Genomic DNA, 57,671 nt, shown 5'->3' on the forward strand with positions numbered 1-57,671 from the left:
TCCCAAGTCTTTTTCATAGCGCCAAGGGCTATTACCCCTCCTGCCGCTGCAAAACCGCCGAATGCCATGCCTATAAAGTCTCTTCTGCTTTGTTCAACAGCCATTCTTTGTTCCTTTCGTGTAGTTTAATTTGTGACAATTTTATCGCATCTTTTATTAAGAATCTATGACGTGTGTCAATTGTATGAAATTTGCGTCAATTTTGCGTCAAAATTTATTTTTTTTATTAAAAAATTTGATATATACGTGCAAAATATCTATCGCAGCAGGAGTAATACCGCTAATTTCACTCGCTGCAAAAAGTGTTGGCGGGTTGAAGCGTTGTAATTTTTCAACAACTTCGTTACTCAGCCCCGAAATAGAGCTAAAATCCATCATTGGAGGGATTTTAATGTCTATCATCGCTTTCATAGAATCTATCTGTTCTGTTTGTTTTTCAATATAATTTTTATACTTTGCTTCCACTAAAATCTGTTCTTTAGCTTCTTCGCTAAACGCAGCAATGAAAGGTGCTAATTTTTCTAATTTCTCAACACTAAAATCTGAACGCGCCACGATCTTCTGCAATGTGACTTTATCTGTAATTTTATCTTCGCCGATGGTGGATAAAAAGAGATTATTTTCATTAGATGGTGTTAAAAATGTCTCCTCTAAGTATGCTAATCCTTCGTGCAACTGGCGTTGTTTTTTCACAACTTTTTCATGGGTTTGCTCATCGATAAGTCCAATTTTATACCCATAAGGAGAGAGCCTAAGGTCAGCGTTGTCTTCTCTTAAAAGCAGACGGTACTCTGCGCGAGATGTGAACATTCGATAAGGCTCTTTTGTTCCTTTTGTGACCAAATCGTCAATTAAGACACCTATATAGGCTTCATCACGTCGTAAAATCAGTGGCTCTTCATCCCGTAAGCTCAAAGAGGCGTTAATGCCAGCCATCAATCCTTGTGCCGCGGCTTCTTCATACCCCGTTGTTCCATTAATCTGCCCTGCGCAGTATAGCCCTGAGACTTTTTTGGTCTCAAGCGCATGGTTGAGTTCTGTCGGATCGACATAATCATACTCAATTGCATAACCAAAGCGAACAATCTTTGCATTTTCCATTCCTTCAACAGAATGGATCATCGCAAGCTGTGTATCCGTAGGTAAAGATGTACTAAAGCCATTGATGTAATACTCTGTCGCTTCACGTGTTTGTGGTTCGATGAAAAGATGGTGGCGCTCTTTATCGCGGAAACGATTGATTTTATCTTCAATACTTGGGCAATAACGTGGACCAACACCTTCAATTTGACCTGTAAAAAGGGGTGCTCTATGAAAATTACCTTCAATGATAGAATGCGTTTGTTCGTTGGTGTAGGCGATATAACAAGGGAGTTGGTGGGGGTTAAATGTTGAACGGTCTGTTCTAAAACTAAAGGGTAATGGATTTTCATCACCGGGTTGAAGTTCCATTTTTGAAAAATCAATTGTTTTTGCATCAATGCGAGCACACGTACCTGTTTTGAGTCGCCCCATATTAATACCCAGTGCTTTAATAGACGCAGAAAGTTTAACGGCAGGAAACTCACCGACACGTCCAGATTCATGCTTGTACTCACCAATGTGAATCAATCCTCTTAAAAATGTTCCTGTTGTGAGAATGATTTTTTGGGCATGGTAGTGATTCCCCATAGCGGTAATGACGCCTGTAACTTTTCCATTTTCCGTGATAATTTCTTCTGCCATCTCTTGTGAAACGCTTAAGTTCTCTGTGTTTAAAATGATATTGCGCATGTAGATGCGGTATCTGTCCATATCAATTTGTGCACGGCTTCCTCTAACAGCGGGTCCTTTTGAAAGATTTAAAATACGAAATTGGATACCTGCCGCATCGGTTGCTAGGGCCATCTGTCCTCCCAATGCATCAATCTCTTTTACCAAATGTCCTTTGGCTAATCCGCCAATAGCTGGGTTACAGCTAGCAGCGCCAATTTGCTCTGCTAAAATGGAGATAAGAAGGGTTTTATGCCCCAGTCTTGCGGACGCTAGCGAGGCCTCAATACCTGCATGTCCACCACCGATTACTATAACGTCATATTTCATAATGCTCATACCTAAATACATAAATTTCTATCATTATACAATGAAATAGCTATATTGCGCTTATGAAAAAAGGTGAGATATAGAGTTCTAAAGAGTTCTTCAAATTAAAATTTGTGCGTAAAATGAGTAATTAAATACGAGCAATTTTTGCCCAAATTTTGTAATGTTCTTCATCTTCGTAATTAAAGATTATAATACACGTGACTCAACTCCGAGTGAATTGAAAAGGAAAATTGCTACAATATGGCAAATTTAACGGAAGTCAAAAATTATGTTTAAAGAAAAATATCTTCCAAAACTCATTTTTTTAACACCGCTTGTGACCATTATTTTACTGACGTTGTTTATTCTCTCGTTTTTTATCTCCATGGAGCGCGCCAATCTGAATGTGGAAAGTAATGCGTTAGAGCAAAAATTCTTACAGCAACAAAAAGCTGTTTTAGTCAATGAAATTCAAAAAGTCTTCAATTATTTTGAATACCATTTGGAGATGATGTACCGTAATATAGATTTAGAACTGAAAGAACGCGTGGATGATGTGCATCAAATGGGTATTAATATTTATGCTAAAAACAGCGATAAATCTTTGCAAGCCCTTCAACAAGACTTGTTACTCACCCTTTCGTCTTTACATGTCAGCGGACATAGAGGGTACTATTTTGTGATGAATGCCAAAGGCGACATTATCTTTCCGATGGAAGAGTTGGGAGACCGGATTGGTTTAGAGAGTGCGGTCAAGGAAGCCATTCATAATGGTGGGTATGCGACCAGTGAAGTGGGGCGTCCAAGGCGCGTGTATGTCAAAGCACTCACGCCTTATGGATGGAATATAGGAGCGGCTGAATATTTGGATTTGGCAACATCAAGACTGAAAGATGAGATGATAGCTTGGACGCAGTCTTTGCGTTATGAGGAGGGCGGCTATGTGTGGATACACAATACCTCTCATACCCTTTTAGCGCATCCTTTTAGGGAAGAGAGTGTTGGCAAAGATGATACCTTTTTGCAAGATCAAACGGGAAATTACATCATTCAAACCTTTGTGCAAAAAGCCATCCAAAGTAAAGACGATGCTGGGGCGTTTGTTGAGTACTATTGGCGAAAACCAGAAAGCAATGAACCGTTTAAAAAACTCTCCTATGTTGCACTGTTTAAACCGTGGCATTGGGTCGTAGGTACCGGTGTGTACCGAGATGATGTGCAAAAAGAGATAGGACTTAAAAAAGAGGAGATGAAAGCCAAGATGGACCGCTACATTTTCGGTGTTGTGGTGATTGCGCTTTTCTCCATGGTTGTTGTAGGCTTACTCTCTTTTTTAATGACACAAAAAATTAATGCGGCGCTGCAAAATTATAGAGAGCGTGTCCGCCACAAAACAGAAGCGCTCAAAGAGTTTAATGCCTCTTTGCGTTCAAAAATCAATAAGGCATTAGAGGAGTCCAAACAGAAAGATATGGCACTATTGCAACAGTCACGTTTAGCACAAATGGGTGAGATGCTCAGTATCATTGCACACCAATGGCGACAGCCGCTCAGCGAAGTTTCGGGAATTTTTATGGAGTTAGAAACAGCCGCAAAGTTTGGCAAAGTAGATGCCGCATTCATTCAGGAAAGCTCCAAAGAAGCCGATAAGCTTTTAACGTATATGTCGCGCACCATTGATGATTTTAGGCACTTCTTTAAACCCTCCAAAGCCAAGAAATACTTTTATGTGGAACAAGCATGCGAAGAGGCGTTTAGTTTGGCATCAGCGGTTCTTAAAAACTCGCATATACTTTTACATGTAAACACACTTGCATCACCGAAAATTGAGGGTTATCCTAATGAATACGCGCAAGTCATCCTCAATCTGATTATCAACGCAAAGGATGCTTTGTTGGAGCGTAAAATTGAATCACCACAGATTTGGGTAGAGATAGCGCAAAGTGATGAAGGAAAATCATTTGTCTGCATCAGCGATAATGCAGGTGGCATTAAGGAAGAGCATCTTAATATGGTCTTTGAGCCTTATTTTTCAACAAAAAAATCTTCTAAAGGGAGCGGTTTGGGATTGTACATGGCAAAAATGATTATTGAGCAAAACATGGGTGGAAAAATTGATGTTCAAAATAGTGCTTTGGGTGCTAAATTTTGTATTGAGGTTGGATGATGGAAGCTAAACTTGCCGCACTTAAGGAACTGAGTATTTTATGTGTTGAAGATGAAGAGGGTATTCGTGCGCGCATTGTCAAGACGCTTGGCTATTATTTTAAAGCGGTGTACGAGGCGAGTACAGGGGATGAAGGATTTGAACAGTATCAACAGCGTCATCCTGATATTATCCTCAGTGATATTCAAATGAGTGGCATGAATGGTGTTGAACTTGCTCAAAAGATACGAAAAGAGGATAAACATATTCCTTTAGTGATGCTCACCGCCTACAATAAAGAAGAGTATTTGATGGAGCTGATTAACCTCAAAATCGACCATTTTATTCTCAAACCTGCCAATGCTGAGCGTTTGCTAGAAGGCATCGTGAATGCCTTGGATGGCAAACTTTTGGGACGCATTAAACTAGCCAATGCACTTTTCTTCTCACCGCATGAACGAAAACTCTATTGTGAAGAGCAAGAAATTTTACTCAATAAGCGTGAAAAAGCCTTTTTGCTCTTGCTGTTGCAAAACGGACGAAAAATGACAACGTACGGTCAAATTGAAGATGTCATTTGGGACGGTAAAGTGATGAGCAGTGAAGCACTCAAGACATTTATTAAAGAGTTGCGTAAAAAAGTAACAATAGAATTTTTAGAGAATATCCCACAAGAAGGGTATCGGCTTATTTTTTAATCAATTTACGGTCATTTTCCCCACTTTTTCCCCACTTGAGCTTGTTAAGATAACCTCATAACTTTTTTAAAGGAGAGGAAGATGTTACGAAAATTGGTTGTGCTTGCATGTGCTACTGGTGCACTTTTTGCAGCAAACATCAAGATGGATCTAAATGCGATGTATGGGGCAAATAACTTCCATACAAAAGGTGCTGAACAGTTTGCTGCTTTGGTCGATGAATACACCAAAGGAAGTGTTAAAATCACTGTGCATGCAGGTGGCTCTTTGATTAAAGGTAGTCCTCTTCAAGCGGTGAAAGACGGTACGGTTGCGATGACGGATATGTTCATTCCTTTTACCGCAGGTGGAGGTAAAGTATTTGGAATTTCTGCGTTACCTTTTGTAGCAAACTCGTATGATGACGCATATAAGCTCTATCAAATTTCAAAACCAGCCTATGAAAAAGCAGCGGCTGCTTGGAATCAAAAAATGCTCTATGCCGTCTCTTGGCCTCCAAGTGGACTGTATACGAAAAAACCAATGAATTCAAAAGCCGATTTTGCGGACCTTAAAACTAGAACATACGATAAAAACTCAGCAGATTTTATCACGATGGTCGGAGGCAGTTCCGTGGCGCTTCCTTGGGGTGAAGTCTATTCCGCGCTTAGTACGGGTATGGTGAATTCTGTCGTCACCTCTTCGGCGTCAGGAAAAGATGGCAAATTTTGGGAAGTTTTGAGTGACTTTACCAAAATCAACTATGCGTATCCTCTGCAAGCGGTTACCATTAACCTTGATTATTGGAAGAGCTTGGATAAAGCACAGCAAGATGCCCTGTTAAAAGCGGCGGCTAAAATTGAAGCGTCTCAATGGGATGCAAGCAAAAATGAGGACAAAGATGCCCTTAAACTCATCTCTGATAATGGTATTAAAATTGCCGATGAGAGTCCTGAGCTTAAAAAAGAGCTCGATGTGGTTGCAAAAAAGATGCTTGATGCGTACCTAAGTGATGCGGATGCGAGTATCAAAAAGATTTTTGCAGAGTATAAAAAACAATGAAAGAGCACTTTGTAACGCTCGCTCGAAAGCTCTCCTTAGGGGGAGCTTTTATTGCGTCTGGATTATTAATTATTCTAGTTTTGCTTATCTTGCTTGAAATTGTGTTGCGCTATTTTTTCAACACATCTACAATGCGTGCGGATGAATACAGCGGCTATTTGTATTTGGCATTGGTGTGCTTTGGATTTGGCTACACCTTCTTACGTGACGGGCATATTCGTATTACATTCCTAACCGCTAAAATCTCTTCCAAATCATCCTCTTTGGTGGACATTTTCGCTGGAGTTGTGACGCTAGCTCTTTTAGGATTTATTTTCTATCGAACGATTCTTTTGGTATGGGATTCGTATCAAACAGGCGTTGTCTCTGAAGGAGTCTCTGCTACACCCCTTTTTATTCCCCAACTAGCGCTTCCAATAGGGTTATTACTTTTTATGGTCAGTGTGGTTGCATTTATTGTTCAAAGGATGTTTCATGATAAGTGATCCACTCATTTTAGCGGTTATTTTAATTGGTGTAATGTTTGTCTTTTTGCTCTCTTCTATTTGGATTGGTGCATCACTTTTTTTAACGGGCATTTTTGGTATGTTAATTTACGATCATCATTTACCGCCTGCGATTAGTATTGTGACTAAAATAGGGAATCTTCTTTCAAGTTCTGTGTATGATTCACTCAATTCATGGTCATTAGCGGCACTACCTATGTTTATTTTGATGGGTGAGATTTTGCATTACTCTTCTATTTCAAATAAACTTTTTAACGGATTGGTTCCTTGGTTGAGTCGTGTTCCTGGAAGATTATTGCATATTAACGTGGCGGCATGCTCCTTGTTTGCGGCAGTCTCTGGTTCATCAGCCGCGACCACAGCCACGGTGGGAAAAATCACGCTTGAAGAGTTGCAAAGTAGAGGATACAGCAAATCTTTAGCCATTGGTTCACTCGCAGGAAGCGGCACACTGGGCTTTTTAATTCCTCCTAGTTTAATTATGATTATTTATGGGGTCTTAGCGGATGTTTCTATCGGTAGATTGTTTATCTCTGGCATTATCCCCGGTCTTATGTTAGCAACAGCGTACTCTTTTTATATCATGCTCGTAGCAACACTCAATAAACGAGTGGTGCCAAGTCATAAAGAGCAGTTTACATGGACTCAACGTATGGAATCTCTTAAAGAGTTGGTACCGGTATTGTTATTAATTACGATTGTCATCGGTAGCATTTACAGTGGTATCGCTACTCCTACGGAAGCAGCATCTTTGGGCGTTGTTTTTTCAATTATGTTGGCACTCTATTTTAAAAGTTTTGATTTTCATATTTTCAAAACATCACTATTAAATACGATTAAAACAACGGTCATGATTAGTTTTATTATCGCTGGAGCGGGCTTTTTATCGCAAGTCGTTGGGTTTTTAGGGATTGCAAGAGCGCTTAGTGAATTTATCGCTTCTTTAGGACTTACTCCGATGATGCTCATCATTGTTGTTTCCATTATGTATATTATTTTAGGCATGATGCTAGATGGTATCTCTATGGTTGTAATGACACTGCCGATTGTTCTTCCCATTATCACAGCGGCGGGTTTTGATGCTTTGTGGTTTGGAATTTTTCTTGTATTTATGGTGGAGATGTCACAAATTACGCCACCCGTTGGGTTTTCGTTATTTGTTATCCAAAGTATCTCAAAAGAGAGTATTGGGTACATCATTAAAGCGACATTTCCGTTTTTTATTATCATGATTTTAATTACGGCTATGGTAACATTGTTCCCAGAAATTGTATTTTACCTCCCCAATAGGATGATAGGATGAGTATAAAATTAAATTGTGATGCTGGTGAGAGCTTTGGTTCATGGAAAATGGGATTGGATGAAGCGGTACTTCCTTATGTCGATATGGCAAATTTTGCGTGCGGATTTCATGCAGGCGATCCTTTGATTATGGATGCGTCGATTAAACTTGCCCTCAAACATGGTGTGAGTATTGGTGCGCACCCTGCGTATCCTGATTTGGTGGGATTTGGCAGACGCAGTATCGCTTGTTCTTTGGCTGAAGTGGAAACGATGGTGATTTATCAAGTGGGCGCTTTAATGGGATTTGTTAAAGCTAATAACGCGAAGATGGATTATGTGAAACCCCATGGCGGTTTGTACAATGATATGATGAAAGATGTACGCATCTTTAAAGCAGTTGCCACAGCGGTTCATAAAATTGACAGTTCTCTGAAATTGATGGTGCTTTCGATGATGGATTTGAGTGCGCATGAGGCCGTTGCTAAAGAGCTTGGTATTGAACTTTTATATGAAGTGTTTGCGGATCGTGCTTATGATGACCAAGGCTTTTTGGTTCCTAGAACACAAAATGGTTCAGTTTTGCATGATGTTAATGCTGTTTTAGCACGATTAAATTTATTGAAAACAGAAGGGCTTTTAGAGACGATTTCCGGTAAGAAAATTGCACTCAAAGCCGATACATTGTGTGTCCATGGCGACAATGCGGAAGCTGTTGCGTTAGTAGAAATGCTTAGGAAAAGTATGTGAGTAGAGTCTATAAAATTGCTTCTGAATCCTCAGTCATCCTCTATTTTGGTGAGAGCATTGACCCATTAATTTCAAAAGAGGTTCAACGTGCGTATAAGGCTTTAAAAAATAGTTACAATAAAGCGTTCTTTGAGATTATTCCTTCGTATGCGTCCTTGATGGTCAGTTATGATGTGATGCAGTATGATTTTGATGGGGTATGTGAAAAAATAGAGTCTATTTTAAAAAGTGCTCCAGAGATAGATACCAAAGAGCAAAAAATTGTGACGATTCCTGCGTATTATGGCGTGGATGTTGGGCTTGATTTGGAGTTGTTGGGCGAAGAAAAAAACCTTAGTATTGAAGCCATTATAGATTTACATGTAAAAGAGTTGTACTCGGTCTATGCCATCGGTTTTGCGCCAGGTTTTGCCTATTTAGGGCAGATTGATGAAGCGTTAGCCACTTCTCGTTTAGCGAGTCCTCGAAAAGCCGTTCCCAAAGGCAGTGTTTCCATTGCCGATCGTCAAACGGCAGTATATCCAACAAAAAGTCCTGGAGGTTGGAAAATTTTAGGGCGAACACCTACGGCAATGTTTGATGCCAGTTATCATGGACTTTCTTTGGTGCATGTGGGTGATTTGGTACGCTTTGAGCCTATTGGTAAAAGTGAATTTTTAAAACTAGGAGGCGAGCTATGAGTTATGGCTTCCTCGTAGAAAATCCAGGAGTACAATGCTCCATCCAAGACGCAGGGAGAAGGGGAATCAGCGATATTGGTTTAACGCAAAGTGGCGCAATGGACGAGGTTGCTTTTGGGTATGCGAATTTACTCGTAGGCAATCCTTTCAATAGCGCTACGATAGAAATAGCGCTTGGTGGTGCTTCATTTCGTGCCCTTAGTGAAATATGTATCGCTATTTGCGGTGCCAATATGCAACCGACATGTAATGGGCATCAAATAGGCTTATGGCAAACGCATCAATTAAGAAGAGGCGATGTTCTTGCTTTTGGATTTGCCAATGAGGGGCAGTTTGCTTACATTGCCATTGGTGGTGGATTTAAAACGCCTTATGCGTATGAGAGTTTTTCAACATCTCTTAAAGAGGGATTAGGAGGAATTGAGGGCAGAAAGCTTGTTAAAGGCGATGTGATTGCTAGCTCCATAAATGCTCGCTGTCCGATTGATAAACGAAAATTAGAACGTCGATTTATACCGCGTTATCCTGAAACGATTACGTTGCGATTAGTCAAAGGCTACCAAGAAAGCCTGTTTGACGCAAGCGCTCAAGAGACTTTTTTCAACACGACGTATACGTTTAAGGGAGAGGGAGACCGTATGGGGTATCGCTTAAGCGGCGAAAAAGTCATCCCAAATGCAACTGGAATTTTATCGGAACCTATCTGCTATGGGGCGGTGCAAGTCCCGAGTCATGGAGAGCCTATTGTTCTTTTAAAAGAGCGACAAACCATAGGAGGTTACCCTAAAATCGGTTCGGTCATTGGTGTCGATTGTTTTAAATTAGCGCAACTTAAAGCGGGCGGAACGATTCGTTTTAAAGCGGTTAGCATGGAAGAGGCAAGGGCAGAATCCCTTGCCTTTCACTCTTTTTTCAGGTTCTAAAATTTGCTAAAACATGGTTGAGGTCTTCGGTGAGTGTGCTTAAGTGCCGTGCCGCACTCTCCATCTCTTCCATACTTTTAGCATTGCTAATGGTGAAGGAGTTAATCTCTTCGATTTTCTTGACAATGGCATCTACTTTTTGACCCGTCATCACGTAATCTTGTACGGTATGATCACTTGATACCGTTGCGTTATCCATAATCGTTGTTGTCTCATTGATATTTTGCTCTACCGCTGAAGCAATCAACGTAAGGTTTTCCATACTTTTTGAGTTACTGTTCATATGATCGCTTGCGTCGTTAATGGCTTGGACGATAACGTTAATCGTTGCATTGATTTCGAGTAAGCTTTTTTGCGTACGCTCTGCTAATTTTCTGACCTCATCTGCGACGACAGCAAAACCGCGTCCATGCTCTCCCGCGCGTGCCGCTTCGATAGCCGCATTGAGTGCTAAAAGATTGGTTTGATCGGCAATGTCTGATATAACGGTCAAGACACCCTTAACTTGGTCGGCATCGGTACTGAGTTGCGCTATTTGACGCGCCAGTTCGATTTCCGTATGTGCGGTTGATTGGACTTGGTTTGCCATTTTTAATATCTCTTGTTTTGCATTCGCCAGTTTTGTCTGTACATTTTCAATTTCTGCTTTTGAGTGTTCGGCTTTTTGCAGTGAAAGGGTTAATTCTTGTTTCATTTGCTGAGACATGCCATTGGTCTCTTGTACGATTTGAGACGTACTTTTCACCCGTTTGCCTACTTCAATAGCGGTAGAGCTGAGTTCGGTTGCCACCGACGCATTCTCAGAACTAGAAGCTTTGGCTTCAGAAACCGTCAGTCGCACTTTGTCGATAAAGCGGTTAAACTCTTCAGAAGTTTGACCTATCTCATCACCGCTTTTAATGTCAATATGTTGGGTCAAGTCGCCATCACCGCTTGCGAGATTGGCGGCTTTGCTTTTCAGCTCTTCTAAAGGCGTGCTAACCGTTTTTCTAAGCACAAGAATCAATGCTAAAATAACCAAAATATCAATAACAGCCATAATCAATATTTGTTGAATCATACTGCTTTGCGCGGCATTGACGGTTTTATCGACAACGGCTTTTGGCATGGCCATCAACACTTCACCACAGCGGTTTCCATCGAAACCTTTAAGTTCTTGGCGGACAACAAAGTAAGTGGGTGTTGTAAAGGTTGCTCCTTGTGCATTTAAGTCAAGCGCTTTGATTTCATCAAAAAGCGTCATGTCTGTGATGTCTTTTTTTTGTGAGAGTGCGGTATCTCGCGCTAAAATAGCATCTTTTGCCCCTGCACTTAAGTTAAGATGACTTTTATCGGTTAAGAAGATGATGCTCGCTCCCAAATCTTTTTTGGCATTATTCACCACAGAGCCAAACGATTGGATGAACTCAACAGAACCTAAATACTCGCCGTCTTTCATCACCGGAGCCAAACCACGAAGGGACATGCCAGCAACGCCCATTTCAATCGCTGAAAGGGGTTGTTTTGTTTCCTTAACTTTTTTAATGGTATGACGAAAAGAAGAGAGGTCATCGCCAAATTTCTGTGGCATCCACGCCCGTACAAAGCTCTTGATATCTTTCGTATGGATGTGAACTTGAACATTCTTAAAATCCGTAAACTCTTTATAGGTCTTTGCAAGATTGCCTAACCCATCAATAGCAATACTACGGTCATTTTTAGCCAAAGACTCAATGACGTAATAATTCGAAGCAATGGTAATGGCATTGGTAAGCGCCACATCATATTTTGCATTGAGTTGATTGGTCACATAAACGTTTAAGGACGATTGCTCTTTCGCATAAACGTCTTTTTCAATTTGTTTAACACTGACATACGTCGTGCACAAAATGATAATCATACCAAAGACAATGGAGGCGATTAAAGGGAGGTGGATTTTGTTTGAAATCGAGAGGTGACGCATAAAAGACTCCTTGAAGGCATTTTAATTATTTTAGTAAAGTTTTCTTTAAAAAAGTTTATAAAAGAGACATTTTTAAGACATTTTCGCTCTTAGGCGCGTTCAATCTGAAAATGGCTATAATAAGGTGTTTATTAAGAGTGAGGTTCAAGATGTTTACAGGATTAATCAGAGAATTTGGCGAGGTCGTTCATTATCAAAATAATGTCTTACGTCTTCGTGCAAAGTATCGTCCAAAAATTGGTGATAGCATTGCCGTCAATGGCGCATGTTTGACTGTCATCCATCTGTTTGATGATGGTTTTAGTGTTGAACTTTCTTTAGAGACAAGGGAATTGTTAGCGCTTGAAAATTATAAAGGTAACGTTCATATTGAACCTGCTATGCGTTTGGATGAAAGGCTTGATGGCCATTTAGTGCAAGGGCATGTGGATTGCGTCGGAGAGATTATTCATTTAGCGCAAAAAGAAAATGGACTTGATTTGGAAGTAAGATTGCCCGTAGAATCGATTAAGTTTGTCATTCCTAAAGGAAGTATCACGATTGATGGTGTGAGTTTAACCGTGAATGATGTGTATGAAACAAGTTTTCGTTTGACGATTATTCCTCACACGTTAGAGCAAACTTTACTCAAAAGCTATAAAGCAGGGCGACGGGTTAATATTGAAACCGATATGTTTGCACGTTATGTCTATCATTTGTTCCACAAAGATAAAGTTCTGGATTGGAAGAGCGTCGATAGAATCATGGCACTTTATTAATGCAGTATTGTTTTACGAATCGTTTTGGCGGTGTCAGCGAACACCCTTATGATAGCTTTAATATGGGGCTGCATGTGAATGACAATCCTTTACATGTAAAACACAATCGAGAGCAGTTACGTGAACAACTCGGCGTTTCAAAGCTCGTGTTTATGGACCAAGTCCATGGCAATGATATTGCGCTGATTCAAACGGGAGATGAAACACCTGTTTGTGATGCGATGATTACCCAGCAAAAAGACATCGGATTAGTTGTCATGGTGGCAGATTGTATCCCCATTTTACTGTATGACGCAGTACAAGAAGCTATTGGAGTTGCGCATGCAGGGCGAGCAGGTAGTCGTTTGTTGGTGGGGCAAAAATGTGCGTTAGCGATGCACGAATATTTTGGAAGTGCGATGAAAAACCTACAAATTATGATGGGCCCTTCGATTCAACAATGCTGTTATGAGGTCGGCGTTGAGGTGACAGCGGGGTTTCAAAACGTTTTACATGTAAAAGATGAACGTTATTTTTTAGACTTGCAGCGTTTCAATTATGAAGCGTTTTTAACCTTAGGCATTCAAGCAGAGCATCTTCATGTCTCACCGACATGTACCTGTTGTGACGAAACATTTTTTTCGTACCGAAGAGAAAAAAATACAGGACGTTTTGTAGGAGCGATTTGTTTATGAATCCAAAAGCACTTGCGCAGTATCAGGCAACACAACAAAAAAGCGCTCAGCAGATTTTGCGTTTAAAACTGGATGTTATTATGAAACGAGGGGGACTTTATAATCTTGTTTTTTTACAAAATGAAGCATTGTTAGAGAATTTTATCAGTACGCCCAATATAACAGTATCTTCTCACCAAATTGAGCAGTTGGAGAAAGTCCTCTTGTGGCTAGAAAAGACACAAGAGGGAGCCAAAGTCAGCTAATTAATGACCGCAGCCACAACCGCCGCTTTTACAAGCAGCCGCGTCTTTAAGTGCAGCAAGTGCGCCATCGTAGTTAGGCTCTTCTGTAATTTCTGGGCAAATTTCTTTGTACGTGATTTTTCCGTTTTTATCAACAACAAAAATAGCTCTTGCGCTAAGGCCTTTGAGTGGACCATCTGCGATTAAAACACCATAACCATTCGCTACGGCTTTATCTCTAAAGTCACTGCCTACTTGAAGATTGTCAATTCCTTCTGTCGTACAAAAACGACCCATTGCAAATGGAAGGTCCATTGAAACAACCGTAATCGTTGCATTTTCAACGCTTGCAGCTTTTGTATTAAATGTTCGTGTTTCTTGTGCGCATACTGCGGTGTCAAGAGAAGGAACAATCACAATGACTTGAGCTTTATCGCTTTTACCACCGACTTGAATCTCGCTTAAATCTTTAGCGACGACGCTAATAGCGGGTGCTGTGTCCCCAACATTTAGAGTTGAACCTGAGAGATTAACAAGATTACCTTTGAGCTTGGTTGTTGCCATGATATTTCCTTATAGAAAAATGTAAATATTCCAAAATTATAGCTAACTCGGATAAATAAACTCTTAATTTAAGAGGTTAAAGAATTTGTACTTGGTTTCGCCCATTATTCTTAGCAAGATAGAGTGCTTCATCTGAACGTTTGACAATATCAAAAAAGTCATTGTCGCTCTCTTGATAGCCACTTATACCAATACTAACCGTAATAGGCGGAAGTTCAGGAAGCTTATTTTGCGTACTGCTTTCAATCGTTGAGCGAATTTTTTCTGCAAGAATCAACGCTCCTTTATCGGTATCGTTTTGGATACAAATACTAAACTCTTCCCCACCTATGCGTCCAAAAAGGTCACTTTCGCGAATCAATTGTTGAATTTGCTCACAAAAAAACTTCAAGATATCATCGCCTTTTGCATGTCCATAGGTGTCATTGATGTTTTTAAAAAAATCAATGTCCAAAGAGAGTACATGTAATGCACTTTTATTCCGTTTTGCCGTATAAAAATATTGCGTTGCCAAAAGAAAAAAATGCCTGCGGTTATCTATTTTTGTGAGTTCATCGGTATTGGCTAGTTCTTTGAGTTTTGCGTTTAACAGACTGAGCGCATGCGTACGCTCTTCCACTTCTTGCTCCAGTGTCTCATTAAAATGTTCGATTTCATGAGCATGACGAAGCAATTTTTGATTAAGCGTTTGGATATGAATCATAAAAAATACCGCACTACTAAAGGCAATCAATAGACCGATTAAGAGGTATTTGTATTTAAAAAGAACATCGTTGAATGTGAAGGATTTTTGCTCATATGGATAGATATTGAACTCTTTTAAAAGTGCGTGGACTTTGGAGTAGTCTTGAGGTGTTTTAAGCCGAAAGACATAGGTTTTATTTTGGGATAAGGTGGAAAGTTTTAAGAGCGTACTTAAGACCTCATTGGATAAATCTTCTGAAGTAAGGGACGTCTTAGCCAGTGTCCATTCTGGGTAAAGCTCACTACTGCTCATAAAGGGAAATTGCGGCATGTCTTTTAACCCTAGTACGCGAATATCGTTTAAGAAGAGTGTTCCTGCATCGCTCATTTTTTCCAAGACATCCGTTCGAATAATTCCCACATCAATTTCTTTAGTTAAAACGGCTTTAACGACATTGTGATGGGTACCCAAAAAAGTTATATGGTTTTTATCCGGTGTGTATCCCAGTGTTTTGATGCCTAAAAGATAACCCCCAAAGGACATGGGGTCAACCGCACCAATTTTTTTATTGGCAACATCGTGCAAAGAAGAGATAGGCGCATCCGAACGTGTAAAAATAACGCTGCCGTATTCACTGTAATAATGATTTTTGTATTTGGCACTCATCGTGGCCAATCGGCTAATACCGTATTTGTGTTCGAGTTGAATATACTGTATGGGATTTGTGATGATAAATTCGATTTCATTGTTTTTGACACTTTGCTCAAGTTCGTCAAATTCTAAAGGCATAATGACAAAATGGTGCGAGGGGAAAATGGAAGAAAGATAATCCGCACTTTCTCTCCACGTGGTAGGAATGACATCATTGCCATCACGACTTGCAAGAATACCTATGCGGATTGTATCTTTTGCAAAATGTAATGGGTCGATAAACCCTTCAAGGTTTTTGCCATTGGGCAAGAGCCCACTTATTTTATATAAGTTCGTAATCGTTTCAAATTTTTCTTTTTCAATAAGCCCAAAAGGTTTATTGTCATCATAGGCTAATTTTTTTAATGCTTTGCCTTCATAAATAAGGGCTTCTAAGCTTTTATGCTGGGTATTGTAATGTTCAAAAATAATTTTAGCCGTCTCCTCAATGTGTGCAAATGCCCATTCCCATCCTTGCTTACTGGCACTGTAAAAATGTTTGGCACGTTCGGGGTTTGCCAAGAGTTCCTGCTCCGATGTGAATAAGATGTCGCCATAAAAATCAAAGCCATAGTCTCTTGGGTCAAAAATCGTATGCGTGATATTGCGTTCATTGAGTAAAAAAGGTTCATTGGAAATATAACAAGCCATTGCATCGGTATTATGGTTGATAAGGTCTTCAAGTGAAAATGAGTGTGGCTGTAAAAAGATATCTTTTTTTTGGAGGCCATGGCTGAGAAGCATCGCCATAATTGGAATGGAATTGGCTTCATCAATTGTTATCATAATCATGCGGTAATTTAAATCTTTGGGGGTCAAAATAGCAGAGTTGGTCGTAATCAAAACAGAAGGACTGTGTTGAAACAGTGCCATGAGTGCAACAACAGGGCGACCTTGGCTACGATCTATTGCCAAAGAAGATTTTCCTACACCATAAGTACTTTCACCTGTTAAAACGGCATTGACAACACTATGTCCTTTTTGGTACTCCTTTATGGTTACATTAAGATCATAAGCATTGTAAAAGCCTTTTTGCTGTGCAACATAAAAACCTGCAAATTGAAATTGGTTTAGCCATGCGAGTTGTAAAGAAATGGACTCTGGTTGATGATTCGCAAAGAGTAATCGCATCACAAAGAGAAACAAAACGATAACTCGCATTGACATACCCCTTCATTGATTAAGCACCTTGATTTATTGTACCACATTCTTATCGTAAGATGGATGGCTAATGCACTTGCATAGCTTTTGCATAGCATGTTGTAAAGTGGTGTGACATTTTTTCTAAAATCGCGTCATCGACTTTATGCTCTGTTGCCATTTGGTTCAAAATACTTTGCACATCTTCAAGAGCCATTCCTTCCCTGTAAGGGCGGTCTTGTACTAAGGCTTGGAAAATATCGGCTATGGTTAAAATGCGCGCTTCAATCGGAATCTGATCGGCGCTGAGCTGATAGGGATAGCCTTTAGAATCCAGTGTTTCGTGATGCATCGAAGCAATCTTGGCGATGTCACTAAATCCTTTGATTTGTTGTAAAATCATTTGGGAATCAAAACCATGCCTTCGCATAGCAACAATCTCTTCACCATTTAAGGGAGTCTCTTTATTTAAAATGGCATCGGGCACACGCAATTTTCCTAAATCATGAAAAAAAGCTGCTAGCTCAATCTTCTCTTGTTCCCTTTGGGAAAGTTCGCACAATTCTGCAATATAACGTGCCAATGCGGCCACGCCATAGGTATGCGTTGCTGTGTAGGTACTCTTGGCATCGACAACGGCGGCGAACATTTGTGCGATGCTTTTGAGATACTCAAAATTGACACTTTCAATACGCCCTTGATCAATCCAATTTAAAAAATAGTAGTGCATAGATTCAGGTTCAATATAGTACCAGAAAGAGTCTGATGCAGAAGCGCTTAAAAAAGCATCGCATAAGAATGGTGCAAACATCGTATTGGTGTATTTTTCTATGGTGGCGCGAATGGTATTTCGCTCTTCGATGGAACGAGAGCCATATTGTGCTTTTAGCGCATCGACACGATCCACTAGATAGATGAGATTTGCCATCACTTTTGTCTCTTCATCAACATGGGGCAAAAACATATCCCAATGCGTATGATGATACGCAATCACATCGGAAAAGTTTTGGTACAGAGGTACTTTGCTGAGTAATTTTGCGCCTCTCTCGCAATGAATTTGTGAGTTATCCCAATCTAATTCACTGACCAAATGATGGTGGACGTCAGTGGATGAAACGCCGCAATCGTGCAGCATGCCTATTAGCATAATTTGATCAAGTTTTGATGGTCGCCATCCTAATTTTTTGCCTACTTCCGCAGCCATAAAAGCAACCCGTTTTCCATGGAGTGTATCATCAATTCCAACATAATCCAATGCTTCAGAAAGCGCATAGGTGACTTCGCGTAAATTGAGTTGATATAACATTTTAACTCCTTTTAACTCCTTCGTCTAATGAAATTATAGAACTAAAACGTTGCAAAGGCGTTATATTTGTTATAATGGCGCTTCTTAAAAAGGAATGAAATGCAAGTGTATGTTTTGTTGGTGCTTTGCGTACTTTTTTGGTCGGCTAATTTTGTGTTAGGGCGTTTTGTCGCAGGTGCGATTGAGCCGTGGGAGCTTGCTTTCTTTCGATGGTTAGGGGTGTTTATTTTGACCTTTCCTTTTTTACTTTTACATGTAAAAAAAATCGCGACGGCGATGAAGACGCATTTTGGTATTTTAGTACTCTTATCTTTTCTTGGAATTGCTTGTTTTAACACGCTTTTGTATATAGGTCTGCAAGATACGACAGCGACCAATGCGTTACTGATCAATTCTAGTATTCCCATCGTCATTCTTTTTCTTTCTTTTGTTATTTTACATACAACCATCAGCGCGCGCCAAATCGTAGGCATTTTACTCTCAACATTCGGTGTTGTTTTTCTTGTATTAAAAGGCGATATTCAAACACTCTATAGCCTCAATTTCAATCCAGGCGATATATGGGTCATCGGCTCTTCTTTGTGCTGGGCAACGTACAGTGTTTTGGTCAAATTTAGACCCTCTACGCTTAGTAATTTTGAGTTTTTTATTACCATTGTGGCAATGGGTGTGGTGATGCTTTTGCCGTTTTACATGATGCAAGGCTATACCCTTCACAAAGAGATAGCGCTTTTGAAGGAGTACTATTGGGCGATTGGGTATGTGGTGATTTTTACGTCGTTACTATCGTATTATATGTGGCATAAAGGTATCGCAACGATTGGCGCTGATCGTACCGGACAATTTACGCATTTGATGCCTATCTTTGGTAGTATTTTGGCCCATTTCTTTTTAGGTGAGCGCCTTGAGTGGTACCATTTAGGCGGTATTGTATTTATAGGAGTTGGTATATATCTGTGCTTGTTTGTGAAAAAGCCGTGTAAGGCGTTTGCAGACTAGGGTGCGGTTTGCCGATATAAAAGCCTTGCGCATAATCAATTCCAATCTCTTTGACGCAGTTTAAGACTTCAACAGAGTGCACATACTCAGCAATGGTCTTAATATCCAATTCTTTCGCAAAATTGACAATGGTCTTAGCGATAATTTTCATTTCATCATTTTGGTGAATGTTCTTAATCAAACTACCGTCAATTTTAATAAAATCGGCTCTTAATTCCGTTAAACGCTCAAAATTAGAGTAGCCTGCACCAAAATCATCAATCGCAATCTTTGCACCATACGATTTGACTTGAGAGATAAAATGCGAAATTGCTTCATAATTTTCAATACCGTCGCTCTCTAAAATCTCAAAAATAACCCAAGGACCGACATTGAACTCTTCAAGCTTTTCGAGAATGAACGTTGTGGTAACAATATTGGTCATGTCAAGATAAGAGAGGTTAATTGAAAAGCCGTTGGAAGAGATTTGGAAGGTTTCAAATGCTTTTTGAATGAGCGACATAGAGAGTTTTGAGTAGATTTTAGAGTGCTTTGCCACATCTAAAAACTCAGCGGGCATGTAGTACCCCTCTTTCTCTTTTTTGATGCGCATGAGTGTTTCATACTTGTCAATTTCATTGGTGCGAAGGTTCAAAATAGGCTGGAAAAAAGGGATAACACGATCTTTGGCTAATGCCTCTTTTAAGGTGTGGTTCATCATCATATTGTGATGGTATTCCGCCTCTTTATCGCTGCTTTTATCGTAAATCATATACGAGAGTCGTTTGTTCTTTGCTTCTTTACAGGCAATGGAAGCCAGTTTTAAAAGGCTCTTTTTCCCTTGGTGCGCGCCAATACTCAGGGTGGTATCGACTTCCACGTCTTCGCAGATAATACGATCTTTTGTGATTTTCATTGAGATTTTTTTGAGATACTTTTTGAGGTTATACTCATTGAAAGGGACTTTTATTAAAATAGCATAGATATCTGCTTCAAATTTGTACAAGCTTGATTCGATAGGGGGCAAGTTGTTTTGTAACCACTCTCCCATGACTTTAAGAAATTTGTCACCAAAATTGTGCCCGTAGAAGTTATTGGTGTTTTGAAATGAATCAATATTGATAATAATCAAGGTCGAGTCAATGTCTAAATCCAACGTTTTACTGTCTTTGAGGAGTTTAAGGCGGTTCGGAAGGCGTGTATTTAGATCAATATAGAGATTTTTGCGTAGTTCGTTTTTGAGTTTTAAATTGGAATCAAGAAGTCTTAGTACAAACATCAGTGAAGCGAAAATCAGTACGCTTAACCCTATAAGGGCGATTATCGTCAAGTGATAAGCGATAGCAATATAAATAGGAGATGCAAGCACAATCAGTAACAGAATGATTTTAAAAGAGAGCTTTTTCGTATAATCCACCATCTTCCCTTACCATAGATGCCCACAATTACATGTAGGGGAAGCACTTTAGCACAAAGGTTTTGAAAAAAAAATTAAGAGCACTTTCGTATCAGGTTCATCACAAAAAAGTCACGCTATAATGTTTCCTAAGATGTAACTTTATTCGAAAGATTAATATGAGCAAACAACGTTGTGACCACTGCCATTTAGAATATGACGCTTCTATGTTACTTCACGATACCAGTTTTACACCGCCAAAATTTTTTTGTTGTAAGGGATGCCAAGGCGTTTTCCATCTTTTGCACGATGAAGGGCTTGATAATTTTTATCAAAAAATGGGTGATGTGACGTTAGAGCCACCCAAAACAGCCTTAGAGGATAGCAGTCGTTTTGATTTAGAAGGGTTTATTACTAAGTATGTCAAGAAAAATAAAGAAGGATTAAGCGAGATTGCGCTGATTATTGAAGGAATTCATTGCAGTGCTTGTGTCTGGCTCAATGAAAAAATTCTCTCAAAACAAGCAGGCATTGTCGAAGTGTCTATCAATTACAGTAATAACAAAGCTAAAATCGTATGGGATAGTGACATTATCAAACTCTCTACTATCATAGAAACCATACGTAGCATCGGCTATAACGCCTATCCGTATGACCCTAAAAGCGGAGAAGAGCGTGCTGTGGCACAACGAAGAGAGTACTACTCTAAGCTGCTTGTAGGTGTGTTTGCAACGATGAATGTCATGTGGATAGCCATTGCACAGTATGCAGGGTATTTTACAGGCATGCAAAGTAACATCAAAGATATTTTGAATTTCGCGGAATTTGTCCTTGCGACGCCTACGCTTTTATACACAGGCTCTATTTATTTTAAAGGGGCATATTATGGCGTGAAGCATCGCCATATCACAATGGATTTTCTGGTTGCTACGGGGGCGACATTAACGTACCTTTTTTCCGTCTATGCGATGTTTAGCAAAAGTGCTGATGTCTATTTTGATTCGGTGACGATGATTATTACCTTTGTGTTTGCAGGAAAGTATTTAGAAGTTTTAACGAAGAAAAAAGCGGTTGATACGTTAGATGCTTTTGGAAGTGCTATGCCCACAGAAGTCATGCTTGTTAAAGGGCACGAAAAGAGTATGGTGAGTGTTGAATCTGTTGAAGTTGGCGAGATGATAGAGGTGCGTGCGGGAGATAAAGTCGTTATTGATGGTGTCATTTGTGAAGGCGAAGGCTCGTTTGATCTTTCACGTATCAATGGTGAGTCGATGCCGGTACTGCTTAAAAAAGAGGATAAAATTTTAAGTGGTTCTATCTGTCTAGACAGCGTATTGCGTTATCAGGTAAGTCATACATTCGCCTCTTCCATACTATCAAAAATCGTGACACTGCTTGAAGATGCCATGACAAAAAAACCGCATATTGAAAAACTAGCCAATCAAATTTCAGGGTATTTTTCCCGAACAATTTTAACATTGGCGCTCATCACCTTAGGATTTTGGTTCTTTTACAGCGGTTCATTTGAAAAAGCACTTATCATTGCTATATCCGTAGTCGTGATTGCGTGCCCGTGTGCGTTAAGCCTTGCAACGCCTGTTGCGACTTTGGTCGGGTTAGGATTGGCGGCTAAAAGAGGTGTTTTGTTCAAAGAAGCAGGTTTTTTAGAAAGTATGGCAAAGTGTGATACCTTGGTGCTGGATAAAACAGGAACACTCACAAAAGGCAAACCAGAAGTGGTAGAGTACCATAAGTTTGAAACGTTTGATGAGAGTCTTTTGTATGCGTTAGCGAGTGCATCCAATCATCCGATTAGCCAAGGAATTATGCAGTATCTAAAAGCGCAAGAGACGCCTTTACATGTAAAAAATCTGGAGCAGATTAAAGCCATCGAAGCCAAAGGGATGAAAGCCCTTTTTGATGGACATCTTCTCATTGGTGGTAATGCTAAAATGATGGAAGAAGAGGGCATTCTCACCCGTGTGCCTAGCCAATTTGAAAGTTTGACGCATTACTTTTTTGCCGTTGATGGAAAGATGGTTGCACTTTTTGGTCTTAAAGATAGCCTGAAAAGCGATGCCAAAGAAAATATTGCAAAATTACAGCAATTAGGACTTTCAATTATTTTATTAAGCGGTGACCATGCAAAAGTGACACACGATATTGCGCATGAAGTAGGCATTGTGAAATACGAAGCTGCTTTGTTGCCGCATGAAAAAGCAGACTACATCGAAAAATTACGCCAAGAGGGGCATAAAGTCGTGATGGCCGGTGATGGCATTAACGATACATTAGCGCTCTCACGAAGCGAGATAGCCATCGCAATGGGAAGTGGAGCCGATGTCGCCGTCGATGTGAGTGATATTGTCTTAACCAACGATAGTATTCAAAGCTTGTATGATGCTTTTATCATTGCCAAAAGAACGCTTTTTATTGTCAAAGAGAATCTTGTTTTCTCTTTACTGTACAATCTTATTACCATTCCTTTGGCCATGAGCGGATGTATTATTCCTCTGTTCGCGGCACTTTCAATGTCGCTAAGCTCTTTGGTTGTCGTAGGCAATTCTATGCGTATTAAAACACTGTTTAAAAGGTCGTAAAATGGACGGTTGGGTCATAGCGATGATGTTAGGTGCATCCACGTTATTGGGTGCTTTTGGTTTGTGGGCTTTATTATGGGGCATTAAAAGCGGTCAATTTGATGACCAGAAAAAATTTATTGATGGCGCGCAGTTTGATAGCGAAGAAGCCTTGAATGATGCAGTGACGATGGAACGTAAAAAAGCGGAAATTTTAAAAGCAAAAGAAAAAAGAGAGACGGGATACGCCCCGCCTGATTAAACGACAAGAGCGTGGCTCTTGCCGTGCCCGTAACTTATTTGAATGAAGCGATGGTCGCAGCGACTGCTTTTTCATCCTCAGCACTTAAACCTGAAGCGATAGGTTTCATAACGCCTTTCATCGCTGAACCGTATGAACCGTCTTTATAACCGTTTAATGCAGCAATAATTTTTGCTTCATCCCAACCCGCAATGATTTGAGATTTGTTAAGAGCAGCTTTTGCTGCTTTGTCTCCATGACAGGAGAAACATTTTGCTTTGTAAACTGCTGCGCCATCGGCTGCCATAAGGCTTGAGATTGCGGCAATTGATAAGAGAATGCAAATTTTTTTCACGCGATACCCCTTCGTAAGTTGTGTGTGTGGAAATTATAACCTGAGATACTTTATCCCTGCTTAGAATTTGCGTAACATTTTATTTCCTATAGACGCATTTTATGAAAGTAGTGTATAATCTATGTCAAAAAGATGTACAAGAGGTGTCGGTGTTTCGTATTATCGTAGGACTATTCTGTGGGATAAATTTACTTTTAGCCCAAACACACAGTGTGTGTGAAGTCGAGAGAGCTGATTCTCAAAAAGCGAAAGAAGCCATTGAGAAGATTTTACTAGAAGAGCCTTCTAATACTGTGTGTATGCTACAACTGGCCAATATTTATCTCAAACTTGGTCAAATTGCGCAAGGATTTGAAATCCTTGTCGATGCTTACTCCATTGACCCGCACAATGTTCAAAATAGTCGTATCGCCGCCGTTCTTCCTTTCGCTCTTAAAGTGACCAATCTTAAAGCACAAGCCGCGAAAACCAATGACAAAGAGACCTGGAATCAACTGGGTGATGGTTATTTTCAAATGGGTATTTTTAATGAAGCGGCGAGCATGTATCAAAAGAGTCTGATGGTCGATGATGCACAGTATGAGATTAGACTAAAGCTAGCACTTGTTCTCCAAAAAAATACACAAATTTACAGTGCCCTTGAAGAAGTACAAAAAGTGTTGGATAAAAAACCTAAGCATATTTACGCGAATTATTATATGGGGAAATTCTTAGCATACGATGTCAGAAATCGTGAAGCAGCGCGCCCTTATTTTGAGCGTGCAAAAGCCTCTTTGATGGAGCAAAAAGATAGGTATGGTTATCTAGAATATACCAATTTACTGAGCGATATTATCAAAGAACTTGGAGAGTAAGTGCAAAAAGCAGTTTTTTTAGATCGGGATGGTGTCATCAATATTGACAAAGCGTATGTTTATAGGAAAGAAGACTTTGAGTTCTGCCAAGGTGTTTTTGAAGCGTTAAAGCATTTCCAGTCGTTGGGGTATTTACTGATTATTGTCACCAATCAATCAGGCATCGCCCGTGGTTATTACAGTGAAAAAGACTTTGAAACGCTGATGGCATGGGTGCAAAAAGAGCTTTTACATGTAAATATTAAACTCGACGCCATTTACCATTGCCCGCATGCTCCAGATGATGGATGTTCATGTCGCAAGCCCAAAAGCGGTATGTTCGAAGAAGCGATTCGTGCCTTTGACATTGATGTGCGTCAGTCATGGATGATTGGCGATAAACCAAGCGATATTGAAGCCGCACGTCATGTGGGTATTGAAAAAACAATTTTAATTGGCAATGCGCCAAATTCGCAAGCTAAATATTGCGTTAATTTTCTTTTGGATACAATAGACCTTATCAAATAATCACTATTAAAGTACTATTTATGAAAATTAAGCGTGAAATAAAGCCTCATATCTTGGTTGTTGGCGATGTCATGTTGGATCATTACCTTTGGGGTAAATGTGAACGCATCTCTCCTGAAGCCCCTGTGCAAGTCATTGATGTTCAAAACGAGAGCACGGTTTTAGGCGGTGCGGGCAATGTGGTCAATAACTTACTGAGCTTGGGTGCAAACGTAAGCATTGCAAGTGTTGTGGGCGATGATACTAATGGGTCTCATGTCCGTCAAATGCTAGATTCCAAAGGGGCAAATACGCATGGCCTTGTTGTTGAACAAGGACGAAAAACCAGTAAAAAAAGCCGTGTGATTGCTTCTCATCAACAAGTTGTGCGTTTTGATAGCGAATCAAAACATGAGATTCATTACAAAAGCGAAGAAGCTTTGTTGCAGTATCTCTCTTCCATGCTTGAGAGTATAGATACAATTATCTTATCCGATTATGGTAAAGGCGTCTTAACCTATGATTTTACATGTAATGTAATCGCATTGGCTAAAAAATATCACAAACCGCTCTTAGTGGACCCCAAAGGCGAAGATTATAGTAAATACAAAGGGGCAACACTGATTACTCCTAATAAAAAAGAAGCAAGTTTAGCCTGTAAAATTCCGATTGTCGATGATGTGAGTTTGCAAAAAGCGGGAAAACTTCTCAAAGAGAGTTTGGATTTAACGTATGCCATCATTACACTCTCAGAGGATGGTATCGCTGTTTTTGGTGATAGGTTTGAGAAAATGCCAACGATTGCTCGCGAAGTTTACGATGTGACGGGCGCAGGCGATACCGTTCTTGCGGCATTAGGTTATGCATTATCGTGTGGTGTTGAGGTACATGAAGCCGCCTCTTTTGCGAATGCTGCTGCCGCTGTGGTTGTGGGGAAACTCGGGAGTGCAACGGTCAGTTTAGATGAAATTGATGCTTATACGCACTCTTTACGCACTGCAACCGCTGAGAGCAAAATCAAAACAAAAGAGCAGATGGTGCAACTTCTCAAGCAGATGAAGCACCAAAAAATTGTGTTTACCAATGGCTGTTTTGATATTTTACACGTAGGGCATGTAAAGTACTTAGAGAGAGCAAAAAGTTTTGGTGATATGCTTATTGTAGGACTTAATTCAGACGCTTCAATTGCGAGACTAAAAGGTGCTTCGCGTCCTATTAATACTTTAGAAGATAGAGCGTATATTCTAGCCAGCCTAGAATCGGTCAGTTATGTTGTTCCTTTTGAGGAAGATACGCCTCATGACTTAATTTTCGCTATCCAGCCTGATATTTTGGTGAAAGGTGCTGATTATAAAGACAAAGCAGTTGTAGGCAGCGATATCGCAAAAGAGGTACGTTTGGTAGAATTTATTGAGGGTAAAAGTACCACTAAGATTATTGAAAGGGCTCAACACGCATGATGAACATGATCCAAGAGGAAATTCTTGCACATAAAGCAACGGTAGAACAAACCTTTGCTACACTTCAAAGTCATATTTACACGGCATGTGTCATTGCCACAGATACACTTCACAATGGTCATAAAATTTTGATTTGCGGTAACGGTGGAAGTGCTGCGGATGCGCAACATATCGCAGCAGAACTGAGTGGGCGTTACAAATCTGAGAGAAGAGGGTTGCCTGCACTCGCTTTAACAACCGATACGTCTGTTTTAACGGCTATTGGAAATGATTTTGGGTACGAGCATGTCTTTGATCGCCAAGTAGAAGCACATGCACAAAAAGGAGATTTACTGATTGGTATATCTACCAGTGGTCACAGCAAAAATGTCGTACGAGCGTTAAGCCTCGCTAAAAATCTTGGCTGTAGAACGATTGGGCTGAGCGGACGAGATGGTGGAGTCATGAGTGAGTTTTGTGATATTAACATTATTGTTCCTAGTGAGGATACCCCACGTATTCAAGAGATGCACATCATGATAGGGCATATCATCTGCCAAGCCATTGACCAAAGTTTTCTAGAACCAAAGGAGCGTTAATACATGTTTTCAATTGTCATTCCCGTTTATAATGAAGAAAATTCACTTTTAGAGTTGGTCGAACGCATTGAAAAAGCAACAAAACCTTTAGGGCATGCTTATGAAATTCTGTTCGTCAATGACGGAAGTACCGATAAAAGTCAAGAAATTATTGAAGCACTGTGTTCTCAATATCCTTACATTCACTATCTTACTTTTCGTAAAAATTTTGGGAAATCTGCCGCACTCAATGCAGGATTTAAACATGTAAAATATGACATTGTTTTTACAATGGATGCGGATTTACAAGATGACCCTGTTGAAATTCCACGTTTTTTACAAGAAATCGAAAATGGATATGACCTAGTCACCGGTTGGAAAGAAAACAGACTTGACCCTAAAGAAAAAACAATTCCTTCCAAGCTGTTCAACGCGATGACCTCTAAAATGAGCGGACTTAAACTCAACGACTACAACTGTGGGTTTAAGTGTTATAAAAAAGAGGTGTTAGAAGAGATTGATATTTATGGTGAACTTCACCGTTTTGTTCCTTTTTTGGCACATAAAAAAGGCTTCAAAGTTAAAGAAATTCCTGTATTGCATCATGAGCGTAAGCACGGTGTCTCTAAATTTGGCTTGGAACGTTATGCTAGAGGCTTCTTTGATCTTTTAACGGTTGTTTTTATCACAAATTACGTGAGTCGTCCTATGCATCTCTTAGGAGGAATAGGTTCATTATTCTTTGGTACAGGACTGCTTCTGTTTTTATACCTTTTCTTTGGCAGGTGGGTAGAGGGAGGGTCTATTGGCTCAAGCCCGCTTTTTGCTATTTCCATTTTTCTTTTAGGTTCAGGTGTTCAAGTGTTTGTTATGGGAATGCTCTCAGAACTCATTGTGCATAATAAAGAACGTGATAAGAAAAAAAGCTACTCTATCGCAAAGATGAGCAGTGAAAATCGTTAAGTTTTTTACGACTTCATTGATTGCCACAGGTGTTGATTTTACACTTTATTCTTGCTTACTTCTGATTCTATCTCCTGTCAGTGCGCATTTTTGCAGTGCAACGACAGGAATGATTGTTAATTTTATCTTGCAAAAGAGATTTGTTTTTGACTTGAAACGAGGGTTGAAAACCTCTTTTGTATTTTCGCTTCTTTTTTCGATAGGTGGTATTTTTTTAGGTGCGAGTATTATTTACCTTTTGACGTTACTTTCTTTTTTTGCAAAATATCCCATTATCGCAAAATGCATTGCAATTGGCGTGACGTTTTTTTATAACTATGAGACAAAAAAAATAGCGTTTGGAGACAGATAATATGATAGGATTCATCACACAGCGATTTCCACTTTTTATTTTTGGATATTTTGCCTTACAAGTGCTTATTCGTTTGGCAACAACCCATATCGCTGTTTTAGATGAGTCCGAACAAATTATGCTTTCTCAGTATTTTGATTGGGGGTATAATGAACAACCTCCTTTGTACACGTGGATACAAATGGGCGTTTTTAAACTTACGGGAATTTCTATTTTTGGACTTTCCGTATTAAAAAATACCCTGTTGTTTCTCACCTACTTTTTCATCTATAAGCTTGGCATTTTAGTGATGAATGACAGGCTAAAATCAGCCTTGAGTTCGTTATCGCTTTTTTTACTGCCACAAATGGTATGGGATGCACAGGTCGATCAGACACACACCGTTTTTTTAACAACGGCAACGTCTATCACGGTTTATCTCTTCTTTTATATTATTAAACGCAATGATTCGTGGGTGAATTTTGTTCTTTTTGGGCTAAGTTCGGGCGTTGGGCTATTGGCAAAATATAATTTTATTCTTGTGCTAATTGCTTTAGGTGGCGTTGCCCTTTGTATCAAAGAGTATCGTGAGCGGTTTTTGACACGCAAGCTTTTATTCTCTATTGTTGTAGCGAGCATAATGGTTTTGCCACATTTTCTATGGTTTATAACCCATTTAGAGATGGCAACACATCGTACGGTTGAACGAATGAGCTCAGGTCATACCACCAGTGCTATGGTGAATTTTTTTAAAGGCAACGGAGATTTAGTACTTGCTTTTATCGCTTTCTTGTCGCCTTTTTGGCTCTTCTTTGTTTTGGCATTTCGTAAGTACTTTCACTGGCAATGGAATAACGAAACAAAAGCCTTTTTAAGCTACGTGGGTATCATTTTTGTCTTTTTATTTTTAATGGTAAGTTTAAGTGGAAGCACGCACGTTAAAGAGCGTTGGCTACAACCTTATTTGGTTCTTGCTCCTCTGTTTTTGTTTTTACATGTAAAAGCATTAAGCGATACTAAAACGGTTCGATTGTTTGTATCTATCTCTTTGTTTGCCCCGTTAGTTGTTGCCTTGGTGGTGCTTATTCGTCCTTGGTTAATAGACATGCGAGGAAAACCAACACGTGCCAGTTATCCTTTTGAACAGATAATACAAGAAATGCAGGCTAAACTTCCCAAAAATATTTCTATATTAGTGGAGGCGGAAGATAAATATGTTGGTGGCAATGTAAAGCTATTGATACCAAATGCAACGGTGATTACGGCATCAGTGCCGAATCAGCCGTATAATAAGCATCTTGTTAATATCATTGTATGGAGTAACATTAAACCTAGTCAATTAGAAAAAAGCTTATTAGCAGAAAAATTTGCATGTCGGACTTATTCTTCGACATATTTTTTTCAGAAATCCGGAAGACTTACGTATCCTTTTTCTTATGAAATATGTCAGTCTTCGGCATTAAGATAAGGAGATAATTCTTCTAATGCCAGTTTAATGTCAATATTGTCAAAGTAGTGATCGATATCAATAAGACTTTTTACAGGAGGAATACCTTCTTTAAAAAAAGTATGATCATAAATGGCTCGTGACCATGGCCCAAAAGGTGCGAATCGTTGCCAATCAGTTGGACCATAAATTCCAATTGTTGGTGTTTTTTGTGCTGCAGAAATATGTGCTGGACCTGAATCAGTGGTAATCGTTAGATATGCATTTGATAAAATATATTTAAGCTCTTGGATAGTCGTTTTTCCTGCAAGTATTTTGTATGGTACAGTCAGATATCTTGCTATTGACTCAACATATTCGCGTTCCGACTCATCTCCAGTCAAAATAAAAGGAAGGTTATATCGTTCATACAGCAATTCGCCAAACTCTTTCCATTTGAATGAAGGAAGTCGTTTAGAAAGCCATTTTGGGCTTGAACCACAATTGAAAACAATATAGTCTTTTTTCTTTGGTTGAAATGAAATATCTCTGGAATTAACTATATTCGCTTCAGTAGCTATATCAAAAAAAACATCTTTAGATTTTAAGGTATCAATATTTTTATTATTGAAAACAGTTGTATTGAGGAGTGAGCCAATAAAATGACTTCGGTTATTGCATTGAAAATCTAATACCATATCAAATTTTTCTTGACGAATTTGATGAATTAGTAAAAGCACGGAAGAAATTTTTTTGTTTTTCAGAAATAAAAAATGCTCAAACTCATCTTTCAAAAGTTCATAGCCAATATTTGTGGTAATAATAGTTGGTTGATAATGTAATGCTCTTAACGTGGGTATAGTGCTCGCGATATCGCCTAAAGCACTAAAGCGAATAACTGCTATTTTCATTGGCTTATATATCCTTATATAATAAAATTTCAAAAATCATTTTTTTAATCCTCTCAACCCTCTCTTAAGTTTAAGCCGAAAAGTTAAAAAATTGTCTTTACCACTAATAGTGATACGTTTAAGTAAAAAAAGATTACTTGTATCAACCTTTGAGATACCTTTTTCTGTAGTCGTTGCATTTGTGAAGCCTGCTGTTTGGACAAGTTTCCAATCATTAGGCTTAGAAAGACCAAAAGGATAAGAAAAGCTTTCACAAGTGATGGAAAAAAATGATTCAATATGATGTTTCGCTTCTCTAATTTCATATAATGTTTGATCTGCGGTGAGTGTACAGAAATTAAAATGGTTGAGAGTGTGTACACCTATTTCAAAATGTCCGCTTTGAATCATCTCTATAATATGCCTATCTTCTAATTTAGGTTCGTTGCGTAATTCTCCAGTATTATGAGATTTTTTTCGATGCGTTGACCATTCATTATTGTGTCTATTGACAACAAGATAAAGAGTTGCTTTAAATTGGTATTTTTTTAATAATGGCAACACAGTCGTATAGTTATCCAAATAACCATCGTCAAACGTTAATACAAAAGATTTTGGTGGCAATGTCATTTTTTGTCGGATTAGTTCAGCTAGAGTGAAAGAATGCCAACCATGTTCAGAAAAATAACGTAATTGTCGTTCAAACATTTCTGGAGGGACACGTAGTCCATTAAATTGAGCACCTTTTTTATGTGGCGACACCATATGGTACATCAATATACGTGGGTGCATATATGAAAGTTTTGGTAAGAAGATCGCATAACGAATAATAACAAAATATAATATTAAGCTTATAAAAATACAACTTAATATTATCCAGATAACAGACATTATGCTAATATCTCACGGTAATAGTTAATATATTGGTAACATATATGAGATAAAATGAAATTCGAACGTTTTAATTTAACCTTCTCAAATTCTGTTCGATAAAGACTGTATTGTTGATGTACATCTTGAATTTTTTGTCGAAGCATATTTTGATTAGTTAAAAAGAGATCAGGTAATATCTCTATTGAACCACTTACTTTAGTAGAAATCAGCATTGGGGCATAAAACAGTGATTCTATGAGAACTAAACTAAACCCTTCCGTATGCGAACTAATTACGATGAGGTCACTGTTAGCCATTTGGCGAGGGATATCGTTTTGATATCCTAATAAAATAATACGATCTTCTAAAGAGTAATGTCGAATCAGCGTTTCAAGTTGCGTTCGTTGTTCTCCTTCTCCGATGATTTCTAAACGATATGTAAAAGAAAGATCTTTTACAGCATGAATCAACTGATCAAACCCTTTAACAGAATTTAAACGACCAATCGCTTTAATAGTAAAAGATTGATGTGGTTGTTTCGTAGATAAGCGTATTTCTTGTGCTTCAATACCGTTGTAAATAACTTTTACATGTGGTGCTTTAATTGTTTTTACAACATCTTGTGAAACACCAGATGCATATTTAAGATGATTGAAGATTTTACCTTTTCGTGAATTATGCTTTGTTCCAAGATGGGGATAGTGTAAAAAAAGATTAATGAAATAGATTAATTGAGTTGCTTTTGCTCCATGTGTATGAATCACATCTGGAGAAAGCCGTAGTAATACAAAACAGAGCTCGATCCATAGAAATGGATTGTATCGATTTGAATGAGAATGCAATATATAAACTGGAATATCTGGGGTTAGCCCATGCTTAATAATATTATTTCTAGTTAAAATAACACTAATGTTATGTGTTTTTGCAAGCTCATTGCAAATATTGACAAAGCTATCCTCTGCCCCACCCCATTCAGATGATGCAATAAATTGTAATATATTCATGAAATTGACCTATAGATATTAAGTGTATTTTCTACCATTTGTCCCAATGAAAAGTGTTTTGCAATGTACGAAAATCCGTCAAAGTTAAGAGCTTTTGCTGAGGTAACTTTTTGCGATAAATCTTTTGCGTCGCCGATATGAGTAAAGTAACCGTTAATGCCTTCTTGAATGATGTCCAAAACACCGCCGTGACAGGTTGCAACGACCGGGGTGTTAAGCGCAATAGCTTCAGCAACGCTACGGCCAAAGCTTTCTGGTTTTTTTGAACTGCTTACAACTACATCGCTGAGTGCGTAAACTTCTGCAACTTTAGTAGTGCTACCACAAAAATAAATATGCTTTTTTATATCTAATGATTCCACCAAGGTTTGTAACGAGACGAAATAGCTTTGTTTATCTTCTCGTACACCGCCAACGATCAGTCCAACAATATTTGGAAAATCCTTTTTCAGTATATCAATCGCCTGTATAAAAGTTTCTAAATCTTTGAGTTGTGTAATGCGCCCGACTGTTGAGATAACAAATTTGTTTTGTAGTTGGTAGTTATGTACGAATGTTTCCACAATACTTTTATCAATATTTATTGGATTAAATGCAATAAGATCAATACCTCTAGGAATAATGGTGATTATATCTTCAGGAGTTTTATAATGTTGTTGAATATAGTGCTTGATAGCATTGCTAACACAAATGACATGATCGGCTTTTGTCATGATCGAACTGTAAAAACCGACAGAGTTAAATCCATGCACGGTGGAAACGACTGGAAGATGTAAAAACTTATTGGCAAAAAAGAGCATCCATGCAGGTACACGGCTTCTCACATGGACGATATCAGGTTTGATTGTTTTCAGCGCCTTGTAGAGCTGAAAAATACGCCATGGCACTGTGAAAATATTTTTTGAACAGATGTCTAAACTGACATGTAAACCGCCATCCAACGTAATTTGTGAGGCGAGCTTACCGCCATTGCTGATAACGACGCTCTCAAAACCTCTGTGTGCCAGTTCGCGTGAAAGTTCTACAACGCCACGTTCTACACCACCCTCGTTCAGCTCTGGGATAAGTTGAACAACTTTCATGCCAAAGCCTTTTGTGCGTAAGATTGAAAGTCGATTTTGCGATTGTGATGGGCCAGTGTGCCATCAAAGAGATGCACATATTTTTGCGCCTGAAGGGTTTCTGTCATTGTAAAAAATTTGTTTGTTTTGGCATCATTTAAAGGCAAAATTTCCACGCAGGACGTACCATAACTAATGGCTTCGCTAATCATGGAGGTCGAATCTATCGTAATAAAAACCACTTCGCAATAATGCAAAAAGTCTGCAATAGGGTTGATTTTATTTTGCGAAAAGATGACGCTGTATGAAAACGGGTAACTCTCTACCAAATTTTCAATTTCTTTTGGTGTACGGGGTGATGTGGTAATGGCTATTTCATAACCTTCAAAACGTTTAAAAATAAAATCAAGTTGCTCTTTGAGACGTTCTTTATTCATGGTAAAATGGGTGTTGTTGCCGCCAATAATAATACCAATAGCGTTTCCTTTAGGTTTAAAAAGCCCTTGAGGTTCTACGTAGCTAAAATTAGCAGGCAAGGTGATCATATTGGGTTGATAGGGCGGGTTATCGTGACTTTGCGCAAAGATCATATCAAAATCATAACGATAACTTTGCGGAAGCATCATCGTGACAGACTTGATTCTTAGCTTCTTGGCAAGTGTTTTATTGGCATAATAGGTACTAGAACCTGCCGAAACAATCATGTCGTAGCGTTGGTTCCCCTGTAAGGGTGTTTCTAGCTTAAAAAGTATGGATGAGTAGAGCTTACATGCATCAAAGAGATACGAGATGAGCTTGTACGCTTTACATGTAAAATGTACGGGAACGATGTCATAGGAGGCTTTGAGGTGTTTTGCAAATGCAATGGACTGATTTATATGTCCCATTCTGCCATCACTTAAGATAAGAATCCTCACTTGGCAATTCTCCAACGATCATGCATCCAAAACCACTGTTCAGGGTATGCTCTTATGACTTCTTCAATAATGTCATTATAACGTTGTGTCAAGCGTGCAATTTTTTCATGTTCACTGAGTTCCTCAGGAAGGTCGATATCCGCTGGTGAGCCTACGATGAGTTTGTATTTGCCATTTTCTTGTCTTGCCATAAACAACGAAGTGACTGACGGATTGTAACGAAGTTTTAACATGGCTGTTGAATTCACCGTATCGGCAGGTTGCCCAAAAAATGTGGCTTTGACACTATTGGCACCTCCTGCTTTTTGGTCAATCAACATTCCTGCAATACCTTTTTGCTTGAGTGTGCGGATAATAGCGCTCATGGCCTGCTCTTTATAGGCGAGGGTGTTGCCATACATAGAGCGAAATGGAGCGGTCAGGCGCTCTTCAATTAAATGGTTGTTGCCCTTTCTGCCAATAACGATAACAGGGTAGCCGTGTTTTGCAAAAAAGTGCGCCAAAAGTTCCCAATTCCCAAAATGAGCCGTTAAAAGAAGCGTTCCGTTGCTTTGATTGGCAAAGCAGTTGTGCATATCTTGGATGGCTTGGTCATAATCATCAACCATCGTATCAATATCAACACGTTTTTGCATCATCAATAAAATTTCAGCCATACTAATAGCGACATTTTCATAAATTTTTTTCGCTAATATTAGGCGTTTTGCTTCAGACATCGATGGATAAGCTTGTTCAAGATTTGTCAGTGTGATGAAGCGTCTGCGTTTATCGAAGTGAAAGATAAGTGCTGCCACAGTTTTACATAAAGAAAAAATGACAGATTGGGGTACTAAATTTGTTAAAAGTAAAACACCTTTAAGGGCATAGTATTCTAAAAAAAATCGCATCTCATCACTTTCATAGTTGAATTAAGCTAAAATTGTATCCAAAACAAGCCAAAGAGGTACTTAATGATCTGCGTGTTCGATATCGAAACGATACCTGATACCAAGCTCATTCGAGATGTTTTACATTTTGAAGGAGAGGATTTAGAGGTCTCCATTTTAGCGATGAGTGAACAAGAAGCTAAAAGTGGGAGTGGATTTTTGCCGCTACCATTCCATAAAATTGTAGCCATCTCAGCAGTCATCGCCGATGACTTTGGAATATTTCGTAAAGTGAGCAGCATTGAAGGTGCTAATGAATACGAAATGATTAAAAACTTCCTCAACTTTATCAATCAAAAAAATCCAAAACTCGTAAGCTTTAACGGGCGTACTTTCGATATGCCACTTTTGATGCTTCGAGCGATGCAATATAATCTTACATGTAATGCGTATTTTGAAGTCGAGAACAAGGAGCTGTTGAAAAATAAATGGGATAATTATAGAGCCAGATACAGTGATCGTTTTCATGTTGATTTGATGGACCATTTATGTGAGTTTGGTGCCGTGCGAGGACTCAAACTCGATCATGTCTGTTCTATGGTTGGGCTTCCTGGAAAATATGATGTTCACGGAGACCAAGTTATGGAGCTTTTTTATGCAGGAGAAATTGAAAAAATCAAGGAGTATTGCGAGAGCGATGTGCTTAACACCTATTGGTTATTTTTAAAATATGAGTTACTCAAAGGTAACCTCATTATAGAAGATTATCAGCGCGCATTGGTTACAATGCAGGAAAATTTAAAACATGAAAAATCCTACACCGATGTCTTTGGCATCGCGATAGAAGAAGAATTATATAAGGAACATCTGTGAAAACAATTTTTAGAGAATATGACATCAGAGGCATTTATGAACAAGAACTCAATGAGCAAATGGTCAAGCTCATTGGCTATTTTTTGGGAAAACAGATTCTCAAAGTAGGGAAAATAGTTTCTATTGGTTATGACGCAAGAAGCCATTCCCCCATTTTATGTGAATACCTCACCAGCGGTTTAAACAAAGCAGGCTGTAAAGTCCTTAATATGGGACTTGTCGCAACACCGGTCAATTATTTTAGCAACTTTCAAAACTTTGATGGCGTGAGCCCTAATGCTTCTATTATGATTACCGGTTCTCACAATCCAAGCGAATACAATGGCTTTAAAGTCACTATCGATAAAAAACCTTTCTTTGGCGAAGATATTTATGCGTTGGGTCGCGAAATTATGCAAAACTACGACATGGAAATTGAAGATGATTTAAGCTCAACGTTTATTGACGCTAAAGAGCGCTATATTGCGTATCTTATCAAAGAATTTGACCATCTTAAAGGCTTTACACAACCCTTTGTATATGACTGCGGTAACGGCGTGGCTGGCGTTGTGGTTCAAGATGTTTTCAAGGCGTTAGGTTTTACATGTAAAGGTTTGTATACAGAGCCAGATGGCACATTTCCTAACCATCACCCCGACCCAACGGTAGAGAAAAACCTCAAAGACATTAAAAAAGAACTTGAAGGTGTGTATGCACTTGGCTTTGCGTACGATGGTGATGCAGACCGCCTTGCCTTTTTGACCAAACACAATAATGTCAAAGGCGACATCATGGCGATTTTGTTCTCTAGTGCCATGAAAAATCCAACGGTTATCGGCGAAGTGAAATGTTCTCAAGTGATGTACGATGAGATCAATAAGCGTGGCAAGGCGATTATGTATAAAACAGGTCACAGTAACCTCAAAGTGATGATCGCAAAAACAAATGCTGATTTTGCAGCAGAAGTCAGTGGTCACCTCTTCTTTAATGACCGTTATTTTGGTTATGATGATGCCATTTACGCAACACTTCGTATGATAGAGATGGTTAAAAATGGGTTGGATGTGGACGCTGAAATCGCAAAATTACCAGTTGTTTACTCCACCGAAGAGCTAAAAGTTGAAACGAATGAAAACGATAAATTCCCACTTGTTGAAAAAGTAAAAGAGCTTCTCAAAAACCCTCCCAAAGATTTTCCTGCCATTAAAGAGATCGTCGATGTCGATGGTGTGAGAGTCATCTTTAACGATGGTTGGGGACTTGTAAGGGCGAGTAACACAACACCAGTGCTTGTCACACGTTTTGAATCCACCAATGCTGACAATGCGAAATTGTATGAGAAAAAACTCAATGAACTCATTGCAACGGCTAAAGCAGAGCTTCACTAAAATGAAAGGCATTATCTTAGCAGGAGGGTCTGGTACAAGGCTCTATCCTGTGACCCAATCCATTAGCAAACAGCTGTTGCCGATTTACGATAAGCCGATGATTTATTATCCGCTTTCGGTTTTAATGTTAGCGGGTATTCGTGAAGTCTTAATTATTTCAACTCCTCAAGATATTGGCAAATTTGAAGAGCTGTTAGGTGATGGTAGTCGTTGGGGACTTTCCCTTTCGTATAAAATTCAGCCAAGCCCCGATGGCTTAGCACAAGCGTTTATTTTAGGCGAAGAATTTATTGGCCAAGATAACGTCTGCTTAATTTTAGGAGACAATATTTTTTATGGACAAGGGTTTACACCACTTTTACAAAATGCGGCTAAATTAGAAAAGGGTGCCGTTGTTTTTGGTTATCAAGTAAAAGACCCACAACGTTTTGGCGTGGTAGAATTTGATGAGAATCAAAAAGCAATCAGTATTGAGGAAAAACCGAAAAATCCCAAATCCAATTTTGCAGTAACGGGTCTTTATTTTTACGATAACAGTGTCATTGAAATCGCTAAAAATGTCAAACCCAGTGAACGCGGTGAGCTTGAAATCACAACGGTCAATGAAGTGTACCTCAAACGTGGAGATTTACAAGTTGAAGTCTTAGGACGGGGATTTGCATGGCTTGATACGGGAACGCATGAAAGTTTACTGGATGCGAGTTTGTTTGTGCAAACCATTGAAAAACGTCAAGGGTATAAAATAGCCTGTTTAGAAGAGATTGCTTATAATTACGGTTGGATCAGTAAAGAGCAAGTATTAGAAATCGCCAAACCTTTGAGTAAAAATGGGTATGGCGAGTACCTAAAGGACCTAGTTAAATGAGTCAAACTACGATTTTAGTGACAGGCTGTGCTGGATTTATCGGCTCAAACTTTGTGCCATATTTTTTAGAAAAATATCCGGAATATCATCTTGTCAATCTTGATGCATTGACCTACGCAGGAAATTTAGATAATCTTATTGAAGTGGCAGATGACCCCCGTTATACGTTTGTACAAGGTGATATATGCGATAGAAATTTAGTCGAATCACTTTTTGAAACGCACGATATTAAAGGGGTGATTCATTTTGCTGCAGAGTCACATGTGGATAATTCCATTAAAAATCCAGGTGTTTTCATCGAGACCAATGTCAATGGGACATTTACGCTGATTGATGTCGCTTATAAAGCGTGGATGCAAAAACCTTTTATTCGCAAAGAAGGGTATGAAGCGTGTCGCTTTCATCACATTTCAACGGACGAAGTTTATGGGACATTGGGTGAAGAGGGATTTTTTACAGAGACTACACCGTATGCGCCCAATTCTCCTTATTCTGCGAGTAAAGCAGGAAGCGATATGATTGTACGTGCCTATCATCACACCTATGGGATGAATACGGTCATTACCAATTGTTCTAACAATTATGGACCCAAGCAACACGATGAAAAACTGATTCCTACGATTATTCGTAAAGCACTTAGCCATCAAAATATTCCTATTTATGGCGATGGTAAAAATATACGCGATTGGCTTTACGTCTTAGATCATTGTAGAGGCATTGATCTTGTATTTCATGAAGGCGTCTCTGGTGACACGTATAATATTGGTGGACGCAATGAGCGAGACAACCTTTACATCGCCCATAAAATTTGTGAAATTTTGGATACTCTCGTCCCCAAAGAACGTTCTTATCAAGAGCAAATCACCTTTGTTGAAGATAGAGCAGGACATGATAGGCGTTATGCCATTGATGCCACTAAGTTAGAGACAAAACTGGGATGGGAAGCGGAAGAGAACTTTGAAAGTGGTATTCTTAAAACCATTGAGTGGTATCTTCTTAAATACAAAGCTTTACAGCAATGAAATACCTTTTTCTTTTCTTTTTCTTGTTTGCTAGTTTGTCTTGGGCTTCAAAACCAGAATTGATGCTCTTAGAAGAGTACAAAGACCAAAATATCTCAGGCTGGCTGATGAGCGAAAAGATGGATGGGGTCAGAGCCTATTGGGATGGGCACAAGCTTATCTCACGAGGGGGCATTGAACTTGCCGCTCCCGCTTGGTTTACAGAGGGGTTTCCTCCATTTGCTTTGGATGGAGAGTTGTGGAGTAAACGAGGAGATTTTTCTAAAATCGTTTCAATTGTCAAAAAACAAGAACCGCATGATGGATGGAAAGAAATCACTTATAATGTCTTTGATGTACCGCATGAAAATGGCGGATTGATTCAACGTTTAGTAAAATTAGAGTATTATCTAAAGCTTAATCAAGCAGATTATTTGCATATTGTTAAGCAAATGACATGCAATGATGAAGATGAACTATATGCTTTTTTACATAGTATTGAGCAAAAAGGTGGTGAAGGTGTTGTGATTCGAAATCCATCATCACCTTATATTGCAAAAAGAGATGCCAATAATTTAAAAGTCAAAAGCTTCTATGATGCTGAATGCAAAGTGGTAGAGCATCATAAAGGTGAGGGAAAATATAAAAAAATCTTGGGCTCTCTTACGTGTAAAAATAATGAGGGAATGACGTTTGATATGGGTTCAGGATTTAGTGATGATGAACGAAAAAATCCTCCCGCTATTGGCTCAAAAATTACGTATAAATATAAAGAACTTACAAAAAATGGAAAGCCAAGATTTCCTATTTTTCTAAGAGTTAAAGAAGAGATATAAAAGGTTATCAATGGACAAAATTGCAATTATTGGGTTAGGTTACGTTGGACTTCCGCTTGCGGTTGAATTTGCGAAACAATATTCTGTCGTAGGATTTGATATCTTTCAAACGCGTATTGATGAACTAAGCAGTGGATTTGATAGGACATTAGAACTCAATGAACAAGCACTTCATGAAGCAATTAAAAATGGAATACTCTTTAGTACAAACAGTGAAGCACTTCGTTCTTGCAATATTTTTATTGTAACGGTACCCACTCCTATCGATGCAAGCAACCGTCCGGATTTAACTCCTTTAATTAAGGCGAGTGAAACTGTTGGAAAAGTACTCAAAAAAAATGATATTGTTATTTATGAAAGTACAGTCTACCCGGGTGTCACAGAAGAGGTATGTGTTCCTGTTTTAGAAAAATTCTCTCATCTTGTTTTTAATCAAGATTTTTATTGTGGCTATTCACCTGAACGTATTAATCCGGGTGATAAGACACATACCGTGACACATATTTTAAAAGTTACTTCTGGCTCAACTCCAAGTATTGCAGAAAAAGTAGACAAACTGTATAAAAGTATTATTAAAGCAGGTACCTATAAAGCATCTTCTATTAAAGTGGCTGAAGCGGCAAAAGTGATTGAAAATACACAGCGTGATGTTAATATTGCATTGATTAATGAACTGGCGCTTATTTTTAATACCATGGGAATTGATACGCATGAAGTCATTGAAGCCGCCGCAACAAAATGGAATTTCATTAAATTAAAGCCAGGACTTGTCGGTGGGCATTGCATAGGTGTTGATCCCTATTATCTTACTTACAAATCTGAAGAATTGGGGTATAAACCAAATCTTATTTTGGGTGCCAGGCAAATTAATAATGGCATGGGCAAATATATTGCCGATAAAACGATCAAACTTATGATTGAGCATGATAAAAAAATCAAAGATGCCAATGTTCTTATTTTAGGGCTCACCTTTAAAGAAAACTGTCCAGATATTCGCAATACAAAAGTTGTGGATATTATAGAAGAGTTGCAATCTTTTAAATGTCACATAGATATCTATGATCCATGGGTTGATAAAGCAGAAGCTAAATTGCACTATGGCTACGATTTGATTGATAATCCTTTTGACAAAGAAAAACACTATGAGGCAATTATCGTAGCGGTTGGACATTTGGCTTTTGTTGAAGTTGAACAAGAACAGTATCAACGTTTAAGTGATGTCATTATTGATGTCAAAGGGATTATTAAAAATCCAACGTGGAGACTCTAGATGAAAATTGCCATCGTTGGAACAGGCTATGTAGGACTATCCAATGGCATATTGCTTGCGCAGCATCATGAAGTGATTGCGCTTGATATTATTCCTGAAAAAATAGCGATGATTAATGCAAAAATATCACCGATTGAAGATAAGGAAATTGAAACATATCTCAAAGAAAAAGTTTTGAATTTCAAAGCAACGTTGGATAAACAAGAAGCCTATGAAAATGCGGAGTTTATCATTATAGCGACACCCACCGATTATGACCCTGAAACGAATTATTTTAATACCAAATCAATTGAAAATGTCATCAAAGATATTTTGGTACACAATCCAACAACAACGATGGTGATAAAATCAACAATACCTGTAGGTTATGTGCAAAAATTAAAAGCACAATTTGGAATTGATAACATTTTTTTTGCTCCTGAATTTTTGCGCGAAGGCAAAGCGCTTTATGATAATCTTTATCCTTCTAGAATTGTGATTGGTGAAAAAAGTGAACGAGCAGAGCGCTTTGCTCAACTTTTAATTGAAGGTGCTATTAAAAAAGAGGTACCGGTTGTTTATACGAGTTCAACAGAAGCAGAAGCCATTAAATTATTCGCTAATACCTATTTAGCGATGCGCGTTGCTTTTTTCAATGAACTAGATTCTTACGCACAAAGTCATGGATTGAGTACGAAAGAGATTATTGAAGGTGTTTGCTTGGACCCTCGCATTGGAAATTTTTACAATAATCCTTCATTTGGATACGGCGGATACTGCTTACCCAAAGATACCAAACAACTCTTAGCCAATTACAATGAAGTCCCGAACAATCTTATTCGCGCTATTGTGGATTCTAATAGTACCCGTAAAGATTTTATTGCCGAGTCTATTATTAAGAAAAATCCAAAAGTCGTAGGTATTTATCGACTAATTATGAAAACGGGGAGTGATAACTTTAGAACATCTTCCATCCAAGGTGTGATGAAACGGATTAAAGCTAAAGGCATCGAAGTTGTTGTGTATGAACCTGTTTTGAAAGATACAATGTTTTTTAATTCGCGTGTTATTAAAGATCTTGATGAATTTAAGAGGTTGTGCGATGTGATTGTTGTCAATCGTCAAAGTCAAGAGCTTGAAGATGTTGAAAAAAAGGTTTATACGAGAGATATTTTTGGTAAAGATTAAAAAGGAAGAGTGTGACAAATTTAATACTTTGTGGTGGAAGTGGTACAAGGCTGTGGCCGCTTAGTCGCACACTGATGCCAAAACAGTTTGTAAAATTGTTTGATCATAAGTCGCTTTTTCAATTGACCGTTGAGCGTAACAGTACCATTTGTGATGAGCAGTTTATTGTCTCTAACAATGAGCAATATTTTTTAGCACTTGATCAACTTGAAGAGCTTGGAGTATTTCATAATCGTTATTTACTCGAACCCATTGGTCGTAATACAGCGCCCGCCATTGCCCTGGCATGTATGGCTTTACCAAACGACGAAATCGTACTCGTAACACCCAGTGACCATTTAATTAAAGATCAAAGTGCCTATGTAAAAGCAATTAAAGAAGCAAATTTATTAGCCAAAGAGGGTTTTTTAGTGACTTTTGGCATCAAGCCAACCTTTTCTGAGACAGGGTTTGGGTATATTGAAGCAAGTGGCACCGATGTGAAAGCTTTTCATGAAAAGCCCGATCATGCAACCGCAGAAACATATGTCAAAGCTGGGAATTACTACTGGAACAGTGGCATGTTCTGCTTTAGGGCAGGTGTCTTTTTGAGTGAGCTTGAAGCGTATGCTCCCCAAATTTTTCTTACATGTAAACAAGCGTATGAGAATGCTAAGGGTGATGGCATGATTCGTATCCTTCATGAGGATATGTTAGCGATTCCTGAAGATAGCATCGACTACGCAGTGATGGAAAAAAGCCAAAAAGTAAAAGTTGTTCCTAGCGATATAGGCTGGAGCGATGTCGGAAGTTTTGATGCGCTCTGCCAAGAACTGGACAATGATGGAAATAATAATTTTATTATGTCTCCTAAACATGTAAGCCTTATTGATGTACACGACTTAATTGTCATTGATACCGAAGATGCCTTGCTGATTAGCCACAAAGGGAGTTCTCAAAAGGTCAAAGAGATTGTAGGACGACTTAAAAAAGAAAACGTTGAACTGACAACAACGCATAAAACGACGCATCGTCCTTGGGGGACTTTTACGGTATTGGAAGATAAATTAGGCTATAAAATTAAAAAAATTATGGTGAAGTCAGGAAAACGTTTGAGCCTTCAAAAGCATTTTCACCGCAATGAACATTGGATTGTTGTGAGTGGAACAGCGACGGTTCAAGTGGAAGAGAAGACATTTCTTGTAAGAGAAAATGAATCGACCTATATTAAAGCGGGCGAGATTCACCGTCTTGAAAATCAAGGTAAAATCCCACTTATTTTGATAGAAGCGCAAGTGGGTAGTTATACAGGTGAAGATGATATCGTAAGAATTGAGGATGATTATAAAAGGGAAGATGTATGAATCAAAAGGTAGCATTGATTACAGGAATCACAGGACAAGATGGCAGTTATTTAGCAGAATTTTTGCTTAAAAAAGGGTATATCGTTCATGGTCTTAAACGACGAAGTTCACTTTTTAATACGGACAGAATCGATCACCTTTATCAAGACCCTCATGTTGAAAATAGAAATTTAATTTTGCATCATGGTGATATGACCGATAGTATGAATTTAACGCGTATTATTCAAGAGACGCAGCCTGATGAGATTTATAATTTAGCAGCAATGAGTCACGTACATGTTAGTTTTGAAACACCTGAATATGTAGCTAATGCCGATGGTACAGGAACGCTTCGTATTTTAGAAGCAGTACGTCTTTTGGGGTTAGAGAAAAAGACAAAAATTTACCAAGCGAGTACGTCTGAGTTGTATGGAAAAGTACAAGAGACCCCTCAAAAAGAGACCACACCATTTTATCCTAGAAGTCCTTATGCTGTGGCTAAGATGTATGCGTATTGGATTACCGTGAATTACCGAGAAGCGTATGGACTGTTTGCGTGTAATGGGATTTTATTTAACCATGAAAGTCCTGTGCGTGGTGAGACATTTGTAACTCGCAAAATTACTCGAGCAGCCAGTAAAATCGCCCTTGGATTGCAAGATAAACTCTACCTTGGCAATCTCAATGCCAAACGCGATTGGGGTCATGCGAAAGATTATGTGCGTATGATGTGGATGATCCTTCAAGCGGACGAGCCAGAAGACTGGGTAATCGCCACAGGTCAAACAACAATGGTACGTGACTTTGTACGCATGGCTTTTGGCTATTGCGGCATTGAATTAGAGTTTAAAGGCGAAGGTGTTCATGAAATTGGTGTCGTAAAATCGTGTTCCAATCCACTCTATCAGGTTGAAATTGGTAAAGAGGTTGTAGCGGTTGATCCACGTTATTTTAGACCAACTGAAGTTGATTTACTTTTAGGCGATCCCAGTAAAGCAGAGCAAAAGTTAGGATGGAAGCGAGAACACAATCTTGAAGATTTGGTCAATGATATGATGAAAAGTGATCTTAAATTGATGACCAAAGATGTTTATCTCAAAGAGGGTGGCTATAAAATCATGAGTTATTTTGAGTAAGATGATGCAAAAAACGTCCAAAATTTATGTCGCAGGGCACCGTGGGCTTGTTGGTTCTGCGATTGTTAAAAACCTTACATGTAAAGGGTATACAAATATTGTTACCCGAACCCATGCTGAGCTTGATTTAACCCATCAACACGCTGTTACAGAGTTTTTTGAGAGAGAAAAACCTGAGTATGTTTTTCTCGCTGCTGCCAAAGTTGGGGGTATCGTTGCTAACGACATGTATAGAGCTGATTTTATCTATGAAAATTTACAAATCCAAAATAACATCATTCATCAAAGTTATGTTCATGGTGTCAAAAAATTGCTTTTTTTAGGCTCAACGTGTATTTACCCTAAAAATGCGCCACAACCTATGAGCGAAGACTCTTTACTCACAAGTGAGCTTGAATACACCAATGAACCTTATGCGATAGCAAAAATCGCGAGTATCAAGATGTGCGAGAGCTATAATCTTCAATACGGCACCAATTTTATCTCGGTCATGCCAACCAATCTTTACGGGCCAAACGATAATTTTGATTTAGAAACGTCGCACGTTTTACCGGCATTGCTACGCAAAATGTACCTGGCTAAACTGTGGGATGAGGGCAATATCGAAGCATTGATGAAAGACTTACATGTTAAATATTTTGACGAAGCCAAAATCTATCTTGAGCGTTTCGGTATTTTCCCTCATAGCGTCGAGATTTGGGGAAGTGGGAAGCCTAGACGAGAGTTTCTTTACAGCGAAGATATGGCAGATGCGTGCGTCTTCTTGATGGAAAGAATCGATTTTAAAGACACATATGACAAAAACGATAAAGAGATTCGCAACACGCATATCAACATCGGCTCAGGTGAGGATATTTCCATCAAAGAGCTAGCCTATTTAGTCAAACAAATCGTTGGTTATAACGGAGGCATTCATTTTAATACGCAAAAGCCCGACGGTACGCTTTTAAAACTGACGGATGTTTCGAAACTTAGAAATCTCGGTTGGAAGCATACGGTGGAATTGGAAGAGGGTATTAAAAAAGAATACGAATGGTATTTGAGCCATAAGCTTACATGTTAAATTTTTCGTTACTCAAAAATCATCAAGGATTTCAAAAATATTTTAAAAACACATCATGGCTTTTGGGCGAAAAAGTTTTGCGAATGTTCGTCGGCCTTTTTGTCGGTGTTTGGGTGGCGCGCTATTTAGGACCCGAACGCTATGGCTTGTTTAGTTACGTGCAAAGTTTTGTAGGGCTTTTTACGGTGCTTTCGACGTTGGGACTTGATAGCATCGTCGTGAGAGAGTTGGTGAAGGATGATGCACATAAAGACGTTCTGTTATCGACGGCATTTGTATTAAAACTTTGCGCCGCCTTTTTGACCGTGCTTCTTTTAGGTGTTGCCGTGTGTTTTACTTCAAACGATGCGTTTATGAATAAAATGGTTTTTATCGTTGCTTCGGCAGTCTTTTTTCAGTCCTTTAACGTTATCGATATGTTTTTTCAAGCCAAAGTGCTTAGTCGATACGTTGTTTACGCTAATACCGTGTCGCTTTGCCTTTCGAGCTTTTTAAAAGTCGTTTGTATTTTTTATCAAGCGCCTTTAGCTGCGTTTGTGTGGATTGTGCTTTTCGATAGTATGGTTTTAGCCTTAGGACTTATTTATTTTTATGCACGATTTACGCGATGGAACATTTATTTTAAAGCATTTGATGCTGCCGTAGCCAAAGCACTTTTGCAAAATACGTGGCCTTTAATGTTAAGCGGTCTTGTAGTGTCGATTTATATGAAAATCGATCAAGTGATGATTCAAGAAATGTTAGGAAGCGGGGCCGTAGGACAGTATGCTGCGGCAGTACGAATTTCCGAGGCATGGTACTTTATACCGATGGTTATTGCAAGTTCGCTTTTTCCGGCGATCGTAAATGCGAAACAAGTGAGTGAAGAGCTTTATTACATAAGGCTTCAAAAGCTTTATTCTTTGATGATATGGTTAGCGATACTCATTGCGCTTCCGATGACATTTTTATCACATTGGGTCGTTCATCTGCTTTACGGAAGCCAGTACGCTCAAGCCGAAGGTGTTTTAAGAATACATATTTGGGCAGGAGTGTTCGTATTTTTAGGTGTTGCAAGCGGAAATTGGTACGTGACTGAAAATCTCCAGAAATTAGCTTTTTGGAGGACTTTTTATGCCATGGTATTAAATATACTATTAAATATAGTTTTGATGCCGAGATTTGGAACTCAAGGAGTTGCTTTTGCAACATTATTGAGCCAATCATTAGCAGCTTATTTCTTTGATTTTTTTAATTCCAAAACAAAACGGATGTTCTGTATGAAAACAAAATCACTATTATATATGGGTAAAATAAAATATGATAAGTAAGATAAAACAAATATTGTTTTTGTTGAGCCATCCAAAATTGCTGAAAAAATTACTTTCAATGGGTAAACATGGTTATTTACATGAAGTTGGTTGGATCAATTCTTTCAATTATCAAATGCCCATGAACAAAAAAAATGAGCCACTACCTTGGGTTACTTATAGTTTTATCGATTTTATTTCAAGTCGGCTGAATAAACGAATGGATATTTTTGAATATGGTTCAGGCCATTCGACTTTATGGTATAGCAAGTATGTGAAATCTGTAACTGCTGTCGAACATAATCAAAAATGGTTTGAAGAAATAAGTCAGAGTATTCCATCAAACGTGAATCTTTATTATCAAATATTGGAATATGGGAGAGATTATTCTTCCTTCCCCTTAAAATTAAATCTGCAATATGATCTTGTCATTATTGATGGAAGAGATAGAGTCCATTGTCTGAAAAATGCTATCAATTGTATTAAAGAAGATGGCGTAATTATTTTAGATGATGCAGAAAGATATTCTTATGAAGCCGGTGTTAGATTTTTATTAAATAAAAATTTTAAAAAAATTGACTTTTGGGGCATAAGCCCTGGACTATTTTATCGCAAGAATACAACAATTTTTTATCGCACCAATAATTGTTTGGGAATATAAATGACTTTAGCACCCATCGTCCTTTTCACATACAATCGTCTAGAGCACACCAAGCTAACTATTGAGGCTCTTCAAAAAAACATATTGGCTAGCGAAAGCGAGCTTTTTATCTACAGTGACGGCGCTAAAAACGATGCGGTGTCTTTACATGTAAGAAATGTAAGAGAGTATCTTCAAACGATAGACGGCTTTAAAAAAGTAACGGTTATCGAGCGAGAAAAAAATTGGGGGTTGGCAAACTCCATTATCGACGGCGTGACAAAAATCGTCAATCAATACGGCAAAATCATTGTTCTTGAAGATGATTTGGTCACAAGTCCTTGCTTTTTAACGTATATGAATGAAGCTTTAGAGATGTATGCAGATGAAGAGCAAGTTATTTCTATTCATGGATATGTATATCCTATTGACAATTTACCAGATACTTTTTTTATTAAAGGTGCAGATTGTTGGGGCTGGGCAACATGGAAAAGAGGTTGGGATATATTTGAAAAAGATGGTAAAAAGTTATTAGATGAGGTAAAAAAACGGGGTATACAAAAAGAGGCAAACTTTAATAATAGTTATGAATTTACACAAATGTTAAAAGATCAAATATCTGGTAAAAATAATTCTTGGGCTGTCCGCTGGTATTTTTCAGCATTTTTACAAAATAAATTAACATTGTACCCAAGACAAAGTTATGTTCAAAATATTGGATTTGATGCTCAGGGAACACATTGCACAAGTGAAACTGATATTTTTACTGTAAGATTGAGCAGCAATATAAATTTGAACAAAAATGAAGTGAAAGAAGATTTGATAGCAAGAACAAAAATAGAAAACTTTTTGAACTCTATCAAGCCAAGTATTGTGAAAAGAATTATATCAATAATCAAAAGATTAGGTAAATGAACCAATTTATTAAAAGATTGACACCTCCTATTTTATTTGAATTTTTAATAAAATTGAAAAATAATAAATACGGTTGGCATGGAAATTATGTCAGTTGGGATGAAGCACGAAATGCTTCTACGGGATACAGTACAGAAGAAATACTCCAAAAAGTTCGAGCCTCACTATTAACGGTTAAAAAGGGTGAAGCTGTTTATGAGCGTGATAGTGTTTTATTTGATGAGGTTCAATACTCATGGCCTCTTCTATCGGCTTTAATGTATGCTGCTGCTCAATCTCATGGAGCTTTACATGTAATGGATTTTGGTGGAAGTTTGGGCAGTACTTATTTTCAAAATAAAAAGTTTTTAAATGAGTTGAGTGATGTCTCATGGAATATTGTCGAACAAATGCACTTTGTTGATATTGGTAGGAAAGAGTTTGAAGATGATAGACTCAAATTTTATGATGATATTCAAAGTTGTGTAGAAGCCAAAAAGCCAAATATACTTGTTTTATCAAGTGTTTTGCAGTATATGGAAAAACCTTATGCTGTATTGGATGCACTTTTGAAGCATCCCTTTGAGATTATCATAATTGATAGAACGCCATTTTCTGTTTTGGGTGATGATACAATTAAACTTCAAATTGTTCCACCCTCTATTTATAGCGCAAGTTACCCTTGTTGGTTTTTTGATTTTAATAAATTGACTTCTTATTTTGAAGAAAAATATAAGTTAATTGAAGTATTTAATGCAATTGATGGCAAAAATCAAGATTATGAATTCAAGGGTTTTATAATGAGGAAGATAAAAAATGTATAACTACTGTACCCTTTTTGATAGCAACTATGTCACAAGAGGACTTGCAATGTATGAGTCTTTGAAAAAGCATAGCGATGATTTTCATCTTTATATTTTTGCATTTGATGAACGATGTTATACCCTTTTAAGAAAATTAAACCTTGAAAACGTAACAGTTATTGCACTGCAAGAATTTGAAGATGAAGCGCTACTTAGCATCAAAGAGACCCGCAGTGCGGGAGAATACTGCTGGACGTGTACTCCTTCTACTATCAAGTATGCTATAGAAAACTATTATCTTGAGAGTTGTACGTATCTTGATGCCGATGTATATTTTTTTGCGAATCCTTCAGTACTTATTGAAGAGATGGGCGAAAAGTCCGTACTAATAACGGAACATAGATACTCTCTTCAATACGATCAAAGCGTTATGAGCGGAATTTACTGTGTACAATTTATGACTTTTAAAAGCGACGATAATGGCATGAGGGTTTTAAATTGGTGGAAAGATGCGTGTAACGAATGGTGTTATGCACGGCACGAAAACGGTAAATTTGGAGATCAGAAATATTTAGACGATTGGACGAGTCGATTTGAAGGCGTACACGTATTGCAACATTTGGGTGGAGGTGTCGCTCCTTGGAATGTGCAACAATATCTGTTGGAAAATAACAACTTTGAGCTTATTTTTTATCATTTTCACGGTGTGAAGTTCCTTGCATCTAATCACGTAGAACTTGGTAGTTATCGACTTAGAAAAACCGATATTGATTTGCTTTATAGACCCTATATTGCACACCTTGAAAAGATTCGCAACATGCTTATGGCTTTGGGGGATTTTTATGATTATCATGGTCGTGTAAAATTAACACAGAAGTGTATAATGATGCTTAGAAATTTTAAAAGAAGAATCAAAGGTGTTTATAATGTATTTTCTATGGACGAGATGGTGAGATTTTAAATGGCTCAACTAATCAAAATTCCCACTTTTGGAGATGACCGAGGAAAGCTTAGTGTTGTTGAAAGTATATTGCCTTTTGAAATCAAGCGTTTTTATTATATTTATGATGTTACATGTAAGCGTGGAGGGCATCGTCATAAAAAGAATAAACAAGCACTTATATGTGTAGGAGGAAGTTGTGAAATCTATGTGCACAACGGCAAAGATGAAACAACCTTTGTTTTAGATAAACCGCATCAATGTCTTTTGTTGGATCCTGAAGATTGGCATACGATGGATGCGTTTTCAAACGGGGCAATTTTATTAGTATTTGCTTCCGAACATTATGATGTAGATGATTATATTGATGAGGCGTATGAATGATCGAATATGAAAATTTACGTTTGAGCAATCAAAAACTTTTTCATGCGTATAAAGAGAAATTTAACCAATTTTTGGAGAGCGGTTGGTTTATTTTAGGCGATAATGTAGCAAGCTTTGAAAGAGAATTTGCATTGTTTTGTCAAACATCGCATTGTGTGGGTGTTGCTTCAGGGCTTGACGCTCTCATTTTGACAATTGCCGCTTTTAAATTTCCAAAAGGGAGCGAAATCATTGTTCCTTCAAATACGTATATAGCAACCATTCTTTCTATTGTGCGCAATGGCTTAAAGCCTGTTTTGGTTGAACCGGATATAAAAACTTATACGATTGATCCCCTTAAAATTGAGGAGAAAATCACTTCTCAGACAAAAGCGATTTTGGCAGTGCATCTTTACGGCAAGGCATGTGATATGGGCAGGATTGGGAATATCGCTCAAAAATATAATTTGAAAATTATTGAAGATGCAGCACAAGCGCATGGTGCTATGTATAAAGATCAGAAAGTAGGGTCGTTCGGCGTTGGGTGTTTTAGTTTTTATCCAACGAAAAATCTAGGAGCCTTAGGCGATGGCGGGGCAATTACGACCGATGATGTTGATGTTGCAACAAAGCTAAAATCTTTACGTAATTACGGTTCTGCGAAAAAATACTACAATGACGAGATAGGATTTAATTCAAGGCTAGATGAAATTCAAGCAGGGTTTTTATCGGTTAAGCTTCAAGTATTGGAAGATATTACGAACCATAAGAGATGTTTGGCGCAACTGTATCACGAACTATTAGATGAACGCTTTATCAAGCCTGTGGTTCATGAAGATTTTTTTGATGTTTATCATATTTTTAATATCCGCCATAAGAAAAGAGATAAGATTAGAGAGTACTTACTGGCGCATCACATTAAGACGGAAGTGCATTACCCAATTCCTCCCCATAGACAAAAAGCGATGGAGGGTATCTTGACAGGAGAGTATCCGCTAAGCGATGAAATACATGCGACAACTCTGAGTTTGCCTATTTCGTATTATCACACCCAAGAAGATATTCAAGAGGTTTGCCAGTGTATCAATGCTTTCCAAGATGTTGAATAGAAACAAGAGATAAGGTTTTAATATGAAGATTGTTTTAGATGCAAGGCCATTGGTTTCTGTCATTACAGTAGTCTATAACGGTGAAAAACATCTTGAAGAAACCATTTTGAGCGTGATAAATCAAACGTATGCAAATATGGAATATATCATTATTGATGGTGGTTCGACGGATGGGACATTGGATATTATCAAAAAATATGAAGATAAGATTGATTATTGGGTAAGTGAAAAAGATAATGGGATTAGCGATGCGTTTAATAAGGGATTGAGGGTTGCAAAAGGTGATTATATCAATTTTCAAGGGGATGGAGACGGCTTTTTTTCTCCAGATGCGTTAGAAAAAGTTTTTCAAACGATTAATCCTAGTGAAGATATATTTGTAAGTGCTAAAATACAAAGAATTGATAATAACGGAAATGAGATATTTGTCTCTAAGCACATCAATGTTTTTGATAAAAAATCACTTCTTTTTAGAATGTCGATGCCGCATCAGGGGCTTTTTACCCATAAAAGCTATTTTGAAAAATATGGACTTTTTGATATAAGCAATACTTTTTGTATGGATTATGAACATTTATTGCGAAGCTATCAATCGTTCCCCAAAGTAGTAACAAAAGATGTGATAGTCGCTAAATGGCGAGCTGATGGGCTAGGAAATGGCAAAATTTTAGAGATATTTAAAGAGTATGATAAAATCAAAAGAGATAATAAAGTTGCTAATGTGTGGGTGTTAAAAGGGATTTATTATTGGTCATTGTTTAAATATTCCGCTAAAAAAATAATGGGTAGGGAATAACTATTTTGCCGGCAAAAATTGAATGGGTTTATGCTCTCAAAACCGTTGGCATTTTAGCTGTTGTTTTGGGGCATATCGCTTCACCTCTTAGTACTTTTATTTTTTCATGGCATATGCCACTTTTTTTTATGGTGTCTGGCTTTTTTATTAAATTTGATATCTCTCTCAAAGCGTTTGTCGTAAAAGATTTCAAACGGCTTATGATTCCATATTTTCTTTTTGCGATGATTGCATTAGGGGTAGAAACATTCAAACGAACTGCTTTGCAAAGAGAATCGCTTGATTATTTCCAAGAACTACAAGGTATCTTTATTTGGATGGATATGTCATCTTTGCTACATACGTATGCTTTTGTATTGTGGTTTTTACCAGCACTTTTTTTTGCCAGAGGTCTTTTGGTGTTTATAAATCACTCTATTCGCAATATTAGTATGCAATGTTTAATCATCGGTATTTTGTTCGCCAGTAGTTTTTATATTAATCTACCTTTTGGGCTTGATAATGCGATGAATGCTCTATTTTTTGTATTTATAGGAAGCGTTTTCTTTAGCTTTTATCAAGAGAGTACAATACTGTATAGTTTACCTTTTTTACTTGTTGGATTATATCTCACTTTTGGTCTTCCTCTTTTAGATATGGCTTTAAAAAGTTATGGAAATGTGTTTATCACTATTTTTTGGTCTTTATCTATTGTTGGTAGTTTGATTTTGGTGCTAAAATATTTGGATTATCAAAGTAAGATAGTGGCAGTATGGGGGAGCAACACAATGTTACTGTTTATTGTCCATCCCTATACTAATAATATCGCTCATATTGTTGTTGAAAAAATTCACTTTGGAGACTGGTATCTCAAGTTTTTTATCTCTTTATTTTTGTTGCACATCATACTTCTTATAAAACTTCAATTCCAAAATATAAGTGTTTTTAAATATGTATGATTATGTTATCGTGACTCACATACCTGCTTTTTATAAAGTCAATCTTTACAATGAATTAGCTCAAAAATTAAATATTTTTGTTGTGTTTATAGCGTCCAATACAGCTGAAAAAAGAGCAGATGATTTTGTTGGGTTAGAAGATGCAAAGTTTAACTATGAAGTATTGCACAATGGAAATTTTCAAGGAAGAAATGTCTCCAAAAATATAAGCAACCTCAAAATAATTTTACAAAATTTGTCATTCAAAAAGTTGCTTATCAGTGGGTGGGATTTGGGAGAATTTTGGTATTTGGTTATGACTCAGCCCAGAATAAAAAATTGTTTAGCGTTAGAATCAACGGTTATGGAGAGCAATCCAAAAGGTTTAAAAGGCTTGATAAAAAAGATATTTTTATCTCGCATAGCTACAGTTTTTGCTTCTGGACGCTTACATGTAAAGCTATTACAGGCATTGGCTTACAGCGGCGAAGTTAGGATTACAAAAGGTGTAGGAATTATTAACAAGCCAGTGTTGGTAGAACGAAAAAGAGAGTATCGCAAAAGATTTTTGTATATTGGAAGATTTACAAGTGTAAAAAATTTAAAGCTTTTAATCGCAGTTTTTAACGAATTATCAGAGTATTCATTGACCCTTATCGGCGATGGCGAAGAGGTTGAAAATTTAAAAAGACTTTCAATGCAAAATATTGTTTTTAAAGAACCTACCGAAAATAAAAAACTTCAAGAAGAATTTTTGGGACATGATATTTTCATCTTGCCAAGCCTGAGTGAGCCTTGGGGATTAGTAGTGGAAGAAGCGCTTTATTTTGGGTTGCCTGTAATTGTTTCAACAAATTGCGGTGTTTGCGAATTGATAATAGATTCGATAAATGGGTATGTCATCAATCCCGATGACGCTCAAAGTTTAAAAAAAGCTATATTAAAAATTGATAATCAGTCATATGAAAAATTTCTTAATGGGGTAAGTCTGTTTTCTATAGAATCGAAAGATAGGCAACAAGTGAAAGTATATTTATGAAATTATTTTATGATAATATTATTTTCTCACTTCAAAAAGCAGGTGGTATTTCTATTTACTGGTTTGAGTTACTAAAAAGGGTAAAAGAGAAGCAAAGAGCTACTTTCTTTGAATCAGAAAATGAAAATATTTTTAGACAAAAACTTGATATTTTTTCTAACAGAGAATACAATCTAAGTATAAAAATTTTAAGATATCTTCCTTTTACAAAGAAACTACCCCTACGCTCTATTTTTCATAGTAGTTATTATCGTGTATCTTTACAAAAAAATATTGTCAATATTACTACTGTTCATGATTTTACATATGAATATTTTAAAAAAGGATTAGCTAAATATATTCATATGTGGCAAAAAGGTTTTGCCATTAAAAAAAGTGATGGTATTATTTGTGTATCTCAAAATACAAAAAAAGATTTATTAAAGTTCTATCCTTTTATAGAAATATCAAAAATAAAAGTTATTTACAATGGCGTAGGAGAGGAATTTTACAAGCTCAAAGATTCTCATCATCATTTGATCGGTTATTTTGATATTTTGAAGGATAAAAAATATATTTTATATATAGGAGATAGAAGTAGCTATAAAAATTTTCCTATAGCTATAAATGTACTTAAAAAATTAAATGATTATAGTTTTGTGATTGTTGGAGGGAAAGAATTTGATGAAAATGAAAAAATGTTGATGTTAGAAATTCAAAATAAAGTTTTTCATTTTTGTGGAATATGTGGAGAAAAACTTAATGTACTTTATAATAACGCATTTTGCTTACTTTATCCATCAAGCTATGAAGGATTTGGCATACCTCTTATTGAAGCTATGAAAGCAGGCTGTCCTGTTGTGAGTACAAAATTTTCGTCTATACCGGAAGTTGTGGGCGAGGCTGCTTTATTGGTAGATAAAATTGGTGTAGAAAACTTCGTGCAGAAAATTAAAGAGCTTGAAGATCAAAATACTAGAAAAAAATTAATTGGAATGGGGTTAAGCCAAGCAAGTTGGTTTTCATGGGATAAGTGCTTCAATGAGACGTATTCATTTTATCAAGAAATTTGGAATAAAAAATTTACATGAAAATATCCATTATAACAGTTGTTTATAATAACGCGCATGTGATCAAAACAGCCATTGAATCGGTGCTTTCACAAACTTATCCAGAGATAGAGTATCTTATTATCGACGGTAAAAGCACGGACGGTACGGTTGAGATTGTTCGCGCTTACGGAGATAAAATTTCAAAGTTTATCAGCGAACCCGACAAAGGTATGTACGATGCGATGAATAAAGGTCTTCATCTTGCTACGGGCGAGGTCGTGGGGATTTTAAACAGCGATGATGTTTACAAAACAAATGATGTTATTGAAAAAGTCATGGATGCTTTTCAACGCCAAAACGTTCAAAGTGTTTTTGCGGATTTGGTGTATGTTCGAAGCGACAATCTCGATAAAACAGTACGTTATTATGATAGCGGCTATTTTCGTCCCGACAGATTTGCATACGGTTGGATGCCCGCACATCCAACGTTTTTCGTAAAAAAAGAAGTTTATGAAAAATATGGATATTTTAAAACCAACTATAAAATCGCTGCCGATTTTGAATTGACGGCACGCTTTTTATACCAATATCGCATTACGTATGTATATTTGCCTCGCGTATTGGTAAAAATGCGAATGGGTGGGGTGAGTAATTCTCTGAAAAGCTTTTATACCAATTCCATAGAGCAGTTACGTGCGTGCAGAGAAAATGGTATTTCAACGAATGTTTTCAAAATACTTTCAAAATATCCGACTAAAATGCTAGGTTTTACATGTAAAAAATTTTCGAGTGTACTTCAAAAGGATTTGGCATGAACTGGATGGATTCTCAACATATAATTGTCGTTATCATTGTTTTTAGTATTTCATTGTGTTTAAATATATTATTGGTCAAATACAAACATATTATTGCAATTTTGGATATTCCCAACGAACGCAGCTCCCATACCAACATTACGCCTAGAAGCGGTGGAATTGCAATGTTTTTTGCTTTTACAAGCGGTTTATTATGGATTGATTGTGCGCACTCCTTACTTTTTTTGTTTCCGCTTGGGTTTATTTTTGTGATCGGTTTGTGTGATGATATTTCGTCGATTTCGTCTAAAACTAAACTCTTACTTACGGCATTAGCGGCAATGGCACTTTTTAATCTCGGATTTGACATCCGACATTTCGGAACATTTTTCGGACATGAAGTCGTTTTCGGATATGTCACGGCATTGCTTTTCTTTGCCTTTGCGGTTTCAGGGTTTGTGAGTGCTTTGAATTTGATCGACGGCTTGGATGGGTTGGCATCGGTGATCTCTTTAGCGATTTTGATTCCGTTTACCTATATGGGGTACAAATACGACGATGCGTTTTTATGCTATACGGCGTTAATGCTTATGAGCAGTATTGGAGGATTTTTGGTCCTCAATTGGCATCCTGCAAAGCTTTTTATGGGTGATAGCGGCAGTATGTTTATGGGGTTCTCAATAGCGATTTTGGTTGTTTATGCCATTCAAAGAGACTATATTACGGCCATTTCCACGCTTTTACTGGCGGGAGTTCCGATTATGGATACGCTGGTGGTGATGTTACGGCGTTTACTGCATCGCCAAAACCCTTTTACGGCCGATAAAACGCATATTCACCATATTCT

The 57,671-nt window shown here is 38.0% G+C and carries 58 protein-coding genes (1 of these 58 running past the window's edge); 44 read left to right on the forward strand and 14 right to left on the reverse strand.

The window, feature by feature from the left end:
• Both AC5SLP_RS07855 and mnmG read right to left on the reverse strand, forming a co-directional pair.
• Positions 1 to 104: twin-arginine translocation signal domain-containing protein (locus tag AC5SLP_RS07855; RefSeq protein WP_495254796.1), on the reverse strand; the 104-nt coding region annotated here is incomplete at its 3' end.
• Positions 105 to 207: 103 nt separating this feature from the next.
• Positions 208 to 2,082: a tRNA uridine-5-carboxymethylaminomethyl(34) synthesis enzyme MnmG gene (gene mnmG, locus AC5SLP_RS07860; RefSeq protein ID WP_495254608.1), complete on the reverse strand. Its 1,875-nt coding sequence runs from the start codon at positions 2,080 to 2,082 to the stop codon at positions 208 to 210.
• A gap of 271 nt (positions 2,083 to 2,353) precedes the next feature.
• Here mnmG and AC5SLP_RS07865 point away from each other — a divergent pair, with 271 nt between their 5' ends.
• The 8 genes from AC5SLP_RS07865 (at position 2,354) to AC5SLP_RS07900 (ending at position 10,089) form a co-directional block, all read left to right on the forward strand.
• Positions 2,354 to 4,231, forward strand: coding sequence for a sensor histidine kinase (locus AC5SLP_RS07865; RefSeq protein ID WP_495254609.1), 1,878 nt, complete (start codon positions 2,354 to 2,356; stop codon positions 4,229 to 4,231).
• Positions 4,231 to 4,908 carry a response regulator transcription factor gene (locus AC5SLP_RS07870; RefSeq protein WP_495254610.1) on the forward strand — a complete coding sequence of 226 codons (678 nt, stop codon included), beginning with the start codon at positions 4,231 to 4,233 and terminating at the stop codon, positions 4,906 to 4,908. Before AC5SLP_RS07865 ends, AC5SLP_RS07870 begins: the two co-directional genes overlap by 1 nt.
• An 81-nt stretch (positions 4,909 to 4,989) precedes the next feature.
• Complete coding sequence (locus AC5SLP_RS07875) at positions 4,990 to 5,949, forward strand: TRAP transporter substrate-binding protein (protein ID WP_495254611.1); 960 nt, start codon at positions 4,990 to 4,992, stop codon at positions 5,947 to 5,949.
• Positions 5,946 to 6,434, forward strand: a complete 489-nt coding sequence (locus tag AC5SLP_RS07880) for a TRAP transporter small permease subunit (RefSeq protein WP_495254612.1) — start codon at positions 5,946 to 5,948, stop codon at positions 6,432 to 6,434. The genes AC5SLP_RS07875 and AC5SLP_RS07880 overlap by 4 nt, the downstream gene beginning before the upstream one ends.
• Positions 6,424 to 7,758 carry a TRAP transporter large permease gene (locus tag AC5SLP_RS07885; protein WP_495254613.1) on the forward strand — a complete coding sequence of 445 codons (1,335 nt, stop codon included), beginning with the start codon at positions 6,424 to 6,426 and terminating at the stop codon, positions 7,756 to 7,758. Before AC5SLP_RS07880 ends, AC5SLP_RS07885 begins: the two co-directional genes overlap by 11 nt.
• Positions 7,755 to 8,486: a 5-oxoprolinase subunit PxpA gene (locus AC5SLP_RS07890; protein WP_495254614.1), complete on the forward strand. Its 732-nt coding sequence runs from the start codon at positions 7,755 to 7,757 to the stop codon at positions 8,484 to 8,486. Before AC5SLP_RS07885 ends, AC5SLP_RS07890 begins: the two co-directional genes overlap by 4 nt.
• Positions 8,483 to 9,166: a 5-oxoprolinase subunit PxpB gene (pxpB, locus tag AC5SLP_RS07895; RefSeq protein WP_495254615.1), complete on the forward strand. Its 684-nt coding sequence runs from the start codon at positions 8,483 to 8,485 to the stop codon at positions 9,164 to 9,166. The genes AC5SLP_RS07890 and pxpB overlap by 4 nt, the downstream gene beginning before the upstream one ends.
• Positions 9,163 to 10,089, forward strand: a complete 927-nt coding sequence (locus AC5SLP_RS07900) for a 5-oxoprolinase subunit C family protein (RefSeq protein ID WP_495254616.1) — start codon at positions 9,163 to 9,165, stop codon at positions 10,087 to 10,089. Before pxpB ends, AC5SLP_RS07900 begins: the two co-directional genes overlap by 4 nt.
• Here AC5SLP_RS07900 and AC5SLP_RS07905 read toward each other — a convergent pair.
• Entirely contained in the window at positions 10,079 to 12,031 is a 1,953-nt protein-coding gene (locus AC5SLP_RS07905; protein WP_495254617.1) for a methyl-accepting chemotaxis protein, read from the reverse strand. The genes AC5SLP_RS07900 and AC5SLP_RS07905 overlap by 11 nt on opposite strands.
• 149 nt (positions 12,032 to 12,180) lie before the next feature.
• Here AC5SLP_RS07905 and AC5SLP_RS07910 point away from each other — a divergent pair, with 149 nt between their 5' ends.
• From AC5SLP_RS07910 to AC5SLP_RS07920, 3 genes are read left to right on the forward strand one after another with little or no spacing between them, the layout of a single operon-like run.
• Entirely contained in the window at positions 12,181 to 12,789 is a 609-nt protein-coding gene (locus AC5SLP_RS07910) for a riboflavin synthase (protein WP_495254618.1), read from the forward strand.
• The gene (pgeF, locus tag AC5SLP_RS07915) at positions 12,789 to 13,463 is read left to right on the forward strand and encodes a peptidoglycan editing factor PgeF (RefSeq protein WP_495254619.1); all 675 of its coding nucleotides are present in this window, start codon (positions 12,789 to 12,791) and stop codon (positions 13,461 to 13,463) included. The genes AC5SLP_RS07910 and pgeF overlap by 1 nt, the downstream gene beginning before the upstream one ends.
• Entirely contained in the window at positions 13,460 to 13,708 is a 249-nt protein-coding gene (locus tag AC5SLP_RS07920) for a hypothetical protein (protein ID WP_495254620.1), read from the forward strand. Before pgeF ends, AC5SLP_RS07920 begins: the two co-directional genes overlap by 4 nt.
• On the opposite strand, the gene tpx is transcribed toward AC5SLP_RS07920, so the two are convergent.
• From tpx to AC5SLP_RS07935, 3 genes are all read right to left on the reverse strand, one after another.
• Positions 13,709 to 14,251, reverse strand: coding sequence for a thiol peroxidase (gene tpx / locus AC5SLP_RS07925; RefSeq protein WP_495254621.1), 543 nt, complete (start codon positions 14,249 to 14,251; stop codon positions 13,709 to 13,711). It abuts the gene before it with no gap.
• 76 nt (positions 14,252 to 14,327) lie between these two features.
• Positions 14,328 to 16,787, reverse strand: coding sequence for an ABC transporter substrate-binding protein (locus AC5SLP_RS07930; protein WP_495254622.1), 2,460 nt, complete (start codon positions 16,785 to 16,787; stop codon positions 14,328 to 14,330).
• A 67-nt stretch (positions 16,788 to 16,854) separates the two neighbouring features.
• Complete coding sequence (locus tag AC5SLP_RS07935; protein ID WP_495254623.1) at positions 16,855 to 18,072, reverse strand: HD-GYP domain-containing protein; 1,218 nt, start codon at positions 18,070 to 18,072, stop codon at positions 16,855 to 16,857.
• 99 nt (positions 18,073 to 18,171) lie between these two features.
• Here AC5SLP_RS07935 and AC5SLP_RS07940 point away from each other — a divergent pair, with 99 nt between their 5' ends.
• Complete coding sequence (locus AC5SLP_RS07940; protein ID WP_495254624.1) at positions 18,172 to 19,071, forward strand: DMT family transporter; 900 nt, start codon at positions 18,172 to 18,174, stop codon at positions 19,069 to 19,071.
• Here the strand turns inward: AC5SLP_RS07940 and AC5SLP_RS07945 are convergent.
• Positions 19,007 to 20,467 (reverse strand): EAL domain-containing protein, encoded by a 1,461-nt coding sequence (locus AC5SLP_RS07945; protein WP_495254625.1) that lies wholly within the window; start codon positions 20,465 to 20,467, stop codon positions 19,007 to 19,009. The genes AC5SLP_RS07940 and AC5SLP_RS07945 overlap by 65 nt on opposite strands.
• Before the next feature lie 158 nt (positions 20,468 to 20,625).
• Here AC5SLP_RS07945 and AC5SLP_RS07950 point away from each other — a divergent pair, with 158 nt between their 5' ends.
• A complete protein-coding gene (locus AC5SLP_RS07950) occupies positions 20,626 to 23,046 on the forward strand; it encodes a heavy metal translocating P-type ATPase (RefSeq protein WP_495254626.1) in 2,421 nt (806 codons plus the stop codon).
• A 1-nt stretch (position 23,047) separates the two neighbouring features.
• Positions 23,048 to 23,287, forward strand: a complete 240-nt coding sequence (gene ccoS, locus AC5SLP_RS07955) for a cbb3-type cytochrome oxidase assembly protein CcoS (RefSeq protein ID WP_495254627.1) — start codon at positions 23,048 to 23,050, stop codon at positions 23,285 to 23,287.
• A gap of 34 nt (positions 23,288 to 23,321) precedes the next feature.
• Here the strand turns inward: ccoS and AC5SLP_RS07960 are convergent, their stop codons facing one another.
• Positions 23,322 to 23,621 carry a c-type cytochrome gene (locus AC5SLP_RS07960; protein WP_495254628.1) on the reverse strand — a complete coding sequence of 100 codons (300 nt, stop codon included), beginning with the start codon at positions 23,619 to 23,621 and terminating at the stop codon, positions 23,322 to 23,324.
• A gap of 101 nt (positions 23,622 to 23,722) precedes the next feature.
• On the opposite strand from AC5SLP_RS07960, the gene AC5SLP_RS07965 reads away from it, so the two are divergent.
• From AC5SLP_RS07965 to AC5SLP_RS07995, 7 genes are read left to right on the forward strand one after another with little or no spacing between them, the layout of a single operon-like run.
• A complete protein-coding gene (locus AC5SLP_RS07965; protein WP_495254629.1) occupies positions 23,723 to 24,475 on the forward strand; it encodes a tetratricopeptide repeat protein in 753 nt (250 codons plus the stop codon).
• Positions 24,476 to 24,982 (forward strand): D-glycero-beta-D-manno-heptose 1,7-bisphosphate 7-phosphatase, encoded by a 507-nt coding sequence (gene gmhB / locus AC5SLP_RS07970; RefSeq protein WP_495254630.1) that lies wholly within the window; start codon positions 24,476 to 24,478, stop codon positions 24,980 to 24,982. It begins immediately after the preceding gene.
• 20 nt (positions 24,983 to 25,002) lie between these two features.
• The gene (gene rfaE1 / locus AC5SLP_RS07975; protein WP_495254631.1) at positions 25,003 to 26,421 is read left to right on the forward strand and encodes a D-glycero-beta-D-manno-heptose-7-phosphate kinase; all 1,419 of its coding nucleotides are present in this window, start codon (positions 25,003 to 25,005) and stop codon (positions 26,419 to 26,421) included.
• Positions 26,418 to 26,999 (forward strand): D-sedoheptulose 7-phosphate isomerase, encoded by a 582-nt coding sequence (gene gmhA / locus AC5SLP_RS07980; protein ID WP_495254632.1) that lies wholly within the window; start codon positions 26,418 to 26,420, stop codon positions 26,997 to 26,999. The genes rfaE1 and gmhA overlap by 4 nt, the downstream gene beginning before the upstream one ends.
• A 3-nt stretch (positions 27,000 to 27,002) precedes the next feature.
• The gene (locus tag AC5SLP_RS07985) at positions 27,003 to 27,941 is read left to right on the forward strand and encodes a glycosyltransferase family 2 protein (protein ID WP_495254633.1); all 939 of its coding nucleotides are present in this window, start codon (positions 27,003 to 27,005) and stop codon (positions 27,939 to 27,941) included.
• A complete protein-coding gene (locus tag AC5SLP_RS07990) occupies positions 27,928 to 28,293 on the forward strand; it encodes a GtrA family protein (RefSeq protein WP_495254634.1) in 366 nt (121 codons plus the stop codon). The genes AC5SLP_RS07985 and AC5SLP_RS07990 overlap by 14 nt, the downstream gene beginning before the upstream one ends.
• Position 28,294: 1 nt before the next feature.
• A complete protein-coding gene (locus tag AC5SLP_RS07995) occupies positions 28,295 to 29,740 on the forward strand; it encodes an ArnT family glycosyltransferase (protein WP_495254635.1) in 1,446 nt (481 codons plus the stop codon).
• Here AC5SLP_RS07995 and AC5SLP_RS08000 read toward each other — a convergent pair.
• The 6 genes from AC5SLP_RS08000 to AC5SLP_RS08025 form a co-directional block, all read right to left on the reverse strand.
• Positions 29,719 to 30,609, reverse strand: a complete 891-nt coding sequence (locus AC5SLP_RS08000; RefSeq protein WP_495254636.1) for a glycosyltransferase family 9 protein — start codon at positions 30,607 to 30,609, stop codon at positions 29,719 to 29,721. The two genes, AC5SLP_RS07995 and AC5SLP_RS08000, sit on opposite strands and share 22 nt — an antisense overlap.
• A 36-nt stretch (positions 30,610 to 30,645) precedes the next feature.
• Complete coding sequence (locus AC5SLP_RS08005; RefSeq protein ID WP_495254797.1) at positions 30,646 to 31,353, reverse strand: polysaccharide deacetylase family protein; 708 nt, start codon at positions 31,351 to 31,353, stop codon at positions 30,646 to 30,648.
• A 125-nt stretch (positions 31,354 to 31,478) separates the two neighbouring features.
• A complete protein-coding gene (locus AC5SLP_RS08010) occupies positions 31,479 to 32,465 on the reverse strand; it encodes a glycosyltransferase (RefSeq protein WP_495254637.1) in 987 nt (328 codons plus the stop codon).
• Positions 32,462 to 33,547 carry a glycosyltransferase family 4 protein gene (locus AC5SLP_RS08015; RefSeq protein WP_495254638.1) on the reverse strand — a complete coding sequence of 362 codons (1,086 nt, stop codon included), beginning with the start codon at positions 33,545 to 33,547 and terminating at the stop codon, positions 32,462 to 32,464. Before AC5SLP_RS08015 ends, AC5SLP_RS08010 begins: the two co-directional genes overlap by 4 nt.
• Positions 33,544 to 34,443 (reverse strand): ELM1/GtrOC1 family putative glycosyltransferase, encoded by a 900-nt coding sequence (locus AC5SLP_RS08020; protein ID WP_495254639.1) that lies wholly within the window; start codon positions 34,441 to 34,443, stop codon positions 33,544 to 33,546. Before AC5SLP_RS08020 ends, AC5SLP_RS08015 begins: the two co-directional genes overlap by 4 nt.
• Positions 34,440 to 35,330: a lysophospholipid acyltransferase family protein gene (locus AC5SLP_RS08025; protein ID WP_495254640.1), complete on the reverse strand. Its 891-nt coding sequence runs from the start codon at positions 35,328 to 35,330 to the stop codon at positions 34,440 to 34,442. Before AC5SLP_RS08025 ends, AC5SLP_RS08020 begins: the two co-directional genes overlap by 4 nt.
• A 63-nt stretch (positions 35,331 to 35,393) precedes the next feature.
• On the opposite strand from AC5SLP_RS08025, the gene AC5SLP_RS08030 reads away from it, so the two are divergent.
• The 23 genes in view from AC5SLP_RS08030 to AC5SLP_RS08140 are tightly spaced (at most 22 nt apart) and all read left to right on the forward strand, a layout consistent with a single transcriptional unit that may run on beyond the window.
• Entirely contained in the window at positions 35,394 to 36,182 is a 789-nt protein-coding gene (locus tag AC5SLP_RS08030) for a 3'-5' exonuclease (protein ID WP_495254641.1), read from the forward strand.
• Positions 36,179 to 37,549 carry a phosphomannomutase/phosphoglucomutase gene (locus AC5SLP_RS08035; RefSeq protein ID WP_495254642.1) on the forward strand — a complete coding sequence of 457 codons (1,371 nt, stop codon included), beginning with the start codon at positions 36,179 to 36,181 and terminating at the stop codon, positions 37,547 to 37,549. Before AC5SLP_RS08030 ends, AC5SLP_RS08035 begins: the two co-directional genes overlap by 4 nt.
• A 1-nt stretch (position 37,550) precedes the next feature.
• On the forward strand, positions 37,551 to 38,414 hold the full coding sequence (rfbA, locus tag AC5SLP_RS08040) for a glucose-1-phosphate thymidylyltransferase RfbA (protein WP_495254643.1): 864 nt from the start codon (positions 37,551 to 37,553) through the stop codon (positions 38,412 to 38,414).
• Positions 38,411 to 39,436 (forward strand): dTDP-glucose 4,6-dehydratase, encoded by a 1,026-nt coding sequence (gene rfbB / locus AC5SLP_RS08045; protein WP_495254644.1) that lies wholly within the window; start codon positions 38,411 to 38,413, stop codon positions 39,434 to 39,436. The genes rfbA and rfbB overlap by 4 nt, the downstream gene beginning before the upstream one ends.
• On the forward strand, positions 39,433 to 40,251 hold the full coding sequence (locus AC5SLP_RS08050) for a DNA ligase (protein ID WP_495254645.1): 819 nt from the start codon (positions 39,433 to 39,435) through the stop codon (positions 40,249 to 40,251). Before rfbB ends, AC5SLP_RS08050 begins: the two co-directional genes overlap by 4 nt.
• A gap of 10 nt (positions 40,252 to 40,261) precedes the next feature.
• Positions 40,262 to 41,521 carry a nucleotide sugar dehydrogenase gene (locus AC5SLP_RS08055; RefSeq protein ID WP_495254646.1) on the forward strand — a complete coding sequence of 420 codons (1,260 nt, stop codon included), beginning with the start codon at positions 40,262 to 40,264 and terminating at the stop codon, positions 41,519 to 41,521.
• Positions 41,522 to 42,688, forward strand: a complete 1,167-nt coding sequence (locus AC5SLP_RS08060) for a nucleotide sugar dehydrogenase (protein WP_495254647.1) — start codon at positions 41,522 to 41,524, stop codon at positions 42,686 to 42,688.
• A gap of 11 nt (positions 42,689 to 42,699) precedes the next feature.
• Positions 42,700 to 44,031 carry a mannose-1-phosphate guanylyltransferase/mannose-6-phosphate isomerase gene (locus tag AC5SLP_RS08065; protein WP_495254648.1) on the forward strand — a complete coding sequence of 444 codons (1,332 nt, stop codon included), beginning with the start codon at positions 42,700 to 42,702 and terminating at the stop codon, positions 44,029 to 44,031.
• Entirely contained in the window at positions 44,028 to 45,146 is a 1,119-nt protein-coding gene (gene gmd, locus AC5SLP_RS08070) for a GDP-mannose 4,6-dehydratase (protein ID WP_495254649.1), read from the forward strand. Before AC5SLP_RS08065 ends, gmd begins: the two co-directional genes overlap by 4 nt.
• Before the next feature lie 4 nt (positions 45,147 to 45,150).
• Positions 45,151 to 46,209, forward strand: a complete 1,059-nt coding sequence (locus tag AC5SLP_RS08075) for a GDP-L-fucose synthase family protein (RefSeq protein ID WP_495254650.1) — start codon at positions 45,151 to 45,153, stop codon at positions 46,207 to 46,209.
• A complete protein-coding gene (locus AC5SLP_RS08080) occupies positions 46,203 to 47,519 on the forward strand; it encodes a flippase (RefSeq protein ID WP_495254651.1) in 1,317 nt (438 codons plus the stop codon). Before AC5SLP_RS08075 ends, AC5SLP_RS08080 begins: the two co-directional genes overlap by 7 nt.
• Positions 47,509 to 48,159 carry a class I SAM-dependent methyltransferase gene (locus AC5SLP_RS08085; RefSeq protein WP_495254652.1) on the forward strand — a complete coding sequence of 217 codons (651 nt, stop codon included), beginning with the start codon at positions 47,509 to 47,511 and terminating at the stop codon, positions 48,157 to 48,159. The genes AC5SLP_RS08080 and AC5SLP_RS08085 overlap by 11 nt, the downstream gene beginning before the upstream one ends.
• Positions 48,160 to 49,053 carry a glycosyltransferase gene (locus tag AC5SLP_RS08090; protein WP_495254653.1) on the forward strand — a complete coding sequence of 298 codons (894 nt, stop codon included), beginning with the start codon at positions 48,160 to 48,162 and terminating at the stop codon, positions 49,051 to 49,053.
• Positions 49,050 to 49,856 (forward strand): TIGR04325 family methyltransferase, encoded by an 807-nt coding sequence (locus tag AC5SLP_RS08095; protein ID WP_495254654.1) that lies wholly within the window; start codon positions 49,050 to 49,052, stop codon positions 49,854 to 49,856. Before AC5SLP_RS08090 ends, AC5SLP_RS08095 begins: the two co-directional genes overlap by 4 nt.
• Positions 49,849 to 50,796 carry a hypothetical protein gene (locus AC5SLP_RS08100; protein WP_495254655.1) on the forward strand — a complete coding sequence of 316 codons (948 nt, stop codon included), beginning with the start codon at positions 49,849 to 49,851 and terminating at the stop codon, positions 50,794 to 50,796. Before AC5SLP_RS08095 ends, AC5SLP_RS08100 begins: the two co-directional genes overlap by 8 nt.
• Positions 50,797 to 51,159 carry a sugar 3,4-ketoisomerase gene (locus AC5SLP_RS08105; RefSeq protein WP_495254656.1) on the forward strand — a complete coding sequence of 121 codons (363 nt, stop codon included), beginning with the start codon at positions 50,797 to 50,799 and terminating at the stop codon, positions 51,157 to 51,159.
• Entirely contained in the window at positions 51,156 to 52,247 is a 1,092-nt protein-coding gene (locus tag AC5SLP_RS08110) for a DegT/DnrJ/EryC1/StrS family aminotransferase (protein WP_495254657.1), read from the forward strand. Before AC5SLP_RS08105 ends, AC5SLP_RS08110 begins: the two co-directional genes overlap by 4 nt.
• Positions 52,248 to 52,269: 22 nt before the next feature.
• Entirely contained in the window at positions 52,270 to 53,043 is a 774-nt protein-coding gene (locus AC5SLP_RS08115) for a glycosyltransferase family 2 protein (RefSeq protein WP_495254658.1), read from the forward strand.
• Between the two features lie 5 nt (positions 53,044 to 53,048).
• The gene (locus AC5SLP_RS08120; RefSeq protein WP_495254659.1) at positions 53,049 to 53,981 is read left to right on the forward strand and encodes an acyltransferase family protein; all 933 of its coding nucleotides are present in this window, start codon (positions 53,049 to 53,051) and stop codon (positions 53,979 to 53,981) included.
• Entirely contained in the window at positions 53,974 to 54,999 is a 1,026-nt protein-coding gene (locus AC5SLP_RS08125; protein WP_495254660.1) for a glycosyltransferase, read from the forward strand. The genes AC5SLP_RS08120 and AC5SLP_RS08125 overlap by 8 nt, the downstream gene beginning before the upstream one ends.
• Positions 54,996 to 56,069 (forward strand): glycosyltransferase family 4 protein, encoded by a 1,074-nt coding sequence (locus AC5SLP_RS08130; protein WP_495254661.1) that lies wholly within the window; start codon positions 54,996 to 54,998, stop codon positions 56,067 to 56,069. The genes AC5SLP_RS08125 and AC5SLP_RS08130 overlap by 4 nt, the downstream gene beginning before the upstream one ends.
• Positions 56,066 to 56,845, forward strand: coding sequence for a glycosyltransferase family 2 protein (locus tag AC5SLP_RS08135; RefSeq protein ID WP_495254662.1), 780 nt, complete (start codon positions 56,066 to 56,068; stop codon positions 56,843 to 56,845). The genes AC5SLP_RS08130 and AC5SLP_RS08135 overlap by 4 nt, the downstream gene beginning before the upstream one ends.
• Positions 56,842 to 57,671, forward strand: the 5' portion of a protein-coding gene (locus AC5SLP_RS08140; RefSeq protein ID WP_495254663.1) for a glycosyltransferase family 4 protein. Its footprint extends 199 nt past the window's final position; the window shows 830 of its 1,029 coding nt (coding positions 1-830); it begins with the start codon at positions 56,842 to 56,844; the stop codon falls past the right edge of the window. Before AC5SLP_RS08135 ends, AC5SLP_RS08140 begins: the two co-directional genes overlap by 4 nt.

This window comes from Sulfurospirillum sp. E15m (assembly GCF_059415145.1).

Excerpts from the sequence above, each read along its gene's own strand:
- mnmG (WP_495254608.1), bottom strand. The coding sequence starts at position 2,082 with ATGAAATATGACGTTATAGTAATCGGTGGTGGACATGCAGGTATTGAG.
- AC5SLP_RS07865 (WP_495254609.1), top strand. The coding sequence starts at position 2,354 with ATGTTTAAAGAAAAATATCTTCCAAAACTCATTTTTTTAACACCGCTT.
- AC5SLP_RS07870 (WP_495254610.1), top strand. The coding sequence starts at position 4,231 with ATGGAAGCTAAACTTGCCGCACTTAAGGAACTGAGTATTTTATGTGTT.
- AC5SLP_RS07875 (WP_495254611.1), top strand. The coding sequence starts at position 4,990 with ATGTTACGAAAATTGGTTGTGCTTGCATGTGCTACTGGTGCACTTTTT.
- AC5SLP_RS07880 (WP_495254612.1), top strand. The coding sequence starts at position 5,946 with ATGAAAGAGCACTTTGTAACGCTCGCTCGAAAGCTCTCCTTAGGGGGA.
- AC5SLP_RS07885 (WP_495254613.1), top strand. The coding sequence starts at position 6,424 with ATGATAAGTGATCCACTCATTTTAGCGGTTATTTTAATTGGTGTAATG.
- AC5SLP_RS07890 (WP_495254614.1), top strand. The coding sequence starts at position 7,755 with ATGAGTATAAAATTAAATTGTGATGCTGGTGAGAGCTTTGGTTCATGG.
- AC5SLP_RS07900 (WP_495254616.1), top strand. The coding sequence starts at position 9,163 with ATGAGTTATGGCTTCCTCGTAGAAAATCCAGGAGTACAATGCTCCATC.
- AC5SLP_RS07905 (WP_495254617.1), bottom strand. The coding sequence starts at position 12,031 with ATGCGTCACCTCTCGATTTCAAACAAAATCCACCTCCCTTTAATCGCC.
- AC5SLP_RS07910 (WP_495254618.1), top strand. The coding sequence starts at position 12,181 with ATGTTTACAGGATTAATCAGAGAATTTGGCGAGGTCGTTCATTATCAA.
- pgeF (WP_495254619.1), top strand. The coding sequence starts at position 12,789 with ATGCAGTATTGTTTTACGAATCGTTTTGGCGGTGTCAGCGAACACCCT.
- AC5SLP_RS07920 (WP_495254620.1), top strand. The coding sequence starts at position 13,460 with ATGAATCCAAAAGCACTTGCGCAGTATCAGGCAACACAACAAAAAAGC.
- tpx (WP_495254621.1), bottom strand. The coding sequence starts at position 14,251 with ATGGCAACAACCAAGCTCAAAGGTAATCTTGTTAATCTCTCAGGTTCA.
- AC5SLP_RS07930 (WP_495254622.1), bottom strand. The coding sequence starts at position 16,787 with ATGCGAGTTATCGTTTTGTTTCTCTTTGTGATGCGATTACTCTTTGCG.
- AC5SLP_RS07935 (WP_495254623.1), bottom strand. The coding sequence starts at position 18,072 with ATGTTATATCAACTCAATTTACGCGAAGTCACCTATGCGCTTTCTGAA.
- AC5SLP_RS07940 (WP_495254624.1), top strand. The coding sequence starts at position 18,172 with ATGCAAGTGTATGTTTTGTTGGTGCTTTGCGTACTTTTTTGGTCGGCT.
- AC5SLP_RS07950 (WP_495254626.1), top strand. The coding sequence starts at position 20,626 with ATGAGCAAACAACGTTGTGACCACTGCCATTTAGAATATGACGCTTCT.
- ccoS (WP_495254627.1), top strand. The coding sequence starts at position 23,048 with ATGGACGGTTGGGTCATAGCGATGATGTTAGGTGCATCCACGTTATTG.
- AC5SLP_RS07965 (WP_495254629.1), top strand. The coding sequence starts at position 23,723 with ATGAAAGTAGTGTATAATCTATGTCAAAAAGATGTACAAGAGGTGTCG.
- rfaE1 (WP_495254631.1), top strand. The coding sequence starts at position 25,003 with ATGAAAATTAAGCGTGAAATAAAGCCTCATATCTTGGTTGTTGGCGAT.
- gmhA (WP_495254632.1), top strand. The coding sequence starts at position 26,418 with ATGATGAACATGATCCAAGAGGAAATTCTTGCACATAAAGCAACGGTA.
- AC5SLP_RS07985 (WP_495254633.1), top strand. The coding sequence starts at position 27,003 with ATGTTTTCAATTGTCATTCCCGTTTATAATGAAGAAAATTCACTTTTA.
- AC5SLP_RS07995 (WP_495254635.1), top strand. The coding sequence starts at position 28,295 with ATGATAGGATTCATCACACAGCGATTTCCACTTTTTATTTTTGGATAT.
- AC5SLP_RS08000 (WP_495254636.1), bottom strand. The coding sequence starts at position 30,609 with ATGAAAATAGCAGTTATTCGCTTTAGTGCTTTAGGCGATATCGCGAGC.
- AC5SLP_RS08005 (WP_495254797.1), bottom strand. The coding sequence starts at position 31,353 with ATGGTGTCGCCACATAAAAAAGGTGCTCAATTTAATGGACTACGTGTC.
- AC5SLP_RS08010 (WP_495254637.1), bottom strand. The coding sequence starts at position 32,465 with ATGAATATATTACAATTTATTGCATCATCTGAATGGGGTGGGGCAGAG.
- AC5SLP_RS08015 (WP_495254638.1), bottom strand. The coding sequence starts at position 33,547 with ATGAAAGTTGTTCAACTTATCCCAGAGCTGAACGAGGGTGGTGTAGAA.
- AC5SLP_RS08025 (WP_495254640.1), bottom strand. The coding sequence starts at position 35,330 with ATGCGATTTTTTTTAGAATACTATGCCCTTAAAGGTGTTTTACTTTTA.
- AC5SLP_RS08030 (WP_495254641.1), top strand. The coding sequence starts at position 35,394 with ATGATCTGCGTGTTCGATATCGAAACGATACCTGATACCAAGCTCATT.
- rfbA (WP_495254643.1), top strand. The coding sequence starts at position 37,551 with ATGAAAGGCATTATCTTAGCAGGAGGGTCTGGTACAAGGCTCTATCCT.
- rfbB (WP_495254644.1), top strand. The coding sequence starts at position 38,411 with ATGAGTCAAACTACGATTTTAGTGACAGGCTGTGCTGGATTTATCGGC.
- AC5SLP_RS08050 (WP_495254645.1), top strand. The coding sequence starts at position 39,433 with ATGAAATACCTTTTTCTTTTCTTTTTCTTGTTTGCTAGTTTGTCTTGG.
- AC5SLP_RS08055 (WP_495254646.1), top strand. The coding sequence starts at position 40,262 with ATGGACAAAATTGCAATTATTGGGTTAGGTTACGTTGGACTTCCGCTT.
- AC5SLP_RS08060 (WP_495254647.1), top strand. The coding sequence starts at position 41,522 with ATGAAAATTGCCATCGTTGGAACAGGCTATGTAGGACTATCCAATGGC.
- gmd (WP_495254649.1), top strand. The coding sequence starts at position 44,028 with ATGAATCAAAAGGTAGCATTGATTACAGGAATCACAGGACAAGATGGC.
- AC5SLP_RS08075 (WP_495254650.1), top strand. The coding sequence starts at position 45,151 with ATGCAAAAAACGTCCAAAATTTATGTCGCAGGGCACCGTGGGCTTGTT.
- AC5SLP_RS08080 (WP_495254651.1), top strand. The coding sequence starts at position 46,203 with ATGTTAAATTTTTCGTTACTCAAAAATCATCAAGGATTTCAAAAATAT.
- AC5SLP_RS08085 (WP_495254652.1), top strand. The coding sequence starts at position 47,509 with ATGATAAGTAAGATAAAACAAATATTGTTTTTGTTGAGCCATCCAAAA.
- AC5SLP_RS08090 (WP_495254653.1), top strand. The coding sequence starts at position 48,160 with ATGACTTTAGCACCCATCGTCCTTTTCACATACAATCGTCTAGAGCAC.
- AC5SLP_RS08095 (WP_495254654.1), top strand. The coding sequence starts at position 49,050 with ATGAACCAATTTATTAAAAGATTGACACCTCCTATTTTATTTGAATTT.
- AC5SLP_RS08100 (WP_495254655.1), top strand. The coding sequence starts at position 49,849 with ATGTATAACTACTGTACCCTTTTTGATAGCAACTATGTCACAAGAGGA.
- AC5SLP_RS08105 (WP_495254656.1), top strand. The coding sequence starts at position 50,797 with ATGGCTCAACTAATCAAAATTCCCACTTTTGGAGATGACCGAGGAAAG.
- AC5SLP_RS08110 (WP_495254657.1), top strand. The coding sequence starts at position 51,156 with ATGATCGAATATGAAAATTTACGTTTGAGCAATCAAAAACTTTTTCAT.
- AC5SLP_RS08115 (WP_495254658.1), top strand. The coding sequence starts at position 52,270 with ATGAAGATTGTTTTAGATGCAAGGCCATTGGTTTCTGTCATTACAGTA.
- AC5SLP_RS08125 (WP_495254660.1), top strand. The coding sequence starts at position 53,974 with ATGTATGATTATGTTATCGTGACTCACATACCTGCTTTTTATAAAGTC.
- AC5SLP_RS08130 (WP_495254661.1), top strand. The coding sequence starts at position 54,996 with ATGAAATTATTTTATGATAATATTATTTTCTCACTTCAAAAAGCAGGT.
- AC5SLP_RS08135 (WP_495254662.1), top strand. The coding sequence starts at position 56,066 with ATGAAAATATCCATTATAACAGTTGTTTATAATAACGCGCATGTGATC.